Source organism: Azonexus caeni, from assembly GCF_048146105.1.
Classification (GTDB): domain Bacteria; phylum Pseudomonadota; class Gammaproteobacteria; order Burkholderiales; family Rhodocyclaceae; genus Azonexus; species Azonexus aromaticus_B.
The window spans coordinates 1-54,632 of record NZ_JBKJAD010000023.1 but is presented as its reverse complement, the minus strand read 5'-3'; the positions used below and the strand labels follow the sequence as shown (position 1 = coordinate 54,632).

The 54,632-nt window shown below is 65.3% G+C and carries 55 protein-coding genes (1 of these 55 running past the window's edge); 17 read left to right on the top strand and 38 right to left on the bottom strand.

Features of this window, described 5'->3' with window-relative positions:
* On the bottom strand, nt 1-282 hold the beginning of the coding sequence (locus ACLIIZ_RS17720; protein ID WP_416694258.1) for a hypothetical protein. Its footprint begins 1,023 nt before the window's first position; 282 of the gene's 1,305 nt are visible here — the first part of the coding sequence; it begins with the start codon at nt 280-282; its stop codon lies beyond the left edge, outside the window.
* 291 nt (nt 283-573) lie between these two features.
* Here ACLIIZ_RS17720 and ACLIIZ_RS17715 point away from each other — a divergent pair, with 291 nt between their 5' ends.
* The 4 genes from ACLIIZ_RS17715 (at nt 574) to ACLIIZ_RS17700 (ending at nt 4,726) form a co-directional block, all read left to right on the top strand.
* Nucleotides 574-2,559 (top strand): ATP-binding protein, encoded by a 1,986-nt coding sequence (locus ACLIIZ_RS17715; RefSeq protein WP_416694256.1) that lies wholly within the window; start codon nt 574-576, stop codon nt 2,557-2,559.
* 133 nt (nt 2,560-2,692) lie between these two features.
* Complete coding sequence (locus tag ACLIIZ_RS17710) at nt 2,693-3,013, top strand: helix-turn-helix domain-containing protein (protein ID WP_416694254.1); 321 nt, start codon at nt 2,693-2,695, stop codon at nt 3,011-3,013.
* A complete protein-coding gene (locus tag ACLIIZ_RS17705) occupies nt 3,006-4,307 on the top strand; it encodes a type II toxin-antitoxin system HipA family toxin (RefSeq protein ID WP_416694252.1) in 1,302 nt (433 codons plus the stop codon). The genes ACLIIZ_RS17710 and ACLIIZ_RS17705 overlap by 8 nt, the downstream gene beginning before the upstream one ends.
* Nucleotides 4,308-4,582: 275 nt before the next feature.
* Nucleotides 4,583-4,726 (top strand): hypothetical protein, encoded by a 144-nt coding sequence (locus tag ACLIIZ_RS17700; RefSeq protein ID WP_416694250.1) that lies wholly within the window; start codon nt 4,583-4,585, stop codon nt 4,724-4,726.
* An 18-nt stretch (nt 4,727-4,744) separates the two neighbouring features.
* On the opposite strand, the gene guaD is transcribed toward ACLIIZ_RS17700, so the two are convergent.
* The 15 genes from guaD to ACLIIZ_RS17625 all read right to left on the bottom strand — a co-directional run bounded on the left by guaD (nt 4,745) and on the right by ACLIIZ_RS17625 (nt 23,803).
* Nucleotides 4,745-6,067, bottom strand: a complete 1,323-nt coding sequence (gene guaD / locus ACLIIZ_RS17695) for a guanine deaminase (RefSeq protein WP_416694248.1) — start codon at nt 6,065-6,067, stop codon at nt 4,745-4,747.
* A gap of 1 nt (nt 6,068) precedes the next feature.
* Entirely contained in the window at nt 6,069-7,430 is a 1,362-nt protein-coding gene (locus tag ACLIIZ_RS17690) for an 8-oxoguanine deaminase (protein WP_416694246.1), read from the bottom strand.
* Nucleotides 7,427-8,347 carry an ABC transporter permease gene (locus ACLIIZ_RS17685; RefSeq protein WP_416694244.1) on the bottom strand — a complete coding sequence of 307 codons (921 nt, stop codon included), beginning with the start codon at nt 8,345-8,347 and terminating at the stop codon, nt 7,427-7,429. Before ACLIIZ_RS17685 ends, ACLIIZ_RS17690 begins: the two co-directional genes overlap by 4 nt.
* A gap of 12 nt (nt 8,348-8,359) precedes the next feature.
* Nucleotides 8,360-9,418: an ABC transporter permease gene (locus tag ACLIIZ_RS17680; RefSeq protein ID WP_416694242.1), complete on the bottom strand. Its 1,059-nt coding sequence runs from the start codon at nt 9,416-9,418 to the stop codon at nt 8,360-8,362.
* On the bottom strand, nt 9,405-10,946 hold the full coding sequence (locus ACLIIZ_RS17675; RefSeq protein WP_416694240.1) for an ABC transporter ATP-binding protein: 1,542 nt from the start codon (nt 10,944-10,946) through the stop codon (nt 9,405-9,407). Before ACLIIZ_RS17675 ends, ACLIIZ_RS17680 begins: the two co-directional genes overlap by 14 nt.
* Before the next feature lie 2 nt (nt 10,947-10,948).
* Nucleotides 10,949-11,956: a xanthine dehydrogenase accessory protein XdhC gene (gene xdhC / locus ACLIIZ_RS17670; RefSeq protein WP_416694238.1), complete on the bottom strand. Its 1,008-nt coding sequence runs from the start codon at nt 11,954-11,956 to the stop codon at nt 10,949-10,951.
* Nucleotide 11,957: 1 nt separating this feature from the next.
* Nucleotides 11,958-14,246 carry a xanthine dehydrogenase molybdopterin binding subunit gene (xdhB, locus tag ACLIIZ_RS17665; protein ID WP_416694236.1) on the bottom strand — a complete coding sequence of 763 codons (2,289 nt, stop codon included), beginning with the start codon at nt 14,244-14,246 and terminating at the stop codon, nt 11,958-11,960.
* A complete protein-coding gene (gene xdhA / locus ACLIIZ_RS17660; RefSeq protein WP_416694234.1) occupies nt 14,243-15,736 on the bottom strand; it encodes a xanthine dehydrogenase small subunit in 1,494 nt (497 codons plus the stop codon). Before xdhA ends, xdhB begins: the two co-directional genes overlap by 4 nt.
* A 128-nt stretch (nt 15,737-15,864) precedes the next feature.
* Entirely contained in the window at nt 15,865-17,073 is a 1,209-nt protein-coding gene (locus tag ACLIIZ_RS17655) for a DUF3322 domain-containing protein (RefSeq protein ID WP_416694232.1), read from the bottom strand.
* Nucleotides 17,070-20,447, bottom strand: a complete 3,378-nt coding sequence (locus ACLIIZ_RS17650; RefSeq protein WP_416694230.1) for an ATP-binding protein — start codon at nt 20,445-20,447, stop codon at nt 17,070-17,072. Before ACLIIZ_RS17650 ends, ACLIIZ_RS17655 begins: the two co-directional genes overlap by 4 nt.
* A complete protein-coding gene (locus ACLIIZ_RS17645; RefSeq protein WP_416694228.1) occupies nt 20,440-21,084 on the bottom strand; it encodes a DUF4194 domain-containing protein in 645 nt (214 codons plus the stop codon). The genes ACLIIZ_RS17650 and ACLIIZ_RS17645 overlap by 8 nt, the downstream gene beginning before the upstream one ends.
* Before the next feature lie 126 nt (nt 21,085-21,210).
* On the bottom strand, nt 21,211-21,558 hold the full coding sequence (locus tag ACLIIZ_RS17640; protein ID WP_416694226.1) for a nucleotidyltransferase domain-containing protein: 348 nt from the start codon (nt 21,556-21,558) through the stop codon (nt 21,211-21,213).
* A 53-nt stretch (nt 21,559-21,611) separates the two neighbouring features.
* A complete protein-coding gene (locus ACLIIZ_RS17635) occupies nt 21,612-23,129 on the bottom strand; it encodes a DUF3375 domain-containing protein (protein ID WP_416694224.1) in 1,518 nt (505 codons plus the stop codon).
* Nucleotides 23,130-23,135: 6 nt separating this feature from the next.
* Nucleotides 23,136-23,543, bottom strand: coding sequence for a type II toxin-antitoxin system VapC family toxin (locus tag ACLIIZ_RS17630; protein ID WP_416694222.1), 408 nt, complete (start codon nt 23,541-23,543; stop codon nt 23,136-23,138).
* Nucleotides 23,540-23,803 (bottom strand): antitoxin, encoded by a 264-nt coding sequence (locus ACLIIZ_RS17625; protein WP_416694220.1) that lies wholly within the window; start codon nt 23,801-23,803, stop codon nt 23,540-23,542. Before ACLIIZ_RS17625 ends, ACLIIZ_RS17630 begins: the two co-directional genes overlap by 4 nt.
* Before the next feature lie 265 nt (nt 23,804-24,068).
* Here ACLIIZ_RS17625 and ACLIIZ_RS17620 point away from each other — a divergent pair, with 265 nt between their 5' ends.
* The 3 genes from ACLIIZ_RS17620 to ACLIIZ_RS17610 all read left to right on the top strand — a co-directional run bounded on the left by ACLIIZ_RS17620 (nt 24,069) and on the right by ACLIIZ_RS17610 (nt 26,840).
* Nucleotides 24,069-25,169 carry a hypothetical protein gene (locus ACLIIZ_RS17620; protein ID WP_416694218.1) on the top strand — a complete coding sequence of 367 codons (1,101 nt, stop codon included), beginning with the start codon at nt 24,069-24,071 and terminating at the stop codon, nt 25,167-25,169.
* Between the two features lie 110 nt (nt 25,170-25,279).
* The gene (locus ACLIIZ_RS17615; RefSeq protein WP_416694216.1) at nt 25,280-25,579 is read left to right on the top strand and encodes a hypothetical protein; all 300 of its coding nucleotides are present in this window, start codon (nt 25,280-25,282) and stop codon (nt 25,577-25,579) included.
* Between the two features lie 181 nt (nt 25,580-25,760).
* Nucleotides 25,761-26,840, top strand: coding sequence for a BMP family ABC transporter substrate-binding protein (locus ACLIIZ_RS17610; RefSeq protein WP_416694214.1), 1,080 nt, complete (start codon nt 25,761-25,763; stop codon nt 26,838-26,840).
* 354 nt (nt 26,841-27,194) lie between these two features.
* Here the strand turns inward: ACLIIZ_RS17610 and ACLIIZ_RS17605 are convergent, their stop codons facing one another.
* From ACLIIZ_RS17605 to ACLIIZ_RS17585, 5 genes are all read right to left on the bottom strand, one after another.
* Nucleotides 27,195-28,292: a P1 family peptidase gene (locus ACLIIZ_RS17605; RefSeq protein ID WP_416694212.1), complete on the bottom strand. Its 1,098-nt coding sequence runs from the start codon at nt 28,290-28,292 to the stop codon at nt 27,195-27,197.
* 349 nt (nt 28,293-28,641) lie between these two features.
* Nucleotides 28,642-28,767, bottom strand: a complete 126-nt coding sequence (locus ACLIIZ_RS17600) for a hypothetical protein (RefSeq protein WP_416694210.1) — start codon at nt 28,765-28,767, stop codon at nt 28,642-28,644.
* A gap of 73 nt (nt 28,768-28,840) precedes the next feature.
* Entirely contained in the window at nt 28,841-29,404 is a 564-nt protein-coding gene (locus ACLIIZ_RS17595) for an HPP family protein (RefSeq protein WP_416694207.1), read from the bottom strand.
* Complete coding sequence (locus ACLIIZ_RS17590) at nt 29,401-29,616, bottom strand: hypothetical protein (RefSeq protein WP_416694205.1); 216 nt, start codon at nt 29,614-29,616, stop codon at nt 29,401-29,403. The genes ACLIIZ_RS17595 and ACLIIZ_RS17590 overlap by 4 nt, the downstream gene beginning before the upstream one ends.
* Nucleotides 29,609-30,058 carry an RrF2 family transcriptional regulator gene (locus ACLIIZ_RS17585; RefSeq protein ID WP_416694203.1) on the bottom strand — a complete coding sequence of 150 codons (450 nt, stop codon included), beginning with the start codon at nt 30,056-30,058 and terminating at the stop codon, nt 29,609-29,611. Before ACLIIZ_RS17585 ends, ACLIIZ_RS17590 begins: the two co-directional genes overlap by 8 nt.
* Before the next feature lie 123 nt (nt 30,059-30,181).
* On the opposite strand from ACLIIZ_RS17585, the gene ccoG reads away from it, so the two are divergent.
* The 3 genes from ccoG to ACLIIZ_RS17570 all read left to right on the top strand — a co-directional run bounded on the left by ccoG (nt 30,182) and on the right by ACLIIZ_RS17570 (nt 35,453).
* Nucleotides 30,182-31,585, top strand: coding sequence for a cytochrome c oxidase accessory protein CcoG (gene ccoG, locus ACLIIZ_RS17580; RefSeq protein WP_416694201.1), 1,404 nt, complete (start codon nt 30,182-30,184; stop codon nt 31,583-31,585).
* Nucleotides 31,586-31,874: 289 nt separating this feature from the next.
* Nucleotides 31,875-33,083, top strand: a complete 1,209-nt coding sequence (locus tag ACLIIZ_RS17575; RefSeq protein WP_416694199.1) for an ABC transporter substrate-binding protein — start codon at nt 31,875-31,877, stop codon at nt 33,081-33,083.
* 3 nt (nt 33,084-33,086) lie between these two features.
* Nucleotides 33,087-35,453, top strand: coding sequence for a hybrid sensor histidine kinase/response regulator (locus ACLIIZ_RS17570; RefSeq protein ID WP_416694197.1), 2,367 nt, complete (start codon nt 33,087-33,089; stop codon nt 35,451-35,453).
* A 41-nt stretch (nt 35,454-35,494) separates the two neighbouring features.
* On the opposite strand, the gene ACLIIZ_RS17565 is transcribed toward ACLIIZ_RS17570, so the two are convergent.
* The 5 genes from ACLIIZ_RS17565 to ACLIIZ_RS17545 are packed head-to-tail and all read right to left on the bottom strand — an operon-like array spanning nt 35,495 to nt 39,425.
* Nucleotides 35,495-36,001, bottom strand: coding sequence for an ureidoglycolate lyase (locus ACLIIZ_RS17565; RefSeq protein ID WP_416694195.1), 507 nt, complete (start codon nt 35,999-36,001; stop codon nt 35,495-35,497).
* Nucleotides 35,998-37,026: an allantoicase gene (alc, locus tag ACLIIZ_RS17560; protein WP_416694193.1), complete on the bottom strand. Its 1,029-nt coding sequence runs from the start codon at nt 37,024-37,026 to the stop codon at nt 35,998-36,000. The genes ACLIIZ_RS17565 and alc overlap by 4 nt, the downstream gene beginning before the upstream one ends.
* On the bottom strand, nt 37,026-37,964 hold the full coding sequence (puuE, locus tag ACLIIZ_RS17555) for an allantoinase PuuE (RefSeq protein WP_416694191.1): 939 nt from the start codon (nt 37,962-37,964) through the stop codon (nt 37,026-37,028). Before puuE ends, alc begins: the two co-directional genes overlap by 1 nt.
* 1 nt (nt 37,965) lies before the next feature.
* Nucleotides 37,966-38,700: an aspartate/glutamate racemase family protein gene (locus tag ACLIIZ_RS17550; RefSeq protein WP_416694189.1), complete on the bottom strand. Its 735-nt coding sequence runs from the start codon at nt 38,698-38,700 to the stop codon at nt 37,966-37,968.
* 8 nt (nt 38,701-38,708) lie between these two features.
* The gene (locus tag ACLIIZ_RS17545) at nt 38,709-39,425 is read right to left on the bottom strand and encodes a GntR family transcriptional regulator (protein ID WP_416694187.1); all 717 of its coding nucleotides are present in this window, start codon (nt 39,423-39,425) and stop codon (nt 38,709-38,711) included.
* A 324-nt stretch (nt 39,426-39,749) separates the two neighbouring features.
* Here ACLIIZ_RS17545 and ACLIIZ_RS17540 point away from each other — a divergent pair, with 324 nt between their 5' ends.
* From ACLIIZ_RS17540 to ACLIIZ_RS17530, 3 genes are all read left to right on the top strand, one after another.
* A complete protein-coding gene (locus tag ACLIIZ_RS17540) occupies nt 39,750-41,183 on the top strand; it encodes an NCS1 family nucleobase:cation symporter-1 (protein WP_416694185.1) in 1,434 nt (477 codons plus the stop codon).
* A gap of 238 nt (nt 41,184-41,421) precedes the next feature.
* Nucleotides 41,422-41,763 carry a helix-turn-helix domain-containing protein gene (locus tag ACLIIZ_RS17535; RefSeq protein WP_416694183.1) on the top strand — a complete coding sequence of 114 codons (342 nt, stop codon included), beginning with the start codon at nt 41,422-41,424 and terminating at the stop codon, nt 41,761-41,763.
* The gene (locus ACLIIZ_RS17530) at nt 41,763-43,136 is read left to right on the top strand and encodes a type II toxin-antitoxin system HipA family toxin (RefSeq protein ID WP_416694181.1); all 1,374 of its coding nucleotides are present in this window, start codon (nt 41,763-41,765) and stop codon (nt 43,134-43,136) included. The genes ACLIIZ_RS17535 and ACLIIZ_RS17530 overlap by 1 nt, the downstream gene beginning before the upstream one ends.
* Before the next feature lie 343 nt (nt 43,137-43,479).
* On the opposite strand, the gene ACLIIZ_RS17525 is transcribed toward ACLIIZ_RS17530, so the two are convergent.
* The 4 genes from ACLIIZ_RS17525 to ACLIIZ_RS17510 all read right to left on the bottom strand — a co-directional run bounded on the left by ACLIIZ_RS17525 (nt 43,480) and on the right by ACLIIZ_RS17510 (nt 46,568).
* The gene (locus ACLIIZ_RS17525; protein ID WP_416694179.1) at nt 43,480-43,884 is read right to left on the bottom strand and encodes a DUF6088 family protein; all 405 of its coding nucleotides are present in this window, start codon (nt 43,882-43,884) and stop codon (nt 43,480-43,482) included.
* A gap of 305 nt (nt 43,885-44,189) precedes the next feature.
* Nucleotides 44,190-44,831, bottom strand: a complete 642-nt coding sequence (locus ACLIIZ_RS17520; protein ID WP_416694177.1) for a hypothetical protein — start codon at nt 44,829-44,831, stop codon at nt 44,190-44,192.
* A gap of 100 nt (nt 44,832-44,931) precedes the next feature.
* Nucleotides 44,932-45,759 (bottom strand): hypothetical protein, encoded by an 828-nt coding sequence (locus tag ACLIIZ_RS17515; RefSeq protein ID WP_416694175.1) that lies wholly within the window; start codon nt 45,757-45,759, stop codon nt 44,932-44,934.
* The gene (locus ACLIIZ_RS17510) at nt 45,756-46,568 is read right to left on the bottom strand and encodes a KilA-N domain-containing protein (RefSeq protein ID WP_416694173.1); all 813 of its coding nucleotides are present in this window, start codon (nt 46,566-46,568) and stop codon (nt 45,756-45,758) included. Before ACLIIZ_RS17510 ends, ACLIIZ_RS17515 begins: the two co-directional genes overlap by 4 nt.
* 181 nt (nt 46,569-46,749) lie before the next feature.
* Between ACLIIZ_RS17510 and gpt the strand changes: the two genes are divergently transcribed.
* Nucleotides 46,750-47,265 carry a xanthine phosphoribosyltransferase gene (gene gpt / locus ACLIIZ_RS17505; RefSeq protein WP_374327950.1) on the top strand — a complete coding sequence of 172 codons (516 nt, stop codon included), beginning with the start codon at nt 46,750-46,752 and terminating at the stop codon, nt 47,263-47,265.
* Here gpt and ACLIIZ_RS17500 read toward each other — a convergent pair whose 3' ends face one another.
* A complete protein-coding gene (locus ACLIIZ_RS17500; RefSeq protein ID WP_416694171.1) occupies nt 47,266-48,450 on the bottom strand; it encodes a urate hydroxylase PuuD in 1,185 nt (394 codons plus the stop codon).
* Nucleotides 48,450-48,803, bottom strand: coding sequence for a hydroxyisourate hydrolase (uraH, locus tag ACLIIZ_RS17495; protein WP_416694169.1), 354 nt, complete (start codon nt 48,801-48,803; stop codon nt 48,450-48,452). The genes ACLIIZ_RS17500 and uraH overlap by 1 nt, the downstream gene beginning before the upstream one ends.
* Nucleotides 48,804-49,014: 211 nt before the next feature.
* Between uraH and uraD the strand changes: the two genes are divergently transcribed.
* Nucleotides 49,015-49,530 carry a 2-oxo-4-hydroxy-4-carboxy-5-ureidoimidazoline decarboxylase gene (uraD, locus tag ACLIIZ_RS17490; RefSeq protein WP_416694167.1) on the top strand — a complete coding sequence of 172 codons (516 nt, stop codon included), beginning with the start codon at nt 49,015-49,017 and terminating at the stop codon, nt 49,528-49,530.
* Between the two features lie 7 nt (nt 49,531-49,537).
* Here uraD and ACLIIZ_RS17485 read toward each other — a convergent pair whose 3' ends face one another.
* Nucleotides 49,538-50,476, bottom strand: a complete 939-nt coding sequence (locus ACLIIZ_RS17485; protein ID WP_416694165.1) for a LysR substrate-binding domain-containing protein — start codon at nt 50,474-50,476, stop codon at nt 49,538-49,540.
* A 4-nt stretch (nt 50,477-50,480) separates the two neighbouring features.
* Here ACLIIZ_RS17485 and ACLIIZ_RS17480 point away from each other — a divergent pair, with 4 nt between their 5' ends.
* On the top strand, nt 50,481-50,666 hold the full coding sequence (locus tag ACLIIZ_RS17480; protein ID WP_416694163.1) for a hypothetical protein: 186 nt from the start codon (nt 50,481-50,483) through the stop codon (nt 50,664-50,666).
* Here ACLIIZ_RS17480 and ACLIIZ_RS17475 read toward each other — a convergent pair.
* Genes ACLIIZ_RS17475 through ACLIIZ_RS17455 form a run of 5 tightly spaced genes read right to left on the bottom strand, consistent with a single transcriptional unit; the run spans nt 50,659 to nt 54,225 of the window.
* Nucleotides 50,659-51,387 carry an amino acid ABC transporter ATP-binding protein gene (locus tag ACLIIZ_RS17475; protein ID WP_416694161.1) on the bottom strand — a complete coding sequence of 243 codons (729 nt, stop codon included), beginning with the start codon at nt 51,385-51,387 and terminating at the stop codon, nt 50,659-50,661. The genes ACLIIZ_RS17480 and ACLIIZ_RS17475 overlap by 8 nt on opposite strands.
* Nucleotides 51,368-52,024: an amino acid ABC transporter permease gene (locus ACLIIZ_RS17470; RefSeq protein WP_416694159.1), complete on the bottom strand. Its 657-nt coding sequence runs from the start codon at nt 52,022-52,024 to the stop codon at nt 51,368-51,370. The genes ACLIIZ_RS17475 and ACLIIZ_RS17470 overlap by 20 nt, the downstream gene beginning before the upstream one ends.
* Entirely contained in the window at nt 52,021-52,689 is a 669-nt protein-coding gene (locus ACLIIZ_RS17465; protein ID WP_416694157.1) for an amino acid ABC transporter permease, read from the bottom strand. The genes ACLIIZ_RS17470 and ACLIIZ_RS17465 overlap by 4 nt, the downstream gene beginning before the upstream one ends.
* A gap of 44 nt (nt 52,690-52,733) precedes the next feature.
* Nucleotides 52,734-53,519: a transporter substrate-binding domain-containing protein gene (locus ACLIIZ_RS17460; RefSeq protein WP_416694155.1), complete on the bottom strand. Its 786-nt coding sequence runs from the start codon at nt 53,517-53,519 to the stop codon at nt 52,734-52,736.
* A 28-nt stretch (nt 53,520-53,547) separates the two neighbouring features.
* A complete protein-coding gene (locus tag ACLIIZ_RS17455; protein ID WP_416694153.1) occupies nt 53,548-54,225 on the bottom strand; it encodes a FadR/GntR family transcriptional regulator in 678 nt (225 codons plus the stop codon).
* 195 nt (nt 54,226-54,420) lie between these two features.
* On the opposite strand from ACLIIZ_RS17455, the gene ACLIIZ_RS17450 reads away from it, so the two are divergent.
* The coding region (locus ACLIIZ_RS17450) for a hypothetical protein (RefSeq protein WP_416694151.1) at nt 54,421-54,632 on the top strand (212 nt) is incomplete at its 3' end.

Below are 54,632 nucleotides of genomic sequence, written 5' to 3'. Positions count from 1 at the left end.
GCCCTGCGCGTTTTCCGGCGCTGACCACATTTCCTCGTTGTGTCCGGGATAGCGCGAGGCCGCTTCGAGCAGGCCGTCCGGGCGCAGCTTGAGTGCCTTGAGGTGTACGGCGTGCGCGCTGTCGCGCGAATACATCGGGAAGTTCAGCCACTCGCTCGAACTCGCCTGGGCCGGCAGCGACAACAGGCAGGCCGGCAAGATTGCCAGTTGGGCCGGGATGCGTCGGAGTACGTGGCGGGAAAAATCGCCGAAACCGCGATGCCATGAGTTGTCATCTGTCATCGATTGCCTGCGTTTTCATGTCATTGGTTTTGGGAAAGGCGGTGATTCTGTCGAGGCTGGGAGGAATTCGCAATGAATATTTGCGCGCGCCGCGGCCATGATCGTGGGATCGCCGGCGTCGGCATCGAGGCGGTTTTCATGGATTCCTGCCTGGACGCTCCCGGCTTGCGCTCGTCCGACGGGATATGCACAGCGCGAGCGCGAGGGGGGCGAAAGGCTGGGAGTCGATTCATGAAGTAGGTGTATCCTTATGGAATCATCCACTTGGTCTGGATACAGGGGGGGACCCCGATGGCTTTCCAAAACCCGACGCTGCGCCTGTCGATCCTGGCTGCGGTCATGTGGACCGTCGTGCTCGCGCTTTCGCTCGTCTGGAATCTGCACCAAGTCAGCCATCAGACGATGTCGATGGCCTATGCCGAGGCGCGCGCCAACCTCAACAAGGACATTACCTTTCGTCGCTGGGGAACGCATCACGGCGGTGTCTATGTGCCGATCACCGAAACCCAGAAATCGGTCCCCTGGCTGTCGCATGTGCCGGGGCGCGATGTGACGACGACCGACGGTCGCCAGTTGACCCTGCTCAATCCGGCGTCGATGCTGCGCCAGATGATGGACATGTATGCCGAGTCCTACGGCATCCGGGGGCGGATCACCGGCCTCAAGTACCTCAATCCCGGCAACGCGCCGGACGACTGGGAGCGCCGGCAGCTCGAAGCCTTCACCCGCGGCGAGCGGAACGAGGTCTGGGAAGCCACCGAGATCGGCGGCCAGCCCTATCTGCGCTACCTGCGCGCCATGTACATGGAAGATGGCTGCGAGAAATGCCACGCCATCCTGGGTTACAAGAAGGGCGACATGCGCGGTGCGACCGGCCTCAACCTGCCGCTGGCGCCCTATCTGGAGCGGGTCGGCGAGTCGCGCTGGCAACTCGGCCTCAGTCACGCCCTGTTCTGGCTGCTCGGCCTCGCCGGCATTGCCTTCGGCGCCCGGATGTCGGCGCGCTGGGAGCAGGAACGGGCAGCCGTCCAGCGCGAGCTGGTGCAGCACCGCGACCGCCTGGAAGAGCAGGTCCGCGAGCGGACGGCTGCACTGTTCGTGGCCAAGGAAGCGGCCGAGTCGGCGAGCCGGGCGAAGAGCGCCTTCCTCGCCAACATGAGCCACGAGTTGCGCACGCCAATGAACGGCATCATGGGCATGCTTGAACTCTCGCTGAAGCGCAGCAGCGATCCCAAGGTCCGCGAACAACTGCAGAAGGCCAGGCTATCGTCGAAGATGCTGCTCGCCGTGATCAACGACATCCTCGACCTGTCGAAGATCGAGGCCGAGCGCCTGGTGCTGGAGAGCATCGAGTTCAGGCTCGGCGAAGTCCTTGAGAACGTCACCAGCCTGATGGCCGAGCGGGTCGCCGAAAAGGGCCTGCAGTTGCGCGTCGATATGGCCGACGGGCTCGCCGGCCAGGCCTTTCGGGGCGATCCCTTGCGCCTGGGCCAGGTGCTGCTCAACCTGACCAGCAACGCCGTCAAATTCACCAACAGCGGCAGCGTCACCATTCACGTTCATCCGCTTGCCGATGATGCCGAGCGGATGCAGTTGCGCTTCGAGGTCCAGGATACCGGCATCGGCATTGCGCCGGCCGAGCAGCAACGCCTCTTCGAAGCCTTCGAGCAGGCCGACAGTTCGATGACCCGCAAGTACGGCGGCTCCGGCCTCGGGTTGGCAATCTGCAAGCAACTGGTGCGCCTGATGGGCGGTGAGGTGGAAGTCGAGAGCGCGCTCGGGCAGGGCAGTACCTTCCTTTTCTCGGTCTGGCTGGCGAAGTCGGCGGCGCACACGGCGCCGAACGGCCAGGCGGCGGCCGGAACGGCTGAAGAGGCCGCGCTCTGGCGCGATTTCGCCGGCGTGCGGGTGCTGCTGGCAGAGGATGAACCGATCAACCAGGAAGTGTCGCGCTGCCTGCTCGAAGACGCCGGCTTCGTCGTCGATCTTGCCGGCGATGGGCGGATCGCCGTCGAACTGGCCGACCGCCGTCCCTACGGACTGATCCTGATGGACATGCAGATGCCCAACATGAACGGCCTCGAGGCCACGCGGGCCATCCGCAGGAGCGAAATGAACCGGCACACGCCGATCGTCGCGATGACCGCCAACGCCTACGACGAAGACCGCAAGACCTGCCTCGACGCCGGCATGGACGACCACGTCAGCAAACCGGTCGACCCCGAACGCCTGTTCCTCACCCTGGCCCACTGGCTGACGCGGAGTTGCCGGGAGTAGGGGCGCAGGCGGGAGGCCTCAAGCTTGCCGCTGATCTTGGCCTTGTCTGCATCGAATTATTTTGAATTTTAATGGATGCATTTAAGTCTCTTGGTGTGTATTATTTTATTATTAGATTTAATTTAATCTATTAATGGAAAATACAAAGACTGTCGATGAATGGGCTTTTGAATTGGGCGAGCAGATGCGCGCCTTGCGCCTGCGTGCCGATCTCGATCAGATTTCTTTGGCTGAACGCGCCGGCGTTAGCCTGACAGCCGTCAAGAACATCGAGTCCGGTAAAGGGGCGACGCTCAAGACCTTGATCAGGATGCTGCGGGCGCTGGGTCGGGCCGAATGGCTCTCCAGTCTGGCGCCACCGGTCAGCATCAGCCCGCTACAGATGCTCAAGGCCCGGCCGGTGCGTCAGCGTGCCTCGCGCAAGCGCCCGCCAGGAAAGCCGGACAATGCATAAACCCGTCTCTGCCGTCGAGATTCGCCTGTGGGGTCGGCGGGTCGGTGCCGTGGCGCTTGATCCCCGCCTCGGCTATTACGCCTTCGAATACGACCCGGCCTTCGTCAGGCAGGGCATCGAAGTGGCACCGCTTACCCTGCCGCTGGCGCAAGCCGGCAATCCCTTCATATTTACCGATCTGCCGATCGCCACTTTCAAGCGTTTGCCGGCGCTTCTGGCCGATGCGCTGCCGGACGATTTCGGCAACGCCCTGATCGATGCCTGGATGGCCAACAAAGGCATCGCCAGGGACGCCATCACCCCGCTCGACCGACTGGCCTACATGGGCAAACGCGGCATGGGCGCGCTCGAGTTTCGGCCGGCGCGCGGCCCCAACGTCGCCAGCCATACGGCGATCAAGCTCAAGCGCCTGGTCGATAGCGCCCGTCTGGCGGTGCACGGGCAACTCGACAGCGATCCTCATGCCCAGGCGGCGCTGGCGCAGATCATCCAGGTCGGCACCAGTGCCGGGGGCGCCCGGGCCAAGGCGGCCATCGTCTGGAACCCGAAAACGGACGAAATCCGTGCCGGCCAGTTCGACGCCGACCCCGGCTTCGAGCACTGGTTGCTCAAATTCGATGGCATGGGCACCGACCACGAGCTTGGCAGTTCTCAGGACTACGGACGTATCGAATACGCTTACTCCCTGATGGCACAGGCCGCCGGTATCGACATGGCGCCCTGCCGGCTGCTGGAAGAAGGCGGCCGCGCCCACTTCATGACGCGGCGTTTCGACCGCGAGCCGGGCGCCGATGGCAAAACCGTCAAGCATCATATGCAAAGCCTTTGCGCGATGGCCCACCTTGACTACAAGCAGAAGGCCACGCACGACTACGCCCAGCTTTTCCAGACCATCCAGCGTCTCAAGCTGGGCCACGATGCCATGGCCGAAGCCTTCCGCCGCATGGTCTTCAACGTGCTGACCGCCAACTGCGACGATCACAGCAAGAACTTCGGCTTCCTGCTCCCCGCCGGCAGCCGGCAATGGCAGCTTGCCCCGGCCTACGACATCACCCACGCCTACAACCCCAAGGGCGAATGGACCTATCAGCACCTGCTGGGCGTCAATGGAAAATTCGGCAACATCAGCCGCGACGACCTGCTCCACCTCGCCGACCGCTACGCCATCGGCCCGGCGTTGAAGATCATCGACAAGACCCAGGAAATCATCGCCCACTGGCCAGAATTCGCCCGCCAGGCGGGGCTGGGCGAAACGATCATGCAATCGGTGGCGCAGGATTTCGGACGTCTGTAATGCTTGAACGTTAAAAGAGAGTCTCACCACTGGCGCGACAATTCCCGCGTGCCACCGCGGGGTGGGAAATGTCCGGCAGCGTTGAGAGAATGCGCCAATTGGTGACGGCACTGCTGGCACCATTTCGAACCACTCCGAGTTACTCGCTCTTGCCCGGCTGGTTTGGGCGAGGCGGTGGCATGTGTCGGGCAAGGTTTGCTTGGAGTATCCAGATTCTAGGGAAGGCTTGGGTCGGAGATATACCGGTTTCGTGGAAAGCAAGGCCACTGTTTTCGGTGGCTGCCGCAGCGCTTTTGGACAGCGGCGCCGCCCACCAGAACCAGATGCTGCAATTGCTGGCCGACCCGCAGAAGGAAGCTGCCTTCGGGCGGGTGGTGTTCGATCTGCTGCTGGCGGGGAAGGGGAATCCGCCGGCTTGAGCGGGCGGAATTTCCGGGTCAGTGCTGTGCCGCGACCTTTTTCCCGAGCACATGCGTCGCCGTCACGCAGCGTTCGTCGCCGAGGATCATCAGCGCGAACAGCGTTGCCGCCAGTTCGTCGGTTTTCTCCAGGCGGAAGTCGAGTTCCGGCGTGGCGCGCGGGTTGAGGACGATGAAGTCGGCTTCCTTGCCGGCGGTGAAGTTGCCGATGAACTCGTCGAGGTAGAGCGCGCGGGCGCCACCCAGTGTGGCGAGGAACCAGGCGCGCAGCGGCGGCAGCGGGCGGCGGTGGACTTGCGAGACCTTGTAGGCTTCGTCGAGCGTGCGCAGCAGGCTGAACGAGGTGCCGCCGCCGACGTCGGTGGCCAGGCCAACACGGATGCCGCTATCGACGGCGGCGGCGTGGTTGAAGAAGCCGCTGCCGAGGAAGAGGTTGGAGGTCGGGCAGAACGCCGCCGCGGTGCCGGTTTCGGCCATGCGCGCGGTTTCGGTCGGCGACAAGTGGATGCAGTGGCCGTAGATGCTGCGTGGGCCGAGCAGGCCGTGGCGGTCGTAGACGTCGAGGTAGTCGCGCGCTGTCGGGAACAGCGATTTGACCCAGGCGATCTCGTCGAGGTTCTCGGCCAGGTGCGATTGCACGTGCAGATCAGGCTTGCTCCGGTAAAGCTCGCCGGCCAGCGCGAGTTGGGCCGGGGTCGAGGTCGGCGCGAAGCGCGGCGTCACGCAGTAGCGCAGTCGGTCCTTGCCGTGCCAGCGCTCGATCAGCGCCAGACAGTCGCGCTCGGCGTCGGCGACGGTGTCGCACAGCGCGGGCGGCGCGTGGCGGTCCATCATGACCTTGCCGGTCAACATGCGTAAACGGCGGTTTTCCGCGCCGGCCATGAAGGCGTCGACCGAGCCGGCATGCACCGTCGAGAAGACGGCTGCGGTTGTCGTGCCGTGGGCGAGCAGGCGGTCGAGGAAGTAATCGGCCGTGCGCGCGGCGACTTCCGGGTTGGCGAAGGCGGTCTCGGCCGGGAAGGTGTAGTCGTTGAGCCAGTCGAGCAGTTGCCGGCCGAAGGAGGCGATGACAGCCGACTGCGGGTAGTGGCAGTGGGTGTCGACCAGGCCGGGCAGGATCAGCTGGTCGCCGTAGTCGATGACTTTGGCGGCGGCGCGTTCTGCCGGGGCGATGCCAGCTTCGACCGTGGCGCGCGAGCCGGCGGCGGCGATGCGGCCGGCGACGATCCACAGCGCGCCGTCGGGGAAATATTCGTAGCTGTCGGCGGCGTCCTGCTCGCCGGGGTCGGCGAGGAAGTGGAGGACGCGGCCGAAGACCAGTTGTTTGCGGGTGGCGTTCATGTCAGTGCGCGGTATTGGCCAGTTGCCGCGCCAGCCGGTTATGTTCGGCAACCAGCGGCGGCAGGTCGAGCGGCAACAAATGGCCGTCGGTGACCACCGGTTTACCGTTGATGATCGAATGGCGCACGGTCTGCGGCGTGCAGAAGACCAGCGCGGCGACCGGGTCGTGCACGGCAGCGCCGGCCAGGTCGAGGCCGCCGGTCGGGAAGGCGACGAGGTCGGCGCTCATGCCCGGGGCGAGGGCGCCGATGTCGTCGCGGTTGAGCACCTTGGCGCCGCCCAGCGTCGCCAGTTCCAGTGCCTGACGGGCGCTCATCGCTGCCGGACCATGGCCGACGCGGGCCAATAGCATCGCCTGCCGCGCTTCGCCGAGTAGGTGGGCGGCGTCGTTCGAGGCGCAGCCGTCGACGCCGAGGCCGACATTGACGCCGGCGGCGCGCAGCGCCGGGATCGGCGCGATGCCGGAAGCCAGGCGCATGTTCGAGCACGGGCAGTGGGCGACGCCGGTGCCGCTGCGGGCAAAGAGATCGATGCCTGGCGTGTCGAGCTTGACGCAGTGGGCGTGCCAGACGTCGTGGCCGACCCAGCCGAGCGATTCGGCGTATTCGGCTGGCGTCATGCCGAATTTCTCGCGGCTGTAGGCGACGTCGTTGTCGTTTTCGGCCAGATGCGTATGCAGCGAAACCCTATAGCCGCGCGCCAGTTCGGCGGCGTCGCGCATCAGCTCGCGGCTGACCGAGAACGGCGAGCAGGGGGCGACGACGATGCGCTGCATGGCGTGGCGCTGCGGGTCGTGCCAGGTTTCGATCAGGCGCTGGGTGTCCTTGAGGATAGACGCTTCGTTTTCGACGAGACGATCCGGCGGCAGGCCGCCCTGGCTTTCGCCGACGCTCATGCTGCCGCGCGCGGCGTGGAAACGCATGCCGATGGTGGCGGCGGCTTCGATGGAATCGTCGAGGCGGCTGCCGTTCGGGTAGAGGTAGAGATGATCGCTCGACGTGGTGCAGCCGGAGAGGATCAATTCGGCCATTGCGGTCAACGTCGAAATCCGGATCATTTCCGGCGTCAGCCCGACCCAGATCGGGTAGAGCCGGCGCAGCCAGCCGAACAGCTCGGCGTCCTGCGCACCGGGGATCGCCCGGGTCAGGCTCTGGTACATGTGGTGGTGGGTGTTCACCAGGCCGGGCAGGGCGACCGTGCCGGCCAGTGAAATCACCCGGTCGGCGGTGGAGGGCAGGTCGGAGGACGGGCCGACCGCCTCGATCACCCCATCGCGGATGAAGACGCCGCCGCCGGGGATTTCGCGGCGGGCAGCGTCCATGGTGACGAGGACGTCGGCGTCCTTGAGCAGCAGCGTGGTCATGGGAGGAAGGGTTTGCCCAGCGAAGCTGGCAGGTTCAGTTGCAGCAGCTTGCGGTCGCGCGAGATCAGCACCAGGACGACGATGGTCGCCAGGTAGGGCAGCGCCGCCAGCAGTTGCACCGGTACCTCGATGCCCAGGCCCTGAGCGTGGAACTGCAGGATGGTGACGAAGCCGAACAGGTAGGCGCCGAGCATCAGCCGGGTCGGCTTCCAGGTGGCGAAGACGACCAGTGCGACGGCGATCCAGCCGCGCCCGGCGCTCATGTTCTGGACCCACAGCGGGGTGTAGACCGTGGACAGGTAGGCACCGGCGATGCCGGCCATGGCGCCGCCGAAGATCACCGCGCCGTAGCGGATGGCAATCACCGGGTAGCCGATCGCGTGGGCGGCGTCCGGCGCTTCGCCGACCGCCTTGAGCAGCAGGCCGAGGCGGGTTTTTGCCAGGGTCCAGGCGACGAGTGCGAAGGCGATCAGCGACAGATAGACCACCCAGTCCTGCTTGAACAGCACCGGCCCGAGCAGCGGGATGTCGCTGAGCAGCGGCACGACCACCGGTTGCAGGCCGGGCAGGCTGTAGCTGACGTAGTGCTGGCCGATGAAGGCCGAGAGGCCGATGCCGAAGATGGTCAGGGCCAGCCCGCAGGCGGCCTGGTTGGCGGCCAGCGACAGCGCGAAGAAGCCAAACACGGCAGCGGCCGCGGCGCCGGCCAGGGCGCCGGCGGGCAGCCCGGCGACGACGCCGTGGCCGCTTTCGGCCGCTGCCGCGAAGCCGGCGATGGCGCCGATCAGCATCATGCCTTCGACGCCGAGGTTGATGACGCCGCTGCGTTCGGCGACCAGTTCGCCGAGGCCGGCGAAGATCAGCGGGGTGGCGGCGGCGAGGGTGCCGGCGAGGATCAGGGGCAGGTAGTCGAGCATCGCGGTCTCCGGTCAGCGGGCGCGGCGGCGCAGGCGGTTGTCGATGAAGGCGTCGGCGCCGAGCAGGAAGAACAGCAGCATGCCCTGGAAGATGCCGGTGATCGCCGCCGGCATCTGCAGGCTCAGTTGCGCCGCTTCGCCGCCCAGGTAGATCAGCGCCATCAGGCTGCCGGCGAGCACGATGCCGAGCGGGTGCAGGCGGCCGAGGTAGGCGACGATGATCGCCGCGAAGCCGTAGCCGGGCGAGATGTTGAGGTTCAACTGGCCGACCGGCCCGGCGACTTCGCCGACCCCGGCGAGGCCGGCGGTCATCCCGGAAATGACCAGGCTGAACCACACCGTCTGCTTTGCCGGAAAACCGGCGTAACGTGCCGCGGCCGGCGCCTGGCCGCCGACTTCGAGGCGGTAGGCGAGGAAGCTCTTGGCGTTGAACAGCCAGAAGGCGAGCACCGCGAAAATGACGATCCAAAGCGAACTGTTGACCCGGAAACCCTCGGCCAGCAGGCCGAACAGCGCCGCGTCGTCGAACAGGATGGACTGCGGGAAGTTCATCCCCTCCGGGTCGCGCCACGGGCCGTGCATCAGGTACGACAGCAGGTGGGTGGCAACGTAGGTCAGCATCAGCGTGGTCAGCGTTTCCTCGGCGTTGAAGCGCGTCTTGAGCAGCGCCGGGATGGCGCCCCACAGCGCGCCGCCGATGGCGCCGGCAACGACCATGGCCGGCAGCACCCAGGCGGCGCCGGTGTCGCCGTAGGCGATGCCGATGCCGCCGCCGAACAGTGCGCCGACGATCAACTGGCCTTCGGCGCCGATGTTGTAGATGCGTGCCTTGAAGCCGATGGCCAGGCCCTGGGCGATGAGGATCAGCGGGCAGGCCTTGATCAGCAGTTCGCTCCAGCCGTAGCCGGTGGTCAGCGGTTCGACGAAGAAGACGTGGAAGGATTCGAGCGGCGATTTGCCGAGCGCCTCGAACAGCACGGAGCCGACCAGCAGCGTGGCGACGATGGCGATCAGCGGCGCCGTCCAGCGCATGACTTGCGACGGCTGGGCGCGGGGTTCAAGCAGGTGCATGGCTGGTCTCCGCTGCGTTGCCTTCGTTGAACAGGCCCGCCATCTGCAGGCCGACCGATTCGGCATCGGCCAGTTCGCGCGCCTGCGGCGCCGACAGGCGGCCGGCGGCGAGGACGGCGATGCGGTCGCTGATTTCGAACAATTCCTCAAGCTCCTCGGAAATGACCAGGATGGCGACGCCGGTGCGCGACAGGTCGAGCAGCGTCTGGCGCAGGAAGGCCGAGGCGCCGACATCGACGCCCCAGGTCGGCTGGGCGACGATCATCAGCTTGGGCGCCAGCATGATCTCGCGGCCGACGATGAATTTCTGCAGGTTGCCGCCCGACAGCGAGCGGGCGGCGGCGCCGGTGCCGCCGCAACGGACGTCGAAGCGTTCGATGCAGCGTGCGGCGAAATCGCGCGCCGCGTGGCGGGCGAGCAGCCCCCAGCGCTTCATGCCCTGGCGGTGGCCGGTGAGCAGCGCGTTGGCGGCCAGCGACATGGCCGGCACCGCGCCGCGTCCGAGGCGTTCTTCGGGGACGAAGACCAGCCCACGGTCGCGTCGCCGCCCGGCGTCGAGATGGCCGATGGCTTCGCCGTCGAGCCAGACCGCCTCGCGGTCGACCGTCGTTTCGCCCGACAAGGCGGCCAGCAGTTCGGCCTGGCCGTTGCCGGAAATGCCGGCGATGCCGACGATCTCGCCGGCGTTCACGGTCAGCGAGACGTTGTGCAGCGAAGTGCCGAAAGGATCGTCGGACGCGAGGCTGAGGCGCTCGACCTGCAGTACCGGATGGAGCGGGCCGTGGTAGGGCGGCGCCTCGCAGACCGGCAGCTCGCGGCCGATCATCAGGCGTGCCAGCGAGGCCGGCGTTTCGTCGCGCGGGATCGCGTCGCCGGTCACCTTGCCGCCACGCATGATCGTCGCGCTGTCGCACAGCGACTTTATTTCGTGCAGCTTGTGGCTGATGTAGAGGATGGAGACGCCTTCGGAAGCCAGCCGGCGCAAGGTCTCGAACAGCTTCTGCACCGCCTGCGGGGTGAGCACCGAGGTCGGCTCGTCGAGAATCAGCAGCTTCGGGTCCTGCAGCAGGCAACGGACGATCTCGACCCGCTGCCGTTCGCCGACCGACAGGCTATGCACCAGCCGGTGCGGGTCGAGCGGCAGGCCGTAGCGTTCGGAAACTTCCTTGACCCGCACGGCCAGCCCGGCCAGATCGAAGGCTTCGTCGAGGACCAGCGCGATGTTCTCGACCACGGTCAAGGTCTCGAACAGCGAAAAATGCTGGAACACCATGCCGATGCCCAGCTTGCGCGCCTGCGCCGGGTTGGCGACGGCGACCTGGCGGCCGTCCCAGAGCATTTCGCCACTATCGGCCTTGACCGCGCCGTAGATGATCTTCATCAGCGTGCTCTTGCCGGCGCCGTTTTCGCCCAGGATGGCGTGGATTTCGCCGGGCATCACGGTCAGGCTGACGTCGTCGTTGGCGACGACGCTCGGGTAGCGCTTGCTGATGTGCAACAGCTTCAGGCGGGGTTCGGGCGGGCTCATGCTTACTCCGGCTGGTCGGGACGGACGGGGGATGCGCTCAGGCGCGGACGGCCGGCCTGGTGCAGCAGTTGGCGTGCATGATGCAGGCTGAGCAGTTCGGCGGCAACCGCCAGGGCGATCGCCGCCGGCTCCTTGCCGACGATGCCGGGGATGCCGATCGGGCAGGTCAGTTCGCCCAGGCGGGCCGGATCGAGGCCGCGATCGACGAAACGGCGCTCGAAACCGGCGCGTTTGCTGCGCGAACCGATCAGCCCGAAGTAGGCGAAATCGCGGCGGCGGAAGATCGCCTCGCAGAGCGAAAAATCGAGCGCGTGGCTGTGCGTCATGACGACGAAGAAGGTGCCGGCCGGTGCCTGTGCCACTTCGCTTTCCGCCAGGTCGGTGGCGCGGATGTCGAGGCCGGCGGTGTCACACCCGGCAAAGGCGTCGTCGCGCGTGTCGATCCAGGTGATGGCGGCGCCGAGCGGCAGCAACTGGCGAACCAGCGCGCGGGCGACGTGGCCGGCGCCAAAAATCCACACCGGGAAAGCGACGCTGGCGATGTCCTGCACGAAATGCCAGTCCTCCGGCCCGCCGAGCAAGGCGGTGGCGCAGGCGGCGGCGCCGGTCTGCCAGGTTGAGGCACTGTCGCCGGCGGCCAGTCGGCGTTGCAGGCGGGCACCGCCGGCCAGCGCGGCGCTGCGTTGCGCCCAGGTGCTGGCTTCACTGGCGGGAATCTTCTCGTAGGCGAGCCAGACGACACCGCCGCAACACTGGCCGAGCCCGGCGCCGAGCGCGTAGAGCACCACCTGCGGCCGGCCGCCGCCGGCCAGCAGGCGGTCGGCGTGGGCGGTCGCCTGCCATTCGAGATGGCCGCCGCCGATGGTCAGTTCGGTCGTGCTGGCGCCGACCAGCATCGTCGTCCCGGCATCGCGTGGCGCCGAGCCCTGGATGGCGGCGACGGTGACCAGCACGACATCCTCGCCGGCGGTGAGGCGGGCGGCCAGCGGCGCGACCCAGTCGGCGGCCATCTCAGCTTTCCCCGCCGGCGAGTGCGCGCAGGATCGCTTCCGGCGTTGCCGGGGCGTCGAGCTGCAAGGGCTGACCGGCCGGCAGGGCGGCGGCAACCGCGTCGCGCAGCGCCTGGTACACCGAGAGGGCGAGCATGAACGGCGGCTCGCCGACCGCCTTCGAGCGGTGGATGCTGTCCTCGACGTTGGCGTTGTCGTAGAGGCGGACGTTGAAGATGTCCGGCAGGTCGCTGGCGGTCGGGATCTTGTAGGTCGACGGGGCGTGGCTCATCAGCTTGCCGTCCGGGCGCCACCACAGTTCCTCGCTGGTCAGCCAGCCCATGCCCTGGACGAAGCCGCCTTCGATCTGGCCGATGTCGAGCGCCGGATTGATCGAGCGGCCGGCGTCGTGGAGGATGTCCACGCGCAGCACGCGCGTCTCGCCAGTCAGCGTGTCGATGGCCACCTCGCTGCAGGCGGCGCCGTAGGCGAAGTAGAAGAAGGGGCGGCCGAGCTTGGTCACCGGGTCGAAATGGATTTTCGGCGTCTTGTAGAAACCGGCGTCCCACAACTGGATGCGGGCGCGGTAGGCGCGCATGACGAGGTCGGCGAAGGCTTCGTCGAAACCCGGCGCCCGCACCCGGCCGTCGGCAAATTGCACGTCGGCGGCGACGACCGCGCCGTTCGTCAGTTCGACGACAAAGGCGGCCAACCGCGCCTTGATGTTGTTGCACGCCGCCTGCGCCGCCTTGCCGTTGAGGTCGGTGCCGCTCGAGGCGGCGGTGGCCGAGGTGTTGGCGACGCGCCGGGTGTCGGTGGACGAGAGGCGGACGTCGTCGAAGGGCAGGCCGAATTCGTGGGCGACGATCTGGCGCACCTTGGTGTACAAGCCCTGGCCCATCTCGGTGCCGCCGTGCGAGACGAGCACGCTGCCGTCGGTATAGACATGGACCAGCGCGCCGGCCTGGTTGTAATGCGTGGCGTTGAACGAGATGCCAAACTTGATCGGAGTCAGCGCGATGCCGCGTTTCAACACCGGGCTGCCGGCGTTGAATTTGGCAATCGCCGCGCGGCGGGAGGTGTAGGCACAATCGCGTTCGAGTTCGGCGACCAGCGCCGGGGCGACGTTGTCCTCGACGAGCGTGCCGTAGGGCGTGGTGCTGCGCGCGCCCGGTTCGACGTCGTAGAAGTTGGCGCGGCGGATGGCCAGCGGGTCGAGGCCGAGGTGGCGGGCGATGTCGTCGAGCACGTTCTCGATGACGAACATCCCCTGCGGCCCGCCAAAACCGCGAAACGCCGTGTTGGAGACGCGGTTGGTCCTGCAGCGCAGGCTTTTCAGGGCGAGCGCGTCGAGGTAGTAGGCGTTGTCGATGTGGCAGATCGTGCGGTCGTTGACCGGCCCCGAGAGGTCGGCCGAGTGGCCGCAGTCGGACGCGAATTCGAGTTTCAGGCCGAGCAGGCGACCGCTGTCGTCAAAGGCGCTTTCCCACTGGTAGCGGTAGGGGTGGCGCTTGCCGGTGGCGACCATGTCGTCGTCGCGGTCGAGGCGGATTTTCACCGCCCGGCCGGTGCGTGTGGCGAGCAGCGCGGCCAGGCAGGCCCATTGCGCCGACTGCGATTCCTTGCCGCCGAAGGCGCCGCCCATGCGCCGGCATTCGACGCTGACGCGGTGGGCGCGCCAGCCCAGACAGTGGGCGACCATCTGCTGCATTTCGGTCGGGTGCTGGGTCGAGCAGAGCACGTGTAGCGTGCCGTCGTCGCCCGGCTGGGCATAGGAAATCTGGCCTTCGAGGTAGAAATGCTCCTGACCGCCGAGCACGGCGCTGCCGCTCAGACGGTGCGGCGCGTCGGCAAAGGCCGCATCGACGGCGCCGCGCTGCATGGAAAACGGCGGCAGCACCCAGGATTCGGCGGCAATCGCCGCGGCGATGTCGAGGATGGGCGGCTCGGCGTCGTAGTCGATCTTCGCCAGACGCACCGCCTGGCGGGCGATGTCGCGCGTCTCGGCGGCGACGACGAAAAGCGGCTGGCCGTGGAAGCTGACCGTGTCGGTGGCGAGGATCGGGTCGTCGTGCAGGATCGGCCCGCAATTGTTTTCGCCGGGAATGTCGGCGGCGGTGAGCACGGCGCGCACGCCGGGACAGGCGCGCACGGCGCTGAGGTCCATGCTGCGGATGCGGCCACGGGCGACGGTCGATAAACCGGGCGCCGCGTGCAGCGTGCCGGCGGCTTCCGGCAGGTCGTCGATGTAGTGGGCGCGGCCGCTGACGTGCAGGCGGGCGCTTTCGTGCGGCAGCGGGCGGCCGATCATGGCTGGTCCTCTGGGGCAATCGGCGCCAGCGCTGCGAGGCGGACCGGCGTATCGCCGGCGCCCGAAGTTTCCAGCCAGAAGCGCTGCAGCAGGTTGGCGGCGACGCTCAGCCGGTAGGCGCTGCTGGCGCGAACGTCGGTGAAGGGGGCGAAGTCGCTGCCCAGCGCGTCCATCGCCCGGCGCACGGCGGCGGCGTCCCAGGGCCGGCCAAGCAGCACCGCTTCGGCGCCGGCCGCCCGTTTCGGGGTCGCCGCCATGCCGCCGAAGGCGAGGCGGGCGCGGCGGATGCAGCCTTCGTCGTCAAGATGGACGGCTAGCCCGCAGGCAACCGCCGAGATGTCCTGATCGAGCCGCTTGGCCACCTTGTAACTGCGGAAATGCCGCTGCAGCCCGGCGGCCGGCGCATCGAGGATGAGCGCGCGGACGAATTCGCCGCTCTGTAGCGCCGTTTTCTGGTAATCGAGGTAGAAATCTTCCAGCGCCATTTCGCGCGTCGTCGCGCCGCGCTGCAGGACGATGCGCGCGCCGAGGGCGATCAGCGCCGGCATCGAATCGCCGATCGGCGAACCATTGGCGACGTTGCCGCCGAGCGTGCCGGCGTTCTTGACCGGCGTCGAGGCAAAGCGCCGGGCGAGTTCGGCCCATTGCGGCTCGAAGGCGGTGAGCGCTGCGAAGGCGTCGGTCAACGTCGCACCGGCACCGATTTCCAGCCGGCCGGGGCCGATCTGGATGCGCTTGAGTTCGGCGACGGCGCCGGTCAGGATCAGTTCGCCGAGATCGCGCCCCTGCTTGGTCACCCACAGGCCGACGTCGGTGCCGCCGGCGACCAGCCGGGCGTTCGGCAGCCGCTCGCGCAACTCGGCGAGTTCGGCCAGCGTGCGCGGACTGTGGCTGCGCCGGCCGTCGCCGAGATAATCGAGCGGCGGCAGGTCGGCCAGCGTCTTCAGTGCGGCGATCACCGGCAGGCGGTCGAGGCGGCGGCGCGGCAGCGCGTAGGCGTCGCGCGCCGCATCGACGATCGGCCGGTAGCCGGTGCAGCGGCACAGGTTGCCGGACAGCGTGTGGTCGATCTCGTCGCGTTCCGGGCAATGGTCCTGGTTTTCATAGAGGGCGAACAACGACATGGCGAAGCCCGGCGTGCAGAAACCGCATTGCGAACCGTGCCGGTCGACCAGCGCCTGCTGTACCGGGTGCAGTTGCTCGCCGGCCGCCAGGTCTTCTACCGTGAACAGCGCCTTGCCGTCGAGCGCGGGCAGAAACTGGATGCAGGCATTGACCGCGCGCAGGCGCAACTCCTCGGCGCCGGCCTCGCCGACCAGCTCGCCGATCACCACCGTGCACGCGCCGCAATCGCCTTCGGCGCAACCTTCCTTGGTGCCGGTCTGGCAGAGATCCTCGCGCAGGTACTGGAGCACCGTGCGCGTCGGCGCCGGCCCCTGCACCGACTGGATGGCGCCGCGGAAATAGAACTGGATCGGACGTTCGGACATGGACGGAAAATTCGTTGATGGCATGGAGCGAAATTAGCACAGGGCAAACGCGCCGGGCAGCGCCCGCCATGGATAAGGACTATGCGCCCTGGCTTATGGTTCGCTTGCCGGCTACCGGGCGAGCAATCTCAGTCGGCAGATTGTTCCGCACAGCCGGGGCCAAGGCCCAGACGTTGGCGCAGATGCGCCAGCACCCAGGCGTAGCCGAGATGCTCCTGCTCCAGACGCAGGCTGTCGCCGATGCGATTGTCCCGCAAGTCGTCGTAGAGCGTCTGTTCCGCCGGCGTCAGGCGGTGCAGGTCGATCTTCAGCGGTTTGTCTTCACTGCCCTGGAAAGCGGCGTGGGCGTCGAGCGTTGCTCGGTCCATCAGGAAGGAATCGACGTCCGGGAAATGAGCGCGCAACTGGTCGAGGATGGCAAAGCCGTGGGTGTCGATGTCGCCCCAGTAGAGGAGGGTGCAGTTGGCCAGCCACCTGGCCCGGGCCAGCGCTTCCCAGCCGTAGCCGGCGCCGAAGATGGCGAGTGCGCCGGGTAGCTCGGGCAGGGCAAGGAAGTTGGTTTCGTTTTCGGTGATGATGACGCTGCGAACCGGCAGCGTCAGGCGGCTGAAACTGTCGGCGTCGAGGCTGATGTCCGGGGCGCGCAGCCCCGGCAGGGTCGCGATGTCGGGGTCGAGGAGGCGCCAGCGGATGCGCAGCGGCTTGTCGCGGAAGCCGTAGCGGGCGGCGAACTGGCCGCTGCCGCTGCGGCTGGCATCGATCTGTTCCGCAGGCAGGGCGAGGTCGAAGAGTTCGGCCAGCACCGCCCGGTGGGCCTCGATGAATTTGCTGTGAATGCCGGCCAGGTCGACCTGGCGCAGGTAGATGCCGGGCTGGGGATGGGCTTGCCGCCAGGCGACGACGGCGAGCAGGCGTGGCCAGGCCTCGGCCAGCGTCAGCGCCTGGAGCGGGCGTTTCTCCAGCCAGGGCAGCAGGGCCGGGCAGGCTTGCCGGGTGCGCTCGGTCAGGCGCGCGAATTGCGCCCAGTCGTCCTGCTTGCCCAGCCAGGCGATGGCGGCTTCCGGCGTGTCGATCCAGGCCGCCGCCGGTAAGCGCTGCTTGCCCTGGACGCGGTGGCGGACTTCCTGCCATTCGATGCGCAGCGGTGCCTTGGCCAGGGTGGCCGTCCATTGGCGCACGGCCTCGAAGCGTTCGCGGAGGTCGCTGGAGCTTGGGGTTTTCAGCATCAGGCGCAGGGGAAAGCGCGGCGTGCCGCTCAGCGTGTCGCGCAGCAGTTCGCCGCGCTCCCACAGGCGGGCCAGTTGCGTCCTGAGGTCGGCGGGCGTGCTCCAGTTCATGCGGCGAATTCCGGCGTTGCGGCTTTCTGCGCGCGGTATTCCTCGATGCTCAGGTTGCGCAGCTTCGACGCCCGGCCACCTTCGTTATGGACGAAGCCGACGCTGGCGACGTAGGGTTCGATGATGTGGATCTTCTGCAAGGGGGTGACGATCAGCAGTTGCAGGTTGAGCTGCTTGAACAGGCGCAGGCCGTATTGCGCCGATTCGTCCGAGCCGCGACCGAAGGCCTCGTCGATGACGACGAAGCGGAAGGAGCGCGAGCGCACCGCGCCCCATTCCAGACCGAACTGGTAGGCCAGGCTGGCGGCGAGGATGGTGTAGGCGAGCTTTTCCTTCTGCCCGCCGGATTTGCCGCCGGAATCGGAATAGTGCTCGTGTTCGCTGTCGTCTTCGCGCCAGCGTTCGCTGGCGGCGAACAGGAACCAGTTGCGCACGTCGCTGACCTTGGCCGTCCACCGCCGGTCCGCTTCGGAGAGGCCGTCGCGGCCGCGAAAGCGGTCGATGATGCCCTTGACCTGGATGAACTTGGCTTCCGAATACTGGGCGTCGTCGGAACCGCTGACCGCGCCTTCGGTGCAGGCGCGCAGTTCCTGCTGGAAATCGCGGACTTCGGCGTCCGGGCTGGGCTGCGATTCGAGCACGATGTAGCGGCCGGGGTTGTAGTCGATCTCGCCCAGCGACTGGTTGATGTGGGCGATCTTCTCCTTGATCGTTTCCCGCTCGCGGGCCAGTTGCGCGTTGAAGTTGGCGATCTCGTTGATGGTGTTGACGTTGAGCAGTTCCTTGAATTTTTCGCGGAAGCGCGGCAGATCGTTGCGCTGCAATTCGCCGAGCAGTTTCTCGTATTCGAAGGCAGCGTCCAGGCTGGCGTCGATCTCTGCGGTTTCGAGCTTGAACGATTCCTTGAAGGCGGACATCGCCTTGATGATTTTTTCCGCCAGCCGCCGGATCTTGTCGTCTTCGTTGTCGATCTTCTTCTGCAGCCAGTCGCGCATTTCGCGCTCGCGGTTGTCGCAGGACTCGACACTCAACTGGTGTTCACCGAGCGCTTCCGGGCGCAGTTCTTCCAGCAGGGCAGCGCGTGCCGGGTCGGCTGCGGCAGTTTCCAGCACGGCCTGCGCCTCCTGCTGCAATACCAGCGTGTCGGTACGTTTCTGCTCGATCTTCGAGCGTTTGTCGCGCGCTTCATGGCGGCTCGTTTCGCTCTCCCGGGCAGCCTGCTGCAGTGCCTGCAAGCGCTGGTCGAGTTCCTTGAGGATGTCGGAGGCCGCAGCCAGGCTGCGATGTTCTTCGCCCAGCACGGCGATCCGCCGGCTGACGCTGGCCCAGTCGATTTCGTCGAACAGCGCGAATTCGTGCAGGGCGACCAGGGCATCGAGCCGGGCGCGCAGGCCCTGGCGTTCGGCGATCAGCTTGCCGGTCAGGACGCCGAGATCGCCGAGCCGGCTTTCCAGTTGCCGGCGTTTCTCCTCCAGCGCCGCGATCTTGGCCTGGTTGCTCCAGCCGAGCACGTAGCGGCTGCGGTCGTCGATACGGTGGCGGTCGTCCTTCTCGTGCCGGCCGCTCGGGTCCTTGATCTGTCCGGCCTGGGTAATGGCCCGGGTTTCGCGGCGGAATTGCTCCTGAGTGGCGCAGCAGGCAACATCGAAACGCTGTGCGAGTTCGCGCTCCAGCCAGTCGTAGTAAGGCGAGTCGGGCTTGACCGAGAGCTTGCGCACCAGCGAGTCGCGGTGCAGTTCGGGGTTTGCCGCGCCTTTGCGCGGACGAACGTGGAAATAGACCAGGCGAGCGCGCAGATGGTTGCGGTCCACCCAGTCGGCGACCGCCTTGTAGTGGCTGTCGGGCACCAGCAAGGACAGGCCGAAGCCGCGCAGCAGGCGTTCCGCCGCGCCTTCCCAGTCGCGTTCGTCATCGCGCATCTGGATCAGTTCGCCGGCAAAGGGCATGTCGTCCGGGTCGAGGTCGAGCGCCGTGCACAGGGCGTTGCGAATCTGGACCTGGTGGTCGTCGATGTTGCTGCGCCGACGCTTCAGACTATCGATTTCGCTGCTCAACTGGGCATGTTCCTGCTGGCCCTGACGCAAACTGACGCCGTGTTCGGTGAGGGCGTTTTCGGCGTCGGCATCGCGCTGCTGCAGTTCCTCCCGCCAGTTGCCGAAGTGCGCCCGCTGGCTGGCGAAAGCGGCTGCTTCGCTGGCCGCCGGTTCGCCGAGCACGGTGCACAATTCGCCGTAACGCACGGCCTTGGCGTGGCGCTGGTCGCGCACCTGCTCCTGCTGGCGGATTTCGGCGGCGAGCCGTTCCAGGCGGTCGCCGCCATTGTCGCGGATCGCCTGCTGCAGTTCGCCGATCTGCTGCGTCTGGGTTTCCCGCTGTTCGTCGAGGCGGCGCACCTGCTGGTCGGCCCGGCGCCAGTCTTCGTTTATGTTTTCCAGACGCTTGTCGAGCAGGTCGAGCTTGAGGCCGGCAAAGTAGGGGCGCAGGTCGTCGCGGCACCGGCGCCATTGCACGACCGCTTCGCTCAGGGTGGCGTGGCGGTGGCAATCGGCAACCAGCGGCGTCAGCAGGTCCACCTGTTGCTGCGCCTTGAGTACCGCCTGGTGCGCCCGGTTGAGGTCGTCGAAATGGCCGATCAGGGCCTGGATGCGCGGCGCCACGTCGAAAGGTTCGAGCATGTGCTGACGCACGAAGTCGGTCAGGTTGCCGACCGATTTCATCGATACCGTCTGGTGGAAGAGTTCCAGCGCCTGCTCGTTGTCGATGCCGAAGCGGCGACGGAACCAGGCGGCGTAGGGCGGGAAGCTGTCGTGGATGTCGGCGCCCAGGCCGCGCAGCTTCTTGCGCAACTGGGTGATGTCGCTGCCGAAGTCGGCAAAGTCGGCGGCGATCGACAGGGCTTTCTCGGCGCCGAGGAAGAAGCGGGCCGGCTGGCCCTGCGCATCCTTCATCCAGAAGACCTGGGCCAGGCTGATGGTCTGGTCGTAACCGGCGTTATGGAAGACGCCGAGGATCACCGAATAGCTGTTGTGGTCGCGCAGACTGACCGGCCGGGCGACGCCGGTGGTTTCGTTGCGCTCCGACTTGTAATGGCCCAGCACGTAGGAACGTAGGCTGCGCTCCTTGCTGTCGGCCCCCGCCGCCTTGTTGTAGGCAACCCGGTTGGCTGGCACCAGCAGGGTGGTGACGGCGTCGACCAGGGTCGATTTGCCGGAGCCGATGTCGCCGGTGAGCAGGCCGTTGCGGCCGTCGAGCTGCAGCGACCAGACGCGGCTGTCGAAAGTGCCCCAGTTGTACACCTCCAGCCGGTTCAGGCGAAAGCCGGACAAGCTGTCGTCGGTCGCGAAATCGAGGGCCAGGCTTTGCGGATCAGTCATCGCTCGCGCCTTCCTGCTTGTTCTTCGCGCCGGCAAAAGCCGTCTGGTAGGCAGCCAGCCGGGCATCGAACTCGGCCAGCCATTGCGCGTCGACAAAAGCCTTCAGGATGCGCCGCACTTCGTAGCCGGCCGGCACGCTCTTGCCGCCCGTCGCCTTGAGTTTGTGCAGAAAACCGAGTTCGACCACCTTGTTGATCGTCGTCTCCATCTGATCGATCAGGCGTGCTTCGTTGGGGCCGTCCGGTAGAAAAACCCGCACCAGTTCGACCATCTCGTCGCGGCTCAGGACCAGGCGGGTGTCGCCGCCGCCCGCGTCGAACTCGGCCAGCTTCTTGCGCAACAGCGCCAGCAGCAGGCTGACCGGGAAGGATAGCGGACGCCGTGCGACCAGTCGCGGCAGGCGCGGCGTCGCCTCGTCTTCCGGGTCCGGGCGGCTCTTCAGGAAAGCGTGTCCTTCGGCCTCGTCGAGAACCAGCTCCAGGTTGAGCGCCGTCACGTAGTCGCGCACCCGCGCCTGCAGGTGCAACAGCCCCGCCCATTGCTTTTCGTCGTCGGCGCGGTAGAGCACGCCCTTGAGCAATGCGATCAGCAGGGCCGAGAGGTCGGGGGCCGGGGTTTCGGCAGGAGAGGCTTCCATCAGCTTGTGCCGGGGTTCAGGTGCCGGACTCGTCATGGGGAGCCAGCAGGGGGCCAAGCGTCGGTTCGTTACGCACTGCGTTGATGAACTGCTCGGCTTGTTCGACGATTACGCGGGCGTCACTTTTCAAATCCGGATACCTTCCCTGGCGATGTTACGCAACAGCGAGGGATTCGCCGCGTTCTCCGGGTGTTCCCACTCGTCCTGCCAGACGGGCAGTGGCGAGATATTGATGCCTGTCTCAAGCAGGACGTCGTAGGCGAAATTCGCCATGGCCAGCGTGGTTGGCAAAATGCGCTGGTGCTCGCCTTTCAGGAGTACGGCGACGTCGGCATCGCTGTCCGGGCGGTGTGTGCCTCGAGCCCGGCTGCCGTAGATGATTGCGCCTGTCATCTCGTATCGACCGGCGATCAACTGCAGGAAGCGGCGAACCGCTTCTTCAGTCTTCCGATCGATTTTCTTGTGACTTGCCATGATCGTTATCTCGTCGATTTCAGCCTGGATAGTAAGCGATCGGGCAGATCGTTTCAAAAACTCTCTTGTCGATGTGTTTGTGCATGACTTTCTGTTTTCTGTGCGGCCAGGAAAATCACCCGTGGCAACCGGGCCGAGCGGGTGATTGATTGCCCGGTTTCGGTCCGGGCCTGCCAGTGGATGACTTCCGGGTGGTCTTCGTCGACGACGGCGTTGAAGGTGTCGCTGCCCAGATGCAGGTAGGTCACCAGTTCGGCCAGGCCGTGCGTCAGCGGTCGGCTGGCGACCAGTTCGCTCAGGGTGGTCTGGGTCTTGTCCTGCAGGGCGTGGCGGATGTGGCGGACGAGTTGCGCCGGGTCGACCAGTACCTGGTCGAAGAGGGCCGCAGGGTCGATGTCTTCGTCCCCGGCTTGCAGGGCGATGCTGCTCAGGAGCGGCTTCACGGCGGGAGTGAATAGCGGACGCTCCATCGCCAGATCGATGTCGGCGCGGGCTTCGGCGATTTCCATCACGGGGCCGGCCGGTGGCCAGCCATCGCCCCAGTGCGCGCGCAGCGCCAGTGCCTTGCTTTCGATGCCATGCAGGATGTCCATGATGCGGCGGTTTTCCAGCCAGGCCTGATCGTCGAGGAAGCGGCGCAATTGCTGCGACAGCGAAGCCACGGTGCGCTGGGTGTGTTCGCCGGCTTCCAGCCAGTCGTAATGGACGCGGCGGGTGCGGGCGTCGGGGTGCAGCGCGGCGACCGCCGGCAGGGCCAGCACCTGTTCGAGCAAATCGCCGAGTTCTTCCTGGCGGCGGTTCGACAGCAGGAAATCCCAGAAGGCGCGGAAGCTTTTGCCCTGGTCGGAATCGGCGATGGCGTCGCGTTCGCCCATGATTTCTTCGAGCAGGGCGCCCTTGCCGCCTTCCCACAGGGCGATGCGCTCGCGGACGCGGCGGTCGAGCTGGCGGAAATTGTGTTCGACCTCGCGGAAATCGCCGAGCAGTTCGCGCGCGCCCTGGATGAACTGCTGGAAACGCTCGCGCAGCGCCGTGTCATCGAGCATCGGCAGGTCGCCGGCGACGACGCGGGCGATCTCGGCGTCGATCTCGTTGCGTTTGCGCTGCAGTTCGGCGATGCGCGCGGCGGGGTCGGTTTCGCTGCCTTCGCGCATCTGCTTGAGCAGATCGAACAGCGTCAGCAGGCGCGATTCGGTGCCGACGAACTGCCTTTCGGCCAGTTGCGCCAGCCAGGCGAGGGCTTTTTCGGTGGCCGGCGTCAGGTCGAACTGGGCTTCGTCGGTGCCGCTCTTGTAGAACTTGCGCAACCAGCCCTTGTCGGGCGCCGCCCAGTCGTTCAGGTAGTCGATGGCCGCTTTGGGAAAGGCGGCGTCGCCCAGTTGCAGGCGCAGGGCATACAACTCGTCTTCCAGCAGTTCGGCCAGGTCGGCGGCGGCCATGACGCGCTGGTTGGGAGCCACGAACACGCGGTGCAGAAAGCTCGCCACCAGTGCCGCGTGGTCGGAGCGCAGCAGGCGCCAGGCCGGGTGGTAGGTGCGTAGGGCAGTGAGGCTGGCGTAATCGAGCGGCATTACGGTCTACGCCGCCCAGTCTTCGATTTTCAGGCCGCTCACACGGACGAACTCGCGCGTGTCATGCGTGACCAGGGTCGCGTTCTCGGCCAGCGCGTGACAGGCAATCCACAAATCGTTGGCGCCGATGGGCGTGCCATTGTCCTTGAGGCGGGTCGCCTGTTCGGCATAGTGGCGGCAGATGGCCGGGCCGCCGGGGTAACGCACGGGCACCTGGCGGGCCAGCGCTTCCAGCCGGCGCAGGACATCGCTCTTGCGGGTACTGCGCTCGGCACCCTTGAGCAGTTCCGCCCAGGTGACGAAGGACATGCCCAGGCTGTCTTCTTCGGGCAGGGCATCGATGCGTCGCGCGATGTCCGGCGGCTGCTTCTTGATCAGGTAGATCAGGATATGGGTATCGAGCAGGTAGATCACAGCGTTTCGCGCTCCGGCGCCGGCAAGGGCGATGCCTGGCCGCTTTCCAGCGCCTGGACAAACGCTTCGTCAACCTCGCCCAATGCCCGCAGGGCCTGCAACAGCGCCGTACCGCGTGGCGTCGGCAGCGGGTGAATGATCAGGTCGCCGGCCTCGTCGCGGGAGATGCTGACTCGCTCGGCATCGAGACGGAACTCGGCCGGAATGCGCACCGCCTGGCTGTTGCCGTTGTTGAAGACGCGGGTGGTCAGGGTCGGCATCATGCAACTCGTGTATGTACGTCACTGTGTGTATGCTAGACCGCCTCGTCAGCGCTGGCAAGCGGGCGGGAGAGGGGGCGAAACCGGCGATTGACAGGAAAGCTCAGGGGAGAAGATACTCCCGCTACTTTCTTATGTCGCGTTGATATTTCCTGTCCCTCGGCAAGATCGCTGCCATAGCTGTCTCTATGCTCAAGGGATGCCCGGCGGGCTGACCCAGTGGGTGTCGCCATGCGCCTCACAGATCGGTGAAGGAACTTACGTCATGACTGTCATCGTTGCTGGCAAGCTGATCCAGAAGAGCGAACAACTGTCTGAGCTGGCGCGCCAGACCTTGACCTGCATCGACGGAGGCTCGCAGTGCCTCGCCTGGGCCATACCCAACCCCATGGTCTGCTACGAAGTGGCCGATGAAACCACGCTGCTGGCCGAGGTTCAGCAGCGACTGCACGCGTCGCCCATGGTTTTGCTACCAGGGCTGGGCCTGTGGGTCAGCCCGGTCAAGCTCATGTCGCTGGGTAGCGCCAATCTGCGCACACTCGTCCGGGCCGAAGCCGGCGACACCAGCATCGCCGTGGTGCAACAGACGGACCGCATCATGGCTGAACACCACCTGCTGAACGCGCAGCAACTGCACAGTGCCAGCGGGTTTCTGCAAGACCTTGGGGTGGCCGATGCGCCCGTGTTCCAGGCGCTGGATTTCAACGACCGCGTGGCCTTGCACACGCTGGCCGCAGCAGCCATGGGGCAGGACGGCGACAACCCGGCGCAACTGCGCCAGGAGGCAGCGGTCTTCGGCGTGCAGCAGGCCCGCACCGTGCCCGAGTTCTGCGATTACTACCAGGTGTACCTGGCTCACACCAGGAAAATGAACGCGCTGGGCGGCACGGCGGCAGCGCGCAGCCAGCTTTGCAGTCAGGCTGTGCAGACCTTGCTGCCATTGGCATTCGGCGCGATGGAGTGCCCGCAACTGCCGGACCACCTGCCGTCGCCTGTCGAGGTCGAGCAGTGCCTGCGCAACTGGCTGGCCCGGGGGCACATACTGGGCTTTTCACGCCTGTCGCAGGCTGTGCTGCAGATGGTCACGCAAACCACCTTCCGCGACGAAAGCGGCATGGATGCGCGCCGCATGTTTGACCTCTACCTCAGAACGGCACAAGCCTTCCTGGCCGGCAACCGTTTGCAGCTAAGCCGCCTGGGGCAAGACGGCGCCAGTCTCACCTTCACACTGCAGAACGAAACTCAACAGGCGGTGCTGCACGTCAGCGCGGAACGGCTGCTGTCGTTGCACAAGTTTGGCTCATCGGTGGCGCTTGATGCGGCCTCAGGCTTGGCCAGTTCCCCTCGCATGTCGATAGCGGAGTAGTTCCCATGGTCAAGCCCACCCCATCCCGTCCCTCCCTGTCTCACCCGGAGCCGCCCCCGACGCCCGACGAAGCGCCTGGCGCCACCGCTGTCGACACGACGGGCGCAGCCATGATGATCGCACAAGCCCAGATCGACGCCGCCGTGGCGGGTGCCGCTGCTGCTGCCCAGGCCGCCGTCGCTGCTACCGCTCACCTCACCGACTCCCAGTCCGCCGCACAGGCGGTCGCGCAAGCCGAGAGTGCGCTGCAAGCCAATGTTTCGGCTGTGCAGCAGGCGATGCAACAAGCCATCCAGGCGCAGGCTGAGGCGGTCGCCCAGGCGCAGGCGCAGGTACAGGCCGCCATGGCGGCTGCCAGCGCGTCGCTGGCAGCGGGCAAGCCGCCAATGCCGCCTACTTCGGAAAGTTGATCACCCTGATCCGGTGCATGGGGAAACTCCCGATCGATTTTGTCTGGCATTATCCGGCGTCGGACCGGCCAGTGATGACAGCGGCGAGCCATACTGTTCATAACGTTGGCAGGATAGGTTGCCGCGGCGCGCGTTGCTAGAGTGAAGGCGATCCAACAGACCCCGCACAGGAGATAAGCACATGCTTCCCAAAAGTTTCAAGACCCTTGCCGCCGCAGGCCTGCTGGCGCTGACCTGCATCACCGGCGCGTCGGCCGCCGAGCCGCTCAAGGCCGGTTTCGTCTACATCGGCCCGACCGGCGACCACGGCTGGACCTACGCCCACGACGTCGGCCGCAAGCAGGTCGAAGCGCAGTCCGGCGGCAAGGTGAAGACCACCTTCGTCGAAAACGTGCCGGAAACCGCCGACGCCGAACGCGTCTTCCGCGACATGGCGCAGAAGGGCCACAAGGTCGTCTTCGCCACTTCCTTCGGTTACATGAACCAGATGGTCAAGGTCGCCAAGGCCTTCCCCAACACCGTCTTCATGCACGCCACCGGCTACAAGACCGGCAAGAACCTCGGCGTCTACGACGTGCGCACCTACGAGGGCGCCTACATGCTCGGCGTCGTCGCCGGCAAGATGAGCAAGGGCAACAAGCTCGGCGTCGTCGCCTCGATCCCCATCCCGGAAGTCATCCGCAACATCAACGCCTTCACCCTCGGCGCGCGCAGCGTCAACCCGGCGATCACCACCCGCGCCATCTGGGTCAATAGCTGGTTCGACCCGGGCAAGGAACGCGAAGCCGCGCTGGCGCTGATCGCCCAGGGCTGCGACGTGCTGATGCAGAACACCGATTCCCCGGCCGTCGTCCAGACCGCCCAGGAAAAGGGCGTCCTCGCCTTCGGCTGGGATTCCGACATGAGCAAGTTCGGCGGCAAGGCGCAACTCGCCGCGTCGATCCTGAACTGGGGCGTGATCTACAAGAAGACCCTCGACGACGTCGCCGCCGGCACCTGGAAGAGCGGCGACATCTGGTGGGGCGTCAAGGAAGGCGCAGTCAACATCGACAACTTCGGCCCGGCCGTCCCCGCCGCCGTCAAGAAGCTTGCCGAAGAACGCCGCGACGCCCTCAAGGCCGGCACCCTCCATCCGTTCAGCGGCCCGCTCAAGGATCAGACCGGCAAGCTCGTCCTCGCCGCCGGCAAGACCTTTACCGACCCGGAACTGAAGCAGATGAACTTCTACGTCGAAGGCGTCGAAGGCGCGATTCCGAAGTAAGCGGGAAGACGATCACGCCGGTTTCTGCCGGCGGAAAAGCAAAAGCCCCCGGCCTTGGTCGGGGGCTTTGTTTTTTTGGGGAATGGCTGGGGGCCGCCATAACGGCCATTGGCCCATAAGTTGGTGTTAGGTGTAAAGCGGCAACCTAGTGCTAAGCCGCTAGTCATCGCCAACCAGGGTCGAAATTGGCTGGCGGCAGGAAATCCTTGATCTCCGCCGAATGATGCATCCGGTTTGACAGCAGCTATAATCCCCACGCTAAAAAGGGCTGAGGCGCCTGACGTACCCATCCAACACGGGCTGAGCGGCACAGACCCGGGTTTGTGTGGTTGATCGGGCAGCTTGTGATGGTTATCAGGGTTTGCGCTCAGGCAGCAGATCCTTGACAGCCGGGATTCCGGGCAGCGAACTGGCTTGCAGGACTGCCTGCTTGAGGGCTTGAGCCATGGCGTCGGCGGCCAGGGCGCCAATCAAACTCATGTCCGCCTTGCCCTCCCAGTGCCCGGTTGCCAGTGCGAACACGGTGTCGCCGTCATACATGGTGTGTACCGGATAAATGGCACGACCGTAGCCGTCGTCGGCCATCAGGGCGAGGCGGTTGACCTCGACCTTGTTGAGTCTGGCGTTGGTGGCGACCACGCCTATGGTGGTGTTCTCTCCCATGCGCGGCATGGTTTGAGCAAACAGGCGGCCATCGCGCAGCAGCTGGCGCGCGTCCTGCAACTTTCCTTCTGCGTCGCGTGCGCCGGCCAGCAGGCGGCCGCTGTCCGGGTCGACGATGTCGCCCAGCGCGTTAGTGGCGACCAGCGCTGCGACCACCAGGCCGTTGGGCATCCGGTAGGCGAAGCTGCCCAGGCCGCCACGCATGGGCTGACCGAGTTTGCCCACTGTGGCACCGGCGCCGGCACCGACGCTGCCTTGCTGCACCGGCGCAGTGCTGGCCGTTTGGGCAGCCTTGTAGCCGCATTCGACATCGGGCTGGATGCGGGCGTTGTCGCCCACCGGCAGGTCGAACAGGACCGCTGCCGGGACGATAGGCACGCGTGCGATGCCTACATCCCAGCCGCGTTTTTGTTCCTTCAGCCAGCGCACCGTGCCACTGGCGCTATCCAGCCCGAAGGCGCTACCGCCGGAGAGCACGATTGCGTTGACCTTATCCACCAGGTTGAGTGGGTGGAGGGCGTCGGTCTCGCGTGTGCCGGGGGCGCCACCGCGCTGTGCCACGCCGCCGGGGGCGCCTTCTCCAGCAACCAGGATGACGGTGCAGCCGGTAGTGCCGCTGGGCAGGGTGTAGCTGCCGACCTGGAGGCCGGAAACGTCAGTGAGGCTGGCCGCAGGCAGCGGGTGTGCTGACTCGGTGTGTGCGCCTATGGCATACAGCAAACCCGCCAGCAAGGCAAGATAACGGCAGTGCTGTCCGGTGCGCCAGGGTTTGGGAAAGGGAGAGAGCATGGAATTCTCCTGAGCGGGTTATGCGGAAAAGAGAAAAGGCTGGGCGTAACAAGGTGGAGCGAGGGCAAAAAAGGCCTTGTTGCACAAACCATTCGAGGGATAAGTTCCCTTTACTCCAACGGAATTATGGCATGGCCCCGGTAACCGGCGTGCCAAGCGGGGGGAATCGATTGAGCAATGCTGCCCGTACCTGAAGTTCGAGCCTCTCTGGAATGCTGTGTAATGCAGCCATTGCTTACCCTGACAGCGAGCGTCAGTTTTGGCCGATTCCTGCCAACCACCGCCGGCGGATAGCGCCGCAATGCTGGCAGCTTGTTGGTGGTCGGCGCATTCAACAGCAGGAGGGGAATTAGTGACCGACCGCGGTCGGCTGGCGCATGTGCTGCTGAGTATCGACGAGTATCAGCGCTTGATCGGTGCTGGGCAGAGGATTGTCGATCTGCTGGCGGGGATCGACTTCGAGCCTCAGTTTCATCGGCCCGGTCGGCTCAATCCGACAGGCTGCTAGCGGGCGCCAGTTTGCCGACTTGCCGACGGCTTTGCTTCCCCTACCACCACACCAGCGGATAGCGCCGCGAGGCCGGCAGGTTGTTGACGACCAGGGCGACGCCCAGAAGGAGCAGGGGGCCGGTGGTGGCGGGCCAGAGGATGTACCAGTAGCCGAGGCGTTCGATCTCGGTGCTGCCCAGAGTGGCGATCAAGGCGGTGGCGCCGCCGGGAGGGTGCAGGCAGCGGGTGAGGTGCATCAGGGCGATGGCGCTGGCGACGGCGAGGGCCTGGGCGAGCACCGGCTGGCCGTGCAGCAGTTGCCAGCAGACGACGCCGACGGCGGCGGAGAGGGCGTGGCCGCCGAGCAGGTTGCGCGGCTGGGCGAGTGGGCTGCGCGGGGCGCCGAAGAGGAGGACGGCGGAGGCGCCGAAGGAGCCGATCAGCAGGTGCAGGCTGTAGGCGCTGAAGCTGTACTGGCCGAGCCAGGCGAGCAGGCCGATACCGGCGAAGGCGCCGAGCCAGGACCAGAGGATTTCGCTGTTGTTGACGCGCGGCGGGCTGCCGGCGGTGCTGCCGCGCCACTTGCGGAAGTAGGCGCGCAGCCGGTTTTCCGGCGGGCTCACGCGGCGTCGTCCCGGCCCGCCTGCCGGCGGCGCAGGCGTTCGACGGCGTGGCGCCAGGCGAGGTGGTAGATCAGCCGGAAGTCTTCGGTGCCGATGTCGATGTAGCCGGGCAGTTGCTGCATGGCGTCGAGGATGTCGGCATCCGACAACTCCGGTTCGTGGTCGGCGTCGATGGCGAGTTCCTCGCCGACCGGCGGCGAGAATTCACGCATGGCGGGCGTCCTCGCGGGCTGGTGTGGCAAGGGGCAGGGTGTCAGGGTCGGCCAGCAGGTCGGCAAGCGTGTAGCTGTCGAGGACCAGGAACATCGCCTGCAGGGCTTCGTGCAGCACGCCCTTGATTCGGCAGATGCCGTCGATGCGGCAGGGGTAGGTGGTGCCGAAACAGTCGGCCATCGCGAAGTCGGTTTCGGTCTGGCGCAGCACCTCGCCCAGGCCGATTGCGGCCGGCGGGTGCGCCAGGCGCAGGCCGCCGCCCTTGCCGCGCACCGTCTGCACATAGCCGCAGCGGCCGAGGTGGAGGACGACCTTCATCAGGTGGCTTTCCGAAATCTCGTGCCAGGCGGCGATTTCGCCGATGCTGATCAGTCCGCTCGGGCGCTCGCCCAGGTAGAGCAGGACGCGCAGGCTGTAGTCGGAAAAGGTGCTGAGTCGCATGCCGGTTCCATAAGGGGAATTTGGAATGTTGATTATAAGGAGGTGAGTCGCTACCATAAAGCGGAATTTATTATTCCACTTATGATTTCCTCGTCTGGCGGGGAGTTTTCAGGCAGCGCAGAAATGGCCCACCCCACCCCGAGAAAAATCATCGACATCCGTCCCGCCGGCGATCCCGAGGCCAAGGTGTACCCGCGTTCGGTGGACGGGCCGTTCACCCGCTGGCGCTGGTTCTTCGTCTGGCTGACGCAGGCGGTTTTCTACGGCACCTGCTGGCTGCCCTGGGACGGCCGGCAGGCGGTGCTGTTCGATCTCGACGCCCGCAAGTTCCACCTCTTTGGCCTGGTGCTGTGGCCGCAGGACACGATCTACCTGGTGATCCTGATGATCGTCGGCGCGCTGGCGCTGTTCCTGTTCACCGCCGTCGCCGGCCGCCTGTGGTGCGGCTACAGTTGCCCGCAGACGGTGTACACGGAAATCTTCCTCTGGCTGGAGAAACTGATCGAGGGCGACCGCGCCCGCCGCATCAAGCTCGACGCCCAGCCGTGGAGCGCCCGCAAGCTGGCGATCAAGGGCGGCAAGCACCTGGCCTGGGGGCTGTTCGCGTTGTGGACCGGCATCACCTTCGTCGGCTACTTCGTGCCGATCCGCGAGCTGGTCGGCCAGCTGGCAAGCTTTTCCGCCGGGCCGTGGGCGAGCTTCTGGGTCGTCTTCTACGCCTTCGCCACCTACGGCAACGCCGGTTTCCTGCGCGAACAGATGTGCCGGCAGATCTGTCCGTATGCCCGCTTCCAGTTCGTCATGCTCGACCCGGACACGCTGATCATCGCTTACGACAGCCAGCGCGGCGACGCCCGCGGCGCCCGCCCCAAGGGGGCCGATCCCAAGGTGCTCGGGCTGGGCGACTGCGTCGATTGCGGCATCTGCGTGCAGGTCTGCCCGACCGGCATCGACATCCGCGACGGCCTGCAGAACGAATGCATCGGCTGCGCCGCTTGCATCGACGCCTGCGACCAGGTGATGGACAAGATGAACTACCCGCGTGGACTGATCCGCTATTCGACGGAGAACGCCATTGCCCAGCGTCTCACGCCGGCCAGCGTGCTGCGCCGGGCGCTGCGCCCGCGCGTGCTGATCTACGCGACGCTGCTGGTTGGGCTGACGCTGGCCATGGCCTGGTCGCTGGCGCACCGGCCGCCGTTGCGCATCAACGTCGAGAAGGACCGCAACACGCTGGCCCGCGAGGCCGACGACGGCGCCATCGAAAACATCTACCGGCTGCAAATCCTCAACACCGGCGACGACGCCCGCCGGCTGCGCATCGCCGTCAGCGGCGAGGCGCCGCTGGCCGTCGCCGGCGATACCGCGCTGCAGGTGCCGGGCGGCGAAACCGGCGCCGCCACCGTCGTCGTCCGCGCCGAACCGGGCAGCCTGGCGGCCGGCGCCCACCGCATCGTCTTCGTCGTCGACGACGGCGCCGAACCGGCGGTCAGCGGCAGCGCCGACGCCCGCTTCTGGATGCCCTGAGCGCTCGGCCGGGGATCTGCCGGTCAGGTAGCTGCGCCGCGCCGGCCATCGAACGATGCCTGGCGCGCCTGGAAGGAGTGATGCCAAAGGCATGGCGATTGGCCGTCTTCCCCGCTTGCGGCAGCCTCCGGACGGCTGGCCGCCGGCCGTTCCTGCTCTTCCAGCGCAGTTTTCCATCGGTCCGGCCGGTCGCTCCGTGGCGAGATAGCGGAGTATGATTGGGGAAAACAAGCTGGAATCAGGGAGCGAATCGCAAATGCGGATAAAAAAGCCATTTGGCATTCTGGCGTTGGCGCTGTTCCTGAGCGCCCCCGCCGCAGCCGGGCCGTTACCGCCGATCCTGATCGCCCACGTTGCGCCGACCACCGGCCGCTTTGCCCTGCATGCCGAAGCGGACCGGCGCGGCGCCGAGATGGCGATCGAGGATTTCAACCGGCAGGGCGGCGTGCTGGGTCGGGAAATCGTCCTGATTTCGAGCAATCCGACGATGGACGCCAAAAAGTCCGCCGAGGTGGCGGAGACGCTGATCACCCGCAACAAGGTCGGCTTCATGGTCGGCGCCATCGCCTCCAACGTCGCGGCAAGCATGTCGGCGGTGGCGCAGAAATACGGCGTGATCTTCATCAACACCAATTCCTCGGCGCCTTCCGAATCCCTGGAAAACGCCCACCGCAGCAAGTTCGTGTTCGATGCCAGCGGCGCCAATTTCAACCGGGCGCTGCTCAAGTACGCGCTCAAGGACCGCAAATCGAAACGCGTCCTGCAACTGATCGAGGATAACGCGGCCGGTCACAGCAATGCCGAGGCGATGCGCCCCTATATCGCCGAATACGGCGGGCAGCTGGTCGGCGAGGTGCTGGCCCCGGAAAACCTGAGCGATCCGACCGAAGTGCTGAACCAGGTGGCGGCGATTCCGGCCGATGTGGTCACCGTGGTGATCAGCGGCGACAACCAGATCAAGCTGTTTTCCCGGATCGACCCCAGAGTGCTCGAACGGCAGTTCTGGATCGTCGGCGAAGTGGACTGGGAAGAGCTCTACCCGGCGCCGGGGACGCCGCGTCCGCTGTTCGGCACGACCTGGGCCTGGAATCTCGATACGCCGGGCAGCCAGGCTTTCGTCGAGCGCTACCGCCAGCGCTACGGTCATACCCGGCTCGACTGGCCGGGCGACGTCACGCACGCCGCCTATCTGGCCACCCGCGCCCTGCTCGAAGCCATCGCCAGGGCCGGCACCACCGACAACCACGCCATCATCGCGCAACTGGAGCAATACCGGGCCGAGCCGCGCTCGCGCATGCAGCACGACGCCGCCTACATGGACCCGGTCAGCCATCACCTGCAGCAGACCATCTACATCGCGCGCTGGAAGCCCGATCCGGCGCGCCCCGAGCGCGGCATCGAGATCGTCGGCCGCGTCAGCCCGGAACAGGCGCAGCATGCGCCGGAAAAAAACACCCGGCTGGAATCCCTGACCGAAACACCGCGCTATTCGCCCTGAACCATGACCGGGAAATTTGGCCTGATCGGCCGCATCGCCTTGCTGGTAGTGCTCGTTGAAATCGTTGTCTTCGGTGTTCTCGGCGGGTTCTACGTCAGCCGTTTCAGCAGCGCCCTCGACGAGAGGATGATCGCCGGTCTGCGCAACGTCGGCCGCATGCTGGCGAGCGAGAGCCTGCCGATCAGCTCGTTGTCGCAGGAAAGTCTGATCGCCGACCTGGTTGGCGCCCCCTATCTCGAAGGCCTGGCCGTCGGCGGCAACGGCCGCGTCATCGTGGCCACCGACAGCGCCTTGCTCGGCCTGGCCGCCGCATCGCTGCCGGGGATCGACCCGCGCTGGCTGGCCGCCGAAGCGCCGGACGAACAATGGATCGCCGCCGGCGACCGCCTGACCAGCGTCCAGCGCCTGCGCGGGGAGTCCGCCAGCGCGCCGCTGTACACGGCGATCATCGCCGTCAGTACCGAGGCGCTATCGGCGCGCAAGCAGTCGATCATCCTGCTCGGCGTGATCGGTTCGCTGTTCTTCATCGTCCTCAGTTCGGCCGTGTTGATCGTCGTCGCCCAGCGTTTCATCGGCCGCCGGGTCAGCGCGACGCTGGCCGTCCTCAAGCGCGTCGAGGAGGGGGCGCTCGACGAGCGCATTCCAGTCACCAGCGAGGACGAACTGGGCGAACTGCAGCGCGGCACCAACTCGATGATCGCCCGGGTGCGGGAGATCCTCGACGAACTCCGGGCCTCGCGCGCAGCGCTGGCGCGCAGCGAGGAACGCATGGCGCTGGCCCTGCAGGGCGCCAACGACGGCATCTGGGACTGGGATCTGGTCAGCAACGAGGTCTATTTCTCGCCGCGCTGGAAGTCGATGCTGGGCTACGGCGAGCACGAACTGGCGGATGAATTCGCCACCTGGGAAAGGCTGACCGACGACGAGGGCCGGGAACGCACGATGCGCCTGATCGACGACGTGCTGAGCGGCCGGGCGCGGGTCTTCGACATCGAATTCCGCATGCGCCACAAGGCCGGCGATTGGGTGGACATCCGTTCCCGCGCCTTTCTCCAGCGCGACGCCGACGGCAAGCCGCTGCGCCTGGTCGGCACGCACGTCGACATCAGCGAGCGCAAGCGGGCGGAAGCCGAGCTCGACGCCCACCGCCATCACCTGGAATCGCTGGTCAAGGCGCGCACCGCCGAACTCGAAGTGGCCAGGGACATCGCCGAGGCGGCAAGCCGGGCCAAGAGCACCTTCCTCGCCAACATGAGCCACGAGCTGCGCACGCCGATGAACGCCATCATGGGCATGACGGCAATCGCCCTGCGCCACGCCGAGGATGCCAGGCTGCGCGACCAGCTGGAAAAGATCGACTCGGCGTCGCGCCATCTGCTGCACGTCATCAACGACATCCTCGACATCTCGAAGATCGAAGCCGAGCGCTTGATCCTCGAGCGCACCCGGTTCCGCCTCGGCGAGCCGGTGGAAAACCTGTTGAGCCTGATCGGCCACAAGGTGACGGAAAAGGGGCTGCGCCTCGATGTCGATCTGGCGCCGGATCTCGCCGCTTGCCATGTGCTCGGCGACCCGGTGCGCCTCGGTCAGGTGCTGATCAACCTGACCGCCAACGCGATCAAGTTCACCCAGCAGGGTTCGATCGTCCTGCGCTGCCGGGTTTTGGAAGAAAATCGCAATGGACTGCAGTTGCTCTGGGAGGTCGTCGATACCGGCATCGGTATCGCGGCCGAGGACCAGAAGCGCTTGTTCAATGCTTTCGAGCAGACCGACAGCTCGATGACCCGCAAATACGGCGGCACCGGCCTCGGGCTGGCGATCAGCCGGCGCCTGGTGAAGATGATGGGCGGCGAAATCGGCGTCGAAAGCGCGCTTGCCCGGGGCAGCCGCTTCTGGTTCACGGTCCGCCTGGAAAAGGCCGGCGACGTGGCGGTCGAGGCGGCGCCGAGCGACGAGGCGCTCTCCGCCGAAGCCCGCCTGCTGCAGGACTACGCCGGCGTCCGCGTGCTGCTGGCGGAGGACGAGCCGATCAACCAGGAAGTGTCGCTCGGCCTGCTCGGCGACGTCGGCCTGACGGTCGACCTGGCGGAAGACGGGCAGAAGGCGGTGGCGCTGGCCAGCGAGAAACGCTACGACCTGATCCTGATGGACATGCAGATGCCGAACCTGAACGGCCTCGATGCGACGCGGGCGATCCGCGCCGGCGGCCCGAATGCGGCGACGCCGATCCTGGCGATGACCGCCAATGCCTTCGACGAGGATCGCCAGGTCTGTCTCAATGCCGGCATGAACGACCACATCGCCAAGCCGATCGACCCCGATCACCTCTACATGACGCTGCTGCACTGGCTGGCGAAGCGCGCCGCCTGAAGCGGGACGCCCCGGCGCCGGCCGGCTGCCTCCCAGCTGCGTCAGGCGCTGGCGGCCGGCAGCGTCAGCAGCACCGCCGGCACGATCGCCGTTTCCTCGCAGTTGTTGCCCGGGCCGTTGCGGTCGATGACGAGGAAGTCGCTGACCGCGTTCAGCGCCAGCAGCGGATGGTGCCAGGTGCCGGGCGCGTAGTTCACGCCTTCGCCGGGTTGGGCGATGAATGCGCGCAGGTCGCCCGGGCCGGGCGGCGGGCCGGGCGGTGCGACGACGATCAGATAGGGCTGGTCGCCGAGCGGCATGAAGGCCTGCGAGCCGAGCGGATGGCGTTCCAGCATTTCGATGGCGAAGGGCAGGGCGCGCGGCTGGCCGCGGAAGAGGCTGACGATCAGCTTGCCGTCCGGGCCGGGCACCAGTTCGGCGAGGTCGTGGTAGCGCTCGGTGTTGCCGCCGTTGATCGGAAAGTGCCGTTGCGCGGCGGCGACCGCGATGACCTCGCCGAAGGGGGCAAACGCCGCGGCCGTCAGTGGTTCGGGATGCAGGGTCTTCACCGCGCCACCTTGCCCCACAGGCGCAGCCTTGAAACGCCGCCGTCCGGGATGATGTTCAGCCGCACGTGCGTCACCGGGCCGAGGTCGGCCAGGCCGTCGAAGCTGTGGATGGCGTCCATCGATAGCTTCTGCTCGCCGAGCAGCACCGGCCAGAACATGCTCTGGGTGATCACCGACTGGTCGGTGCCGCCGTCCATGCGCGCCGCCTGGATCGAGCAGCGGTCGGGGAAGTTGCCCTTGAAGTGGGCGGTGTCGACTTCGACGCGCTCGATGATGCCGGGCGCGCCCAGTTGCAGGATGCACCAGTCGTTGCCCGGTTCGCGGCGGCGGCGGGTTTCCCAGCCGTCGCCCATGTTGATGCCGCGGCCGGGGGCGATCAGGTTGGTTGCCGAGCCGAAGTGGGCGTCGTTCCAGGCCACCGCGCGGCCGCCGTTTTCCAGCGCGACGAGGTCGTAGACGCGGTCCGGCTCGCTGGCGTCGAAGACGCCGACCGGCTGGCCGTAGGCGCGCAGGCGGGCGATGCCGCCGTCCGGGTACATGTTGATGCGCAGGTGACTCCAGGTGTCGGCGCTGTCGACGGCGAGCAGGTGGTGGCTGTTGCCGCTCAGCGTGGTGGAGGGCAGGATGCGCGTCCAGCGGGCCTTGGCCAGCACCTCGGGGTCGTCCGACTCGCAGTCGGTGGCGTCGATCGAGACGGCCGGCGCGAAGTTGCCGGTGAAGTGGCTGGTATCGACGTCGAAGCCGCGCAGGATGCCGCGCCGGCCGAGCTTGACCAGGCTCCAATCGTAGCCGGTGGTGCGCTTGCGGCGGGTTTCCCAGCCGTCCATCCACTTGCCGTTGGCGTCGTACTTGCCGGGCACGAAAACCGCCGGCTCGGGGTTGAGCATGCGTTCGAGCGGGGCGAAGAACTCGTCGGTGGCGAACAGCGCGCGGGCGCCGATGCGGGTATCGGCGAGGTTGACCGAGCGCTTGGCCCAGTCGGGCAGGTCGGCGGCGGCGGAAACGATGGGGGCGGCGTGGATCATTATTTTTGGTCCTGGCGGTAGGGATGGGTCGCCTGCCAGTGGCGGGCGATGTCGAGGCGACGGCAGACCCAGACGCGGTCGTGCCGTTCGATGTAATCGAGGAAGCGCTGCAGCGCGAGGAAGCGGCCGGGCCGGCCGAGCAGGCGGCAGTGCATGCCGATGGAGAGCATCTTCGGCGCTTCCTCGCCTTCGGCGTAGAGCACGTCGAAGCTGTCCTTCAGGTACTGGAAGAACGGGTCGCCGTGGCTGAAGCCCTGCGGCAGGCAGAAGCGCATGTCGTTGGTGTCGAGCGTGTACGGCACGATCAGGTGCGGCACCGTGCTGCCGTCGGTCTTGGTGACTTCGGTCCAGAACGGCAGGTCGTCGCCGTAGTAATCGCTGTCGTAGAGGAGGCGCCCGTCGTCGGCGACCAGGCGGCGGGTGTTCGGCGAATCGCGGCCGGTGTACCAGCCGAGCGGGCGGCTGCCGGTCATCTGCTCGATGACTTCCAGCGCCAGGCGCATGTGTTCGCGCTCGGTCGCTTCGTCCATCGTCTGGTAGTGAATCCAGCGCCAGCCGTGGCAGGCGATCTCGTGGCCGAGTTCGACGAAGGCGGCGGTGACTTCCGGGCTGCGCTGCAAGGCCATGCCGACGCCGAACACGGTGAGCGGCAGGCCGCGCTTTTCGAACTCGTTGAGGATGCGCCAGACGCCGGTGCGCGAGCCGTATTCGTAGATCGACTCCATCGACAGGTGGCGGTCCGGGTAGCTGGCCGGGTTGAACATTTCGGAGAGGAACTGCTCGGAGCCGGCGTCGCCGTGCAGCACGCAGTTCTCGCCGCCTTCCTCGTAGTTGAGGACGAACTGGACGGCGATGCGGGCCTGGCCCGGCCATTGGGCGTGCGGCGGCTGGCGGCCGTAGCCGGCAAGGTCGCGCGGGTAGCTGGGGGTCGGTGACATGTCAGGCACTCCGGGTCAGATGCTGGAAACGGCCGGCGAAGGGCTTCGCGGGCGGCAAGGCGTAATCGCCGTGCTTGCTGGTGTGCAGACCGAGGCCGACCAGCGCTTCGGCGAACTTGACGGCGGCGGTGACGCCGTCGATCACCGGGATGCCGAGCGCCTCGCCCATCGCTCCGGCGTAGTCGGCCATGCCGCCGCAACCGAGGACGATGGCGCCGGCGCCGTCTTCGTCACGGGCGCGGCGCGCTTCGTCGAGCAGGACACCGCTGCAGGCGGCGCCGTCTTCGAGGTCGAGCACCGGGATTTCGGCGGCGCGCACGCGCTGGCATTGGTGAGCGTAGCCGTAGGCGGCGAGCAGGTGTTCGGCGATGACCACGGTGCGCTGCAAGGTCGTCACCACCGAGAAGCGGGTGGCGAGCATGGCGGCGACCTGGAAGGCGGCCTGGGCGATGCCGATGACCGGCGCCCGGGTCAGCTCGCGGGCGGCGGCCAGGCCGGGGTCGCCGAAGCAGGCGATGACGTAGGCGTCGGCACCGGCCGCTTCGCCGCGCAGGATTTCTTCACAGACGCCGACTGCGGCGACCGCGTCGTCGAAATGGCTTTCGATGGAAACCGGGCCGTCGGCCGGGTTGACCGCAACGATCTGCGTGCCCGGCGCGGCGACGCGCTGCGCGGCGGCGCCGATGCTGGCAGTCATCGCGGCGGAGGTGTTGGGATTGATGACGTGGATGCGCATCGTCGGCCTCAAGGCTTGGCGGTCGAGCCGCCGATGAATTCGCGCAGGACGGCCTGCAGGTCGGGCGTTTCCTGTTCCCAGCGCAGGCTGCGCTCGATGGTGGTCAGGTGCTCGCCCATCCAGTCGGCCGCCTCGGCGAAAGCGCCGCGCGCGATCAGGTCGATGATCTGTTCGTGTTCGGAGTGGCGGCAGGTGACCGAGATCGGCGAACCGTAGGTGGCGATGATCAGCGAGCTGCGGGCGATCAGGCGGGCGACCAGTTCGCTCAGCACGGCATTGCCGGCGAGGCCGACGAGGTGGATGTGGAATTCGCCGGAAAGGCGGATGGCGGCGGCGCGGTCGCCCTTCAACTGGGCTTCGTCCTCGGCCGCGTTGATCGCCTTCAGCGCTTCAAGGTCGGCGGTGGTGACCTTGCCGGCCATCTCGGCCAGCGCGCCGCATTCGAGGATGCGCCGGGTGGCGAAGATGTCGCGCGCTTCCGGCACCGAGGGCTCGGCAATCTGCGCGCCGCGATTCGGGCGGATCTCGATCAGGCCTTCGTAGGCCAGGCGCTGCAGCACCTTGCGGATGATCGTCCGGCTGGCGCCGAAGGTTTCGGCCAGCGTGTCTTCCGGCAGGCGGGTGCCGGGCAGCAGGCGCGAATCGCAGATGGCGGCGTGCAGATGCTGGTAGATGATCTCGTCGCGCTCCTGGGCTGCGTCCTTGATGGGTTCAGTCTTGGTCATGTACGGCGTTTCCTGACGGGCTCGGTGGCTTCCTTTTGGTGCAGCTCCGTGACGGATTGCACCAAATGCGTAACTAATTTGTCGACAAAATTGTATACAACTAATCTAGACGTTTGCAACAAAATTGTTTTCTATCGGATACAAGTTGCTGTTTTTGCACGCTTGCCGCCTTCGTCGGTCGATCTGTCGATCGCTGCCGGTAGAATTTGGCACGGGGATTGCTCTGGGTTTCTGGACAAAACCGGTTTTGTTTGTCGCTAACCGGATTTGAAATTGTATACAACAGTACCTGAAACCCCTGCCTTTTCCTAGAAAGGAAATCCCATGAACAATATAAAGCCGGCCGAATACAGCGATCGCCTCTACAACGAGGACCTCGCCGCGTTGAAGGACAAGAACTGGAACTGGTACAACATCTTCGCCTTCTGGATGTCGGACGTGCATAGCGTTGGCGGCTATGTCTTCGCCGGCAGCTTGTTCGCCCTCGGGCTGGGCAGCTGGCAGGTGCTGGTTTCGCTGCTGGTCGGCATCGTTCTGGTCAACATCCTGTGCAATCTGGTCGCCCGGCCCAGCCAGATGGCCGGCATTCCCTACCCGGTCGCCTGCCGCATGTCCTTCGGCATCTGGGGCGCCAACATCCCGGCGATCATCCGCGGCCTGATCGCGGTCGCCTGGTACGGCATCCAGACCTTCCTTGCCTCGTCGGCGCTGAGTATCGTCCTGCTGCGCTTCTTCCCCGGCCTGGAAAGCCTGGCGCACAGCCAGTTCCTCGGCCTTTCCTACCTCGGCTGGGTCGGCTTCATGACCATGTGGGTGCTGCAGGCCGCCGTGTTCTGGCACGGCATGGAAGCGATCAAGCGCTTCATCGACTGGGCTGGTCCGGCGGTCTACGTCGTGATGTTCGCGCTGGCCGCCTGGATCGTCTGGAAAGCCGGCCCGGAAAACATCTCGCTCAACCTCGGCGAAGTGAAGTACAGCGGCCTCGAATCGCTGGGCATGATGATCACCGCCATCGCGCTGGTCGTCTCTTACTTCTCCGGCCCGATGCTCAACTTCGGCGACTTCTCGCGCTACGGCCGCACCATGGAAGAAGTGAAGCGTGGCAACTTCTGGGGCCTGCCGGTCAACTTCCTCGCCTTCTCGGTCGTCACCGTGATCATCACCTCCGGCACCATCCCGGTTTTCGGCCACATGATCACCGACCCGATCGAAACCGTCAGCCGCATCGACAACACCACCGCCGCCGTGCTCGGTGCCTTCACCTTCGTCACCGCGACCATCGGCATCAACATCGTCGCCAACTTCGTCTCGCCGGCCTTCGACTTCTCCAACGTCGCGCCCAAGCACATCAGCTTCCGCACCGGCGGTTTCATCGCCGCCGTCGCGTCGATCTTCATCACCCCGTGGAACCTGTTCAACTCGCCGGAAGTGATTCACTACACGCTCGACATGCTGGCCGCCTTCATCGGCCCGCTGTTCGGCATCCTGCTGGTCGATTTCTATCTGGTGCGCAAGCAGGAAATCGTCGTCGACGACCTGTACACGGAAAGCCCGAACGGCGTCTACTGGTACGACAAGGGAGTGAACAAACGGGCGGTCTACGCGCTGATTCCGGCAGTTTTGATCGGCATCGCCATCACGCTGTCCGGCGCCAAGATCGTGGCCGACTTCAACTGGTTCATCGGCTGCCTGCTCGGCGGGGTGTTCTACAGCGCCCTGATGAGCCGCCGCCCGGTGCTGGCCGGGGCGAGCGCCTGAGAAGCTTTGTGCTCAAGCAATGGGGCCGACCTGCGGGTCGGCCTTTTTGCGTTTGGCGGCTGGCCGCGCGCCTCAATGGGTAGTGGGGTTGCAGCAAACAAGCGGGCGATGTCCGCAATCCTGGTCTTTAATTGCTTAGCGTCCATGATTACGGACATCTCGCTTGACGCAATACGTGCTGCGCAGTATTTTGTCCGTAATAACAGGCATTATCAGATTAATGACCAGGATTGCAGACATGAAGCGCGACGAAATCCCCTTGATGACCCCAGAGCAAACCGCTGAAGCCCGGTCCATCGGCGAGAAGCTCGCCCGGCTGCGTCTGGCGCGCCGGATTCGCCAGGCGGATGCGGCGGCGCGCGCCGGCCTCTCGCGGTCGACCGCCGCCCTGATCGAGAAAGGCGACCCGGGGCGCACCCTGGCCCAGGTCTTGCGCTACCTTGAGGCCGTTGCTCCGGGGCTCAGCCTCCTTGCCCTGCTGCAGGAAGAAGACCCCGCGCTGCGCGCCCTCGCCGCGCGCGAAACCAGCCGCCGCGCCCGACCGCTGAGCGCGGCCGAACTCAAGGATCTCGACTTCTGATGGCGAGCGTCCGCGACCTCATCGTTTTCGCCTACCTGGCCGGCACTGAAAACCGCTTCGTGCCAGCCGGCCGGTTGACTCTCACCGAGACGCCCAGCCCCAACCCGGCGGCGCGTGAGCTCGCTTCGGCCTTCGCCTATGGCACCCGCTACATCGAGCGGCCGGACAGCTTCGAGCTGGACCCCGTCAGCCTGAGCCTGGCTGACCGCGCTGCCGTGCGCGGTCAGCTCCTCTATCCCGTCAACGCCCTGCCGGAATTTGGCGGCCTGCGCGACGCCGCGCCGGATGCCTGGGGTCGGCGCGTCATCGAGGCCCGGCGCCGGGTGCCGGCCAATACCCTGACCGAGGCCGACTATCTGCTGGAAGCCGGGGGCGACCGTGTCGGTGCGCTGGATGTTCGTGCAGCGCTGGATGCGCCGCCGCGTCCGTCCGCCAGTGACTTGCGCTCGCTGGAATATCTGCTGCAGGCCGCCGAAGCCGTCGAGGCCGGTCTGCCCGTTCCGGCTCAACTGATGGACATCCTCGGCGCCGGTTCATCTGCCGGCGGTGCCCGGCCGAAAGCCACCGTCCGCGACGATGAAGGCGGCCTGTGGCTCGCCAAGTTCCCCGCCCGCAACGACACCTTCGACGTGGCCCGCGCCGAAGCCTGTACCCTGGAACTGGCGCGCAATTGCGGCCTGACCGTGCCCGAGGTCCGCCACTGCGACATCGGCCAGCGCTCGGTCATGCTGATTCGCCGCTTCGACCGTTTCTGGGCGCCTGCCGGCCAGTACCCGGCGGCCGGCCCGCTGCACGAGACTCGTCCCGGCCGGCAGTTGATCGAGTCACGCCTGCCGTTCGTCAGCGGGCTGACCCTGGTTGGCTGCTCGGAGTACGAATCCCCCGACAAAAGCTATGGCGACCTGGCGCGCGCCATCCGTCGCTACGTGCACCCCGAGCGCATCGCCCGCGACAATGAAGAACTCTTCGCCCGCATGGTCTTCAACATCTTCGTCAGCAACGACGACGACCACTTGCGCAACCACGGCTTCATCCGCGACCCGCGCCTCGGCGGCTGGCAACTGAGCCCGCTTTACGACGTCGTTCCCCGCCCCGGGCTGGCGTTCGAACGACGCCTCCATCTGCACATCGGCGCCGCAGGCAAGACCGCCACCCTCGACAACGCGCTCAGCCACGCCACCGCCTTCCTGGCCGACCGCGCCGCAGCCATCGCCATCATCCGCCGCGTCTGGGGCGAAATCCGGCAATGGAAAACCGTCTTCGAGACCTTCGGCGCGCCCGGTCTGCTGATCGACCAGCTGACCTCAGCCTTCCGCCCGCTGGAGGAAATTGCCAGTTCGGAGCTGGTCAAGGAAGTGCGGCGCGGGCGTTAGCCCGCCTCATCTATCGCTGACAGAGGCTGCCTGAGGTTATGGGCGGCCATGTTTCGCGCATTTGCCTGATGTTCGGGTTGTTGCGAGCGAGGCGGGCAAATATGGATAAGCGTTCCCCGTTTTCTGGAGGTCGCGCAGCATCTGAATGGGTGTAAATGGGTGGGTTTTTGGTTTGCTCTGAATCGAAGGCGCTACGCGTCGGCTTCGTCAAGGCCGTAGTGGCTGGCTCAAGGCAGGGACGGCGCCAAGGACGTCGAACACGATGAAATCCTTCTCCAAGGCGAACTCTGCGATCCTAAGCCCCCGTTCCGAGATCAGGTCCATGATGCGGAGTCGGGTTTCCTCACCGACTCTTTTCATAGACCACCGTCTTTTCGCCGTAGGAAATCTTTCTCGACACCCGGGCCTTCCCCACGTTCACGACAGGAAGCATCGGGACCTGGGTGCTGCGTCCCTCGCGCAGGGCTTTCGCATCGCGCCCGACGTCAGCCTTGACGCCCAGCTTCCTCATGACCTCGAAAGTGACGTTCAGCAAGGTGTCGGCTGGAACGGGTTTCCCTGACAGGGAGGAGGGTCTGGTCTTCACATACGTCCCATAGCCGACGCGCAGCAGAACGCCCTCCGCCACGAGTTCGCTGATCGCGCGACTGACCTGCCTGTATTCGCCGAAGCGGTCGAAATCCTTCCGCAAGAAAGCAGAGTCTTTCGAGCGACGAATGCTCGACAGTATCCTTTCCTTTGTAGTCATCCTCGACATCTTGACCTCTTTCAGTCCCCGCAAACATGGGGCGTTGATGTCCTATATTTGCACACTGCGTGCAAGAATAAGAGGGATCGATGGGGAGATGGTCGGCAATGTCGGGAGAGAGAATAACAATCGGCGGTCGTGAGGGCGCACAAAATAGACGTTCCCAGAATCACTGGTCTGTCCCCCTATTGTCGCTATCGATCCAAAGCGGGAGTTGGTTGTTTGCGAAAGCGGACGTTCAACGCCGAGTTAAAGGGCGCCCATGGAGCGTATCGGAATTGGCGTCCATTTGAACTCTGTATTGTCTATTTTTTATTTTCAGGAAATTCAAGCTCTTCGTATAAGCTTTCCAAGCAGTTGTCAATATTAATAATAGCTGACTCGTATACAGGTATTGTACTTAACGCCATTACAGTTCCTGTTTCTTCTCCGTGGACAGCTATTTCCATGCTACACATAATTGAACAGCTGTCGTGCAGTTTGGAGAGGATTGATCTTGATTTCTTTGATAAGAATATAAAATCTTCCTGTTCAATGTTGTGCAATGCTGTAAGGTGGCGTAGTGTGGTTTTTTCGATCCTTTTTGAAAGTACCTCAAGGTTTGGGTGGAATTCGCTACGTTCCCCATAAGAACCAAGTGCGGCCTCACAATATTTCTTAAAGTCAACCAATCTCTTTTGGAGTTTTTTAAATACTCTTATTTTTTCATCTAAAAGGATGTTGTGTTTCCTTGCCAAGAGCGACAAGTCCATTTTTAGTCTTTCTATTTCGGCAACATACACCGACTTCACGTCTTCAACTTTTCTTGTAATTTCTTCTATATCTTCTTTTGTAGCCAAGTTCTTGCCTTTTCCCGAGGAGTACGAGAACAAATAATTTCTTAACAGAAAAATACAGCCTATACCCAAAAGAATTAAAATTTGCAAGCTGATTAATATTTCATTCATAAACTCGCTCATCTTTCGTTAAATAGATAACATTCAAAGCAAATGGCCTGCCGCTTGCAGCATGTCCAAGCGCCCGCAGGGTGCGGTGTTGACCGGGATATTAAGCATAGTTGACGAACGAGCGGTAGGTGTCGAGCAATCCCCAAGCAAACAAAGCATAGGATGCCAAGCCCAGAATGATGCACAGCAGGTTGAGCCAAAACCCAACTTTTTGTGCCCATGACTGATCGCTAGCGTAGAACCATTGAGTTAAGTAGGTAACTCCTGATGTCACCGCGATTGCCAATACCCCATAGGCGAATGGCACAAGACAAGCTGCGAATGCAGCTACCTTTTCTGCCTTGAATTGAGCAAGGTGTCCAATAAAAGCGAGCATTGCTACTGCGGCACCACCGTTAAGTAAAAAAGACGATTTTATCGCAGCTTGTCCTGAGGCAATGACCGACCGGAACATTTCGAGATCGCTCTCATGTTTCATTTTATTGGTCTCGATCCGATTTTGCAGATCTGCTTTGAACCGTTCGATTTCAACCGGTGACGGATCAGGTTCTGCTGAACTTTGTACTTTCTCAAGGTATGAGATGAGGTTGTCGCAAGGGATTGCAGGATTGCCTTTCGCCTTAATTTCCTCAATGGCAATTTTCATCTGTGCTGCGAACTGCTTGGCTGTCATAGAGGTGCTCTTATGTATAAGGTTGTAGATAAGGGCCGCTGCGCGGCGCATTATCGCCCAGCGCCCAGCGCCCGAAGGGAGTGGCCTTGGCCGATGATAATAATAATAGGGGACAGACCACGGTTTTATTTGCGGTCCATGGTTCTCAGAAGCCGTGCTCTCCGAGAAGGTGGCGATGGAGGTCAGTACATTCAGATTGCGCATGTGCAAGCCGAGGCTGGCCAAGGGGCTCAAGGCTTCCGCCGCTACATTCATGGCCGCTTCCCTTCCAGTCGCCGGGTGCCCGCATCCGCCAGCAGTAGTTTCATTTGCTGGATGGCGGTTTGGTTGAGCAGTGCCAGCCGTTCGGCCTGCGCCAGCTTCTGGTGGATGAAGTGGGCGTTGAGCGTTTCCAGGTTGGCCAGGCAGACCAGTTGCGCGGCATTGGCTTCGTCGCGAATATTGCCCTTGTTATCCGGATTTTCGTCACGCCATTGTTTGGCGGTTTTGCCGAACAGTGCCATGTTCAGCAAGTCCGCCTCGCTGGCGTAGATGAGGCTGGTCTGCTGTGGCGTCAGTTGTGGCGGAATCAGTTCGGCCTTGATGGCGTCGGTGTGGATACGGTAGTTGATCCTGGCCAGATTGCGGCGAATGTCCCAGCCGAGTTGCTGGAATTCCGTCTCCTTGAGGCGCTGGAATTCCTTGATCAGGTAAATCTTGAATTCGGCGCTGATCCACATGCCGAATTCAAAGGCGATGTCCTTGTGGGCGTAGGTGCCGCCATAGCGCCCGGCCTTGGCGACCAGGCCGATGGCATTGGTTTGGGCTACCCATTCCTTGACGCTGAGCTTGTAGTTGTTGAGCCCGGCCTGTCTTTCAATTGCGGCGAATCCGCCATAATTAAAAGCGGGGTTGTGCACTTGTTCCCAGATGCCCAGGAACTCCACGGTATTGCGGTTGCGCAGCCAGTCGGCGATGAAGAAATCGCCATCTTTGGCCTTGAGCATGTCGGTCAGGGAGATGAAGTCCATGTCGTTTTCGGCATAGACGGTGATTGACGTGCCTTTCACGTCGATCTTGGCCATGTTCATTTTCCTTTCTGGGCCGCCAGGCGGTGGATAAGACTTCGTCATTGTGCCTGAGGCCTCCGCAAGTGCTTTCGTGGCAATGCGGCGCTGGATGGCTGCGTATCGTCAAAGCGGGCAGTGACCGGGTAATCCCGCCGCTCCCCTATAATCCCCGCTTTCCCCAACTCAGGACCGCACCATGGAAAACGCCCCCGCCAGCCCTTATCGTGACGACATCGTGATTTCCTGGCCGGAGCTGCATCGGGATACCCGCTTGCTCTGCCATCAACTGGTCGAGAAGGGGCCGTTCAAGGGGATCATTGCGATTGCCCGGGGCGGGTTGATTCCGGCGGCGCTGGTGGCGCGGGAGCTGGAAATCCGGCTGGTCGATACGATCTGCGCTTCCAGTTATGAAGCCGCCGACGACGACAGCGCGCAGACCATGCGCAAGGAAGTGAGGATACTCAAGGGGGTGGAAGGCGATGGCGAGGGCTATCTGCTGATCGACGATCTGGTCGATACCGGCAACACCGCGCGCGTCATCCGCAAGCTGCTGCCCAAGGCCTTCTTCGCGACGATCTACGCCAAGCCGCAGGGGCTTGAGGTGGTCGATCTGTGCGTCAAGCAGTTTGCCCAGGACAAGTGGATCTACTTCCCCTGGGACATCGACTACCAGTTCGTCGCGCCGATCAAGAAGAAGCTCGACAAGGCCTGATCAGCGATAACCGCCGCCGGCCCAGGCGGCGATTTTCTGGCGCTCGGCGTCGGTCATCGCGGTGACGTTGCCGAGCGGCATCGCTTTCAACTGCACCGTTTGCGCCAGGATGCGCGGGCCGAGGGCGCGGATTTGCGCCGGGGTGTCGAGGACGACGCCGGCCGGCGCCGCCGGCATCAGCGTTGGCGTGGCCGAGTGGCAGGCGACGCAGCGGGCGGTGAGCACCGGTTGAATCTCAGCCACGCTCGGCGCGCCGTTGGCGGAAACGGCGAGCGGCGCCGGCGCCAGCCAGACGAAGACGCCGAGCAGCAGGGCGCCACCGGCGGCCGGGTACTGCCAGGCAAAGACGCCCTTGTGGCGCAGGTTGAAGAAGTGGCGGATGAGGACCGAGGCGAGCAGGATCAACGCCAGCACCAGCCAGGCCTGCGCGTGGTTGTAGGTGAAGGCGTAGTGGTTGGAGATCATGCAGAACAGCACCGGCAGCGTCAGGTAGTTGTTGTGCACGCTGCGCTGTTTTGCCCGCAGGCCGTAGATCGGGTCCGGCGTTTCGCCGCGCTGCATCATGGCGATGGTTTTCTTCTGGCCGGGAATGATCCAGAAGAAGACGTTGGCGCTCATCGTCGTGGCGATCATGGCGCCGATGTGCAGGAAGGCGGCGCGGCCGGAGAGCAGGTGGGTCAGCCCCCAGGCGACGGCGACGACAAAGGCGAAGTAGAGCGCCGCGAAGACCAGCTGGTTGCGGCGCAGCAGGACGCGGCAGAGCACGTCATAGACCAGCCAGCCGACGACCAGCGTGGCCAGGCCGATGCCGATGGCGGCGCTGGGCGACAGGTCGGCCTTGGCCGGATCGACCATGTAGGTGGCCGCCTGCGAGTAGTAGAGCACGCCGAGCAGGAAGAAGCCGGTCAGGAAGGTCGAGTACGACTCCCATTTGAACCAGTGCAGTTCGCTCGGCAGATGGGCCGGCGCGACCAGGTATTTCTGCGGGTTGTAGAAACCGCCGCCATGCACCGCCCACAGTTCGCCGCCGACGCCCTTCGCCTGTAGCGCCGGGTCGGTGGGCGGCTTCAGCGAGTTGTCGAGCCAGACGAAGTAGAACGAGGAGCCGATCCAGGCGATGCCGACGATCAGGTGCAGCCAGCGCAGCAGCAGCGAGCCGACTTCGATCAGGTAGTTGAAGTCCATCAGCTGCCCCGGTAGGTCGAGTACGCCCACGGCGAGACGAGCAGCGGCACGTGGTAGTGGCCGTTTGCGTCGGCGACGCCAAAGCGCAGCGCGATGCGGTCGAGGAAGGGCGGCTCGGGCAGTTCGGCGCCGGCGGCACGGAAGTAGGCGGCGGCGTCGAAGACCAGTTCGTAGATGCCCGGCAGCAGGTCGGCGCCGCTGAGCAGCGGGGCGTCGGTGCGGCCGTCGGCGTTGGTCGTGCCGCTGGCGAGGACGACTGACGTGGCACCGTCGATGCGGAACAGGGTGTAGGCCATGCCGGCGGCCGGGCGGCCGCTGGCGGTGTCGAGTACGTGGGTGGAGAGGCGTCCCATGGCGGGTTTCCGGCTGCGTTGACGATGCGTCGATTATAGAAAGGCGCGGCCTCGCGCGGGTTTATAAAGGCTATCGGGTTTTTCGGATGTCGCGCCGCCGGGGGCGGGGCAATATCTGCCGACAGGCAAGACCATTATGCGAATGGCGCGGCTTGCTGGCTCTCGGGCGAGTCCGTAAGCTAGTTTCCGAACTGATCTCACGGATGACACGATGACCTTGCCCTTAGCTCTCGCCACCCTCTCGCAACTCGACCGGACGGGCTTCGATGCCGCCGTCGGCGCGGTGTTCGAGCATTCGCCCTGGGTCATGGCGCGGGTCTGGGAACGGCGCCCGTTTGCCGACCGCGCCGCCTTGCGCGCCGCGATGCAGGCGACGCTGGCCAGTGCGGGGCGTGATGAAGTGCTGGCGCTGATCCTCGCCCACCCGGAACTGGCCAGCAAGGCGGCGCTGCGTGGGGAACTGACCGAAGATTCGGCGCGCGAGCAGGCCGGCGCCGGGCTTTCCGCCTGCAGTCCGGAAGAACTGGCGGAAATTCGCCGCCTCAACGACGCTTATCGCGAGAAATTCGGCTGGCCGTTCATCGTTGCCGTGCGTGGGCTGACCCGCCAGGACATCATCGCCGCCATGCGGCAGCGTCTGCCGCGCAGCGCCGACGAGGAATTTGCCGAGGCGCAGGCGCAGATTCTGCGCATTGCCGACCTGCGCCTCGACGCGCTGCTCGCCTGAGCCAGCCTCAGGCGCGCAGGCGCTGGCGGGGCGCGGCTTCGTTGCTCGGCGTATTGATCCGCTGACGGATCACTTCACCAATCTGTTCGCGGAACCAGCGGCATTCCTCGGCGTGGTGCGTGCGGTCGTGCCAGAGCAGGTAGAACTGCATCTTCGGAAATTCGACCGGCGATTCGGCGTAGCAGAGATCGCCCAGCGCGCAGCAGTGTTCGGCGAAGATGCGCGGCGCCGAGAAGATCAGGTCGGCCTGCTGCAGCACGTAGGGCACCAGGTTGAAGTAGGGCACGCTGGCGACGACGTTGCGCTTGATCCGGTCGCGCGCCAGTTGCATGTCGATGACGCCGCGCTGGCCGACGGCGTAGGGCGTCGGCACCAGGTGTTCGGCGTTCTGGTAGTCGTCGGCGGTGAGCCGGTGGCCGGCCAGCGGATGACGTTTGCGCATCAGACAGACGACGTCGTCTTCGAACAGCGGTGCCAGGCGCAGGTGCTCGGGCGGCTGCGGCCAGTTGCCGATGACGATGTCGAGTTCGCCGGTTTCCAGCGCCTTGGCGTAATCGTGTTCCGGCCCGAAGGAGTGCAGCACGACCTGCGAATGCGGCGCGTGCTGGCGCAGGTGGGCGACGATGTTGCCGATCAGGATGGCGTTCAGGTAATCCGGCGTGGCGATGTTGAAGACGCGCTTGGTCTTCATCGGGTCGAAACGCACCTGTTGCAGGCCGATGGCCTCGATCTGGGCGAGCGCGATCTTGACCGGTTCGAGCAAGGACTGGCCGCGCTCGGTCGGCGTCATGCCGTTGCGGCTGCGCACCAGCAACTGGTCGCCGGTGATGTCGCGCAGCCGGCGCAAGGCGGTACTCACCGCCGGTTGCGACTGGTTGAGGCGGCGGGCGGCGTTGGAGACGCTGCATTCGGTGAGCAGGGCATGCAGCACTTGCAGCAGATGCACGTCGATGGATTCCCAGGAACAACTCGCGGCCATGCTTTTCCCCTTGGTCAGATTATTGTCGTTTCAAACTAGCAAAAATTGCGCCGCGCTCGAAGTGACGCAGTGGTGCGGTTTTGCGGCCGGTTTGCCGGCGGCTGCCGCACCGCTTTCGCGCGCCGGGGTGGCGGGCGCACCATTGGCGCTCAGTTGATCGAGCCGATGAAGCTGGCCAGTTCAGCCGTCTGCGGGTTGGCGAACAGTTCCTGCGGGTCGCCGGCTTCGTGGATGCGGCCCTGGTACATGAAGACCAGTTTGTCGCCGACTTCGCGCGCGAAGCGCATTTCGTGCGTCACCATGATCAGCGTGATGCCTTCGGCGGCGAGGTTCTTGACCACGGCGAGCACCTCGTTGACCAGTTCCGGGTCGAGCGCCGAGGTGATTTCGTCACAGAGCAGGACGCGCGGTTGCATGGCCAGGGCGCGGGCAATCGCCACGCGCTGCTGCTGGCCGCCGGAGAGCTGGTCGGGGTAGGCGTCGAACTTGTCCTGCAGGCCGACCTTGAGCAGCATCGCCTTGGCCAGGTCGCGGGATTCGGATTCCGGCATCTTCTTGACCACGCGGGTGGCGAGCATGACGTTCTGGCCGGCGGTCAGGTGCGGGAACAGGTTGAACTGCTGGAAGACCATGCCGACCTTCTGGCGCAGGGCGCGCAGGTCGGTTTCGTGCGGGTGGATGCGTTCGCCGTCGACTTCGATGCAGCCGTCGTCGAAGCTCTCCAGCCCGTTGATGGTGCGCAGCAGCGTGCTCTTGCCCGAACCGCTGCGGCCGATCAGGGCGATCACCTGGCCCTCTTCAATGCTGAGGTCGATGCCGCGCAGCACATGGTTGCTGCCGAAATGCTTGTGCAGGGCGTCAATGCGCACGAGAGCCATGGATTTTCCTTTCGAGGATGCGGGAATAGGCGGAGAGCGGGTAGCACAGGGCGAAGTAGCCGAGCGCGACGAGGCCGAAAACGAGGAAGGGCTGGTAAGTGGCGTTGGCGAGCATGGAGCCGGTCTTGGTCAGCTCGACGAAGCCGATGATCGAGGTGACGGCGGTGCCCTTGACCACCTGCACCGAGAAGCCGACGGTCGGCGCGATGGCGATGCGCAGCGCCTGCGGCAGGATCACGTAGCGCATCTGTTCGACGTGGGTCAGCGCCAGGCTGGCCGAGGCTTCCCACTGGCCTTTCGGGATTGCTTCGACGCAGCCGCGCCAGATTTCGCCGAGGTAGGCGCTGGTGAACAGCGTCAGTCCGAGGGCGGCGGCGATCCACGGCGAAATTTCGAGGCCGATCAGGCTGCCGCCGAAGAAGATGATGAACAACTGCATGAGCAGCGGCGTGCCCTGGAAGACCTCGATGTAGCCCTTGGCCAGCCGGCGCGGCAGCGGGGCCTTGGCGATGCGGGCAAAAAGCACGGCCAGGCCCGCGATGCCGCCGAGGACGAAGGCGGTCAGCGAGAGGCCGAGGGTCCACAATGCGCCGTCGAGCAGGTTGCGGACGATGTCCCAGTTGGAAATGTCGTTCATTTCGTTCTCCGGGCGATCAGTCGTTGTCCGGCCTGGATCAGCACCTGGCGGACGGCGATGGCGAGCAGGAAGTAGATTGCGGTGACGACGAAGTAGGTTTCGAAGGCGCGGAAGTTGCGCGACTGGATGAAGTTGGCGGCGAAGGTCAGTTCCTCGGCGGCGATCTGCGAGCAGACCGAGGTGCCGAGCATGACGATCACCACCTGGCTGCAGATGGCCGGCCAGACCTTGAGCAGGGCCGGCGGCAGGACGACGTGGCGGAAGATCTGCGCTCGGCTCATGGCCAGCGACTGCGCCGCTTCAATCTGCCCCTTGGGCGTCGCTTCGATGCCGGCGCGGATGATCTCGGTGGTGTAGGCGCCGAGATTGACCACGACGGCGAGGATCGCCGCCTGCCATTCGTTGATCTGCACGCCGAGCGAGGGCAGGCCGAAGAAGATGAAGAAAAGCTGGACGAGGAAGGGGGTGTTGCGGATCGCCTCGACATAGACCGCGAACAGCCGGTCGAAGGGGGCGAGCTTCCAGGCCCGCGACACCGCGCCGAGGATGCCGACGGCGAGCCCGCAGATGGTGCCGATGGCGGTCAGCGCCAGCGTCTTCAGGGTGCCGTCGACGAGTACCTCGCGGTATTCGAGCACGGAAGCGAAATCGAATGCGTAAGCCATCGGCTATCCTCCGGCGCCGCCCGCGGGCGGCGCCCAGTGGGTTATCAGAGACCGGCCGGCAGCGGGGCTTGCAGCCAGCGTTGCGAGACCTGGTCCAGTTCGCCGTTGGCCTTGAGCTTGCCGATAATCTCGTTGACCTTGGCCAGCATGGCGGCTTCGCCCTTGTTCACGCCGACGTAGCAGGGCGAGTTCTTGATCAGGAACTTGGTGTCCAGGCGGCGGATCTTGGTGCGCTCGTTGACCGCGGCGGCGACGACGTTACCGGTGGCGATCAGTTGCACCTGGCCGGAGAGGTAGGCCGAGATGGTCGCGTTGTTGTCCTCGAAACGCTTGATGTTGACGCTGGCCGGGGCGATCTTGCTGAATTCCAGGTCCTCGACCGAGCCGCGGGTGACGCCCAGCGTCTTGCCGGCGGTGTCGGCGGCAGTCTTGACGGCGGCGTCGGCCGGACCGAAGACACCGTTGAAGAACGGCGCGTAGGCGACCGAGAAGTCGATCACCTTCTCGCGGTCCGGGTTCTTGCCCAGGCTGGAGATGACCAGGTCGGCCTTGCCGGTGGTCAGGTAGGGAATGCGGTTGGTGCTGGTGACCGGGATGATTTCCACCTTCAGCTTGAGTTCGCGGCCGATCAGGTTGGCGACGTCGATGTCGTAGCCGCGCGGCTTGAGGTCGGGGCCGACGGTGCCGAAGGGCGGGAAGTCCTGCGGTACGGCGACGCGCAGCACGCCGCTCTTCATGGCGTCGGCGAGGACGTCGGCCTGGGCCAGACCGATACCGCCGGCGAGCAGCGAGACGGCGACGAGGGACTTGAGGAATTGACGTTTTTGCATGGCGAGGCTCCTGGATGGGTAAGGGGAATCAGGGTTGGACGAAACGGATGCCGACACGGCCGGCGGCGGAAAGCAGGTGTTGCTGCATCGCCTTGCGCGCGCTGGCGGCATTGCCGGCGGCGATGGCAGCGAGGATGGCAGCGTGCTCGTCGGCCGGCTGCCAGATGTGGCTGCTGTCGGCGAAGGGCAGGCGCAGGCTGTAGGCGAGCTGGGCCTGGAAATGCTGGGTGATCGCCGCCAGCGCCGGGTTGCCGGAAAGCTCGGCAAGCGCCAGGTGAAAGCGCAGGTCGCAGTCGGCGGCGGTGACCAGGTCGCTGGCGCCGAGCGCGCGCTGCATCTCGCTCTGGCACTCGCGCAGCGCGGCGATGCCTTCGGCGTCGCGGCGGCGGGCGGCGAGGGCGGCGTTGGCCGGCTCGATGACGAAACGCATCTGGAAGATGGCGTCCGGCGGCATCGCATTGGGCCCGCTCGGCAGGTTGGCAACGTCGGCCGGCGCGCCGGCGGTGACGAAAACCCCCTTGCCAACGAAGGAGCGCAGCAGGCCGAGGGCTTCCAGCATGGAGATCGCTTCGCGCAACGAGGCGCGGCTGATGCCCAGGCTTTCGGCCAGTTCGCGCTGGCCGGGCAGGGCGGCGCCGGGCGCGTAATCGCCGTCGAGAATGCGGCGTTGCAGGGTTTGGGCGGCGATGTTGGAGACGCTGGGCATGGGTTTCTTCCGTTCAGACCGGTCAGACCGGTTAAGGCTTGTTAGCATGTGGCGTGCCAGGTGATTCCTGCGCCGGGTTTGCATCGTTTGTTATTGTTTTTAAAGATAATGTTTATTGCGCGGCGGATATCCGGCGTGCCGTCGCGATGCCCCAATCCAGGGAGCGTTACTGTATCGGCGGTTCAGGATGGTGCGTTGTCCAAGCGTGCCGATGGCTTTCGGGGAAAGCACTTTCTCGTCCTGGTTATGGTGTTGTTTATTCCATTGTCACATGACGCCATCTTCGCTATCCTTCCGGCTTCCCATTTAGCCGCCACAGCCATGTCCATCGACCTCGTGCGCAACCTGTTCTCGAGCGACACGCGCCTGTATGCGCTGTCGTGGCGGGACGAGGGGATGCCGCAGCT

Coding starts and splice junctions, on each gene's coding strand:
- ACLIIZ_RS17455 (WP_416694153.1), bottom strand. CDS start 54,225: ATGCCCAGCGTCTCCAACATCGCCGCCCAAACCCTGCAACGCCGCATT.
- uraH (WP_416694169.1), bottom strand. CDS start 48,803: ATGGGACGCCTCTCCACCCACGTACTCGACACCGCCAGCGGCCGCCCG.
- ACLIIZ_RS17590 (WP_416694205.1), bottom strand. CDS start 29,616: ATGCGTGAATTCTCGCCGCCGGTCGGCGAGGAACTCGCCATCGACGCC.
- ACLIIZ_RS17480 (WP_416694163.1), top strand. CDS start 50,481: ATGGATTCCCAGGAACAACTCGCGGCCATGCTTTTCCCCTTGGTCAGA.
- ACLIIZ_RS17715 (WP_416694256.1), top strand. CDS start 574: ATGGCTTTCCAAAACCCGACGCTGCGCCTGTCGATCCTGGCTGCGGTC.
- ACLIIZ_RS17510 (WP_416694173.1), bottom strand. CDS start 46,568: ATGGCCAAGATCGACGTGAAAGGCACGTCAATCACCGTCTATGCCGAA.
- ACLIIZ_RS17600 (WP_416694210.1), bottom strand. CDS start 28,767: ATGAAACTGAGGCTCGAAGTCGATCCCCGCCAGCAGATCGACAATCCT.
- xdhC (WP_416694238.1), bottom strand. CDS start 11,956: ATGGCCGCCGACTGGGTCGCGCCGCTGGCCGCCCGCCTCACCGCCGGC.
- ACLIIZ_RS17525 (WP_416694179.1), bottom strand. CDS start 43,884: ATGACTACAAAGGAAAGGATACTGTCGAGCATTCGTCGCTCGAAAGAC.
- ACLIIZ_RS17620 (WP_416694218.1), top strand. CDS start 24,069: ATGACTGTCATCGTTGCTGGCAAGCTGATCCAGAAGAGCGAACAACTG.
- ACLIIZ_RS17475 (WP_416694161.1), bottom strand. CDS start 51,387: ATGGCTCTCGTGCGCATTGACGCCCTGCACAAGCATTTCGGCAGCAAC.
- ACLIIZ_RS17655 (WP_416694232.1), bottom strand. CDS start 17,073: ATGAACTGGAGCACGCCCGCCGACCTCAGGACGCAACTGGCCCGCCTG.
- ACLIIZ_RS17465 (WP_416694157.1), bottom strand. CDS start 52,689: ATGGCTTACGCATTCGATTTCGCTTCCGTGCTCGAATACCGCGAGGTA.
- ACLIIZ_RS17705 (WP_416694252.1), top strand. CDS start 3,006: ATGCATAAACCCGTCTCTGCCGTCGAGATTCGCCTGTGGGGTCGGCGG.
- alc (WP_416694193.1), bottom strand. CDS start 37,026: ATGATCCACGCCGCCCCCATCGTTTCCGCCGCCGCCGACCTGCCCGAC.
- ACLIIZ_RS17640 (WP_416694226.1), bottom strand. CDS start 21,558: ATGGCAAGTCACAAGAAAATCGATCGGAAGACTGAAGAAGCGGTTCGC.
- ACLIIZ_RS17545 (WP_416694187.1), bottom strand. CDS start 39,425: ATGACCAAGACTGAACCCATCAAGGACGCAGCCCAGGAGCGCGACGAG.
- ACLIIZ_RS17520 (WP_416694177.1), bottom strand. CDS start 44,831: ATGAATGAAATATTAATCAGCTTGCAAATTTTAATTCTTTTGGGTATA.
- ACLIIZ_RS17540 (WP_416694185.1), top strand. CDS start 39,750: ATGAACAATATAAAGCCGGCCGAATACAGCGATCGCCTCTACAACGAG.
- ACLIIZ_RS17535 (WP_416694183.1), top strand. CDS start 41,422: ATGAAGCGCGACGAAATCCCCTTGATGACCCCAGAGCAAACCGCTGAA.
- guaD (WP_416694248.1), bottom strand. CDS start 6,067: ATGAACGCCACCCGCAAACAACTGGTCTTCGGCCGCGTCCTCCACTTC.
- ACLIIZ_RS17685 (WP_416694244.1), bottom strand. CDS start 8,347: ATGCTCGACTACCTGCCCCTGATCCTCGCCGGCACCCTCGCCGCCGCC.
- ACLIIZ_RS17675 (WP_416694240.1), bottom strand. CDS start 10,946: ATGAGCCCGCCCGAACCCCGCCTGAAGCTGTTGCACATCAGCAAGCGC.
- ACLIIZ_RS17460 (WP_416694155.1), bottom strand. CDS start 53,519: ATGCAAAAACGTCAATTCCTCAAGTCCCTCGTCGCCGTCTCGCTGCTC.
- ACLIIZ_RS17645 (WP_416694228.1), bottom strand. CDS start 21,084: ATGGAAGCCTCTCCTGCCGAAACCCCGGCCCCCGACCTCTCGGCCCTG.
- gpt (WP_374327950.1), top strand. CDS start 46,750: ATGGAAAACGCCCCCGCCAGCCCTTATCGTGACGACATCGTGATTTCC.
- ACLIIZ_RS17610 (WP_416694214.1), top strand. CDS start 25,761: ATGCTTCCCAAAAGTTTCAAGACCCTTGCCGCCGCAGGCCTGCTGGCG.
- xdhA (WP_416694234.1), bottom strand. CDS start 15,736: ATGTCCGAACGTCCGATCCAGTTCTATTTCCGCGGCGCCATCCAGTCG.
- ACLIIZ_RS17710 (WP_416694254.1), top strand. CDS start 2,693: ATGGAAAATACAAAGACTGTCGATGAATGGGCTTTTGAATTGGGCGAG.
- ACLIIZ_RS17605 (WP_416694212.1), bottom strand. CDS start 28,292: ATGCTCTCTCCCTTTCCCAAACCCTGGCGCACCGGACAGCACTGCCGT.
- xdhB (WP_416694236.1), bottom strand. CDS start 14,246: ATGATCGGCCGCCCGCTGCCGCACGAAAGCGCCCGCCTGCACGTCAGC.
- ACLIIZ_RS17500 (WP_416694171.1), bottom strand. CDS start 48,450: ATGGACTTCAACTACCTGATCGAAGTCGGCTCGCTGCTGCTGCGCTGG.
- ACLIIZ_RS17470 (WP_416694159.1), bottom strand. CDS start 52,024: ATGAACGACATTTCCAACTGGGACATCGTCCGCAACCTGCTCGACGGC.
- ACLIIZ_RS17570 (WP_416694197.1), top strand. CDS start 33,087: ATGACCGGGAAATTTGGCCTGATCGGCCGCATCGCCTTGCTGGTAGTG.
- uraD (WP_416694167.1), top strand. CDS start 49,015: ATGACCTTGCCCTTAGCTCTCGCCACCCTCTCGCAACTCGACCGGACG.
- ACLIIZ_RS17550 (WP_416694189.1), bottom strand. CDS start 38,700: ATGCGCATCCACGTCATCAATCCCAACACCTCCGCCGCGATGACTGCC.
- puuE (WP_416694191.1), bottom strand. CDS start 37,964: ATGTCACCGACCCCCAGCTACCCGCGCGACCTTGCCGGCTACGGCCGC.
- ACLIIZ_RS17650 (WP_416694230.1), bottom strand. CDS start 20,447: ATGACTGATCCGCAAAGCCTGGCCCTCGATTTCGCGACCGACGACAGC.
- ACLIIZ_RS17530 (WP_416694181.1), top strand. CDS start 41,763: ATGGCGAGCGTCCGCGACCTCATCGTTTTCGCCTACCTGGCCGGCACT.
- ACLIIZ_RS17585 (WP_416694203.1), bottom strand. CDS start 30,058: ATGCGACTCAGCACCTTTTCCGACTACAGCCTGCGCGTCCTGCTCTAC.
- ACLIIZ_RS17680 (WP_416694242.1), bottom strand. CDS start 9,418: ATGCACCTGCTTGAACCCCGCGCCCAGCCGTCGCAAGTCATGCGCTGG.
- ACLIIZ_RS17635 (WP_416694224.1), bottom strand. CDS start 23,129: ATGCCGCTCGATTACGCCAGCCTCACTGCCCTACGCACCTACCACCCG.
- ACLIIZ_RS17515 (WP_416694175.1), bottom strand. CDS start 45,759: ATGAATGTAGCGGCGGAAGCCTTGAGCCCCTTGGCCAGCCTCGGCTTG.
- ACLIIZ_RS17690 (WP_416694246.1), bottom strand. CDS start 7,430: ATGACCACGCTGCTGCTCAAGGACGCCGACGTCCTCGTCACCATGGAC.
- ACLIIZ_RS17615 (WP_416694216.1), top strand. CDS start 25,280: ATGATGATCGCACAAGCCCAGATCGACGCCGCCGTGGCGGGTGCCGCT.
- ccoG (WP_416694201.1), top strand. CDS start 30,182: ATGGCCCACCCCACCCCGAGAAAAATCATCGACATCCGTCCCGCCGGC.
- ACLIIZ_RS17625 (WP_416694220.1), bottom strand. CDS start 23,803: ATGCCGACCCTGACCACCCGCGTCTTCAACAACGGCAACAGCCAGGCG.